Here is a 55,625-nt window from a genome sequence, read left to right as displayed (position 1 = left end):
GGTGAGCTCATCCAGTCGGCGGGTGCGGCCGTCGACGGACAGGCGCTGATTGCCGATGTCGAGGTCGTCGAGTTGGAGGCGCGGATCGCCGCAGGTCGTGCTGCGTGGACGGCGGCGAGGGCGAGGATCAGCCGGTCGGCGGGGCGAGTGACGGAGGCAATGGAACCGTTGATGTGCTCAGGCTCCAGGGGCTGAATGACGCCTTCCTCGCGCTGGCCGACCCGGATGCGGCTGGTCGGGTTCTTAAAGATCGTGCCGTTCTTCTTGGCCCGGCCGAACAGCGACCGGAGGGCGATGATCGTGGTCTGCCGCTGTGAGCCCTGCACGGTTTCGAGGTGGGTGAGCACGTCGTCGCGGGTGACTTCGCGCAGGTGGTCGTAACGGGCTGACCATTGCAGGAGCACGGGCCGGATCCGGTTGAGGTAGTTCCAGACCGTCGCGGCATGGCGGGCCCGGGAGCGAGGGCCGCCATCGTGCAGCAGCCGGCCCCAGTCTCCGACGTCGCGGGCGATCCCGGTGGCGAGACCGTCGAGCTTGGACTCCAGCCACAGCTCGAACGACGACGGCCGGTCGTCGAGGAACACGCCGATATGGTCGAGCACCTCTGTGGTCCGCTATCGCTGGCCCGCCCCGTGAGGTCTCGGCGGGCCTCGAACAACGCGAGCTGGCACCAGACCGCGGACGGAGGGGGTGCGGCCGCCGGATCGGGTCGCCGGGGTCGGCCCCGGCGACCGTTCTTGACCGCCGATGGCTTGGGACGCCGGTCCCAAAGTGCCGTCAGTCCGTAGAAGAACAGCTGCTGGTGGCGGAGGTGAGGCAGGAAGGGCTCCGGTTCGGCGCCAGTCGCGGCGGCTTCCGTTCTCGCCCGGACCCAGCACAGACGGCAGTACTCCTCCCGCAGGGGCATTTGGCGCGTGCAGCCGGCGCACAGGCCTGCCCTCCAGCGGCGTGCGAACGAGGAACACGTCGAGCATCGCGGCTCGAAGAATCGCCCCCAGGACAGGCAGTCCGGGCAGGAACTTGGGTTCATGGTTTACATCGGAGGAAGGGACCGACCATCACGGCGGCGAGGAACCACCGCCGGGGCCGGTCCTGAGGAGCCGGTGGCCGCTTGTTGGACATCGGTGTCCTGGCCGGGGCGGGTGACTTTCTGCGGTTCGGGGATCAGCAGATCGCCGATCTCGCAGCCCAGGACGACGCAGATCACGTCCAGGTCCTCCAGTTTGAGGGAGACCGGCTGCCCGGACCACAGCCCGGACATCTTGCCCGCCGAGATGACCAACCCGTGCTCGGCCAGGCTTCGTTGGAGCTCGGACGCCTTCCAGATGCCCTTGTTCGCGGCGGTCAGCCGCAGGTTCCACCTCATCGGATCAGCCCTTCCAGCCGCTTCGCGGCCCGCTTTTGCCCTGCCGGCCAAGCATCTTCGACCCGGGTCTGCTGCATATGGACGTACCGCATCGTCGTGCCAATCCAGGAATGCCCCAAAACCTCCTGGATCGAGATCAGGTCGAGCCCGTTCAGATAGAGCTGAGACGCGCAGAAGTGCCGCAGGACGTGCGGCGTCAGCTTGTCGGTCCAGCTCGGCAGGTGGAGCTTGATGGCCTCCGCGAGGCCATCGCGCAGGGCATCGTCACCGACCCGCCGTGAGGAGCCGTCGGCGCTCTTGCGCTCGGAGGGCAGCAGCGGGGCACCGGGGCGGGTGTGGTCGTCGCCGAACTGGCCCCACACATCCTCGATGAACTACCGCAGGGTCCGGCCCGCACCGTTGATCAGTGGCACCATCCGCTCGCGCGGGCCCGATCCGCGCTTGCCCTTGCCGTAGCGGACTTGGAGCTTGCCGAACCGCCCGAGGTTCCACTTGATGTCATCCAGGTCCAGCCTGCGGGCCTCGTTCACCCTCAGCCCCACCTCGGACATCAGCTTCGAGGCGGTGTAGTTCCTAGCCATCGGGGCGAACTTCCGGCAGGTGGCCAGCTCGCCGGCCCAGCCGGTGAACAGCTGCCCGACTTCGGGCTCCTGCGGCGGGATCCGTAGTTGGGCGTCCTTCGCCCCGCGCGGCCGGTTCGTCTCGTCGATCGGGCACTCGACAACCCGGCCGGTCATCCGGTGCAGTTCGACCTTGTGCCATAACTCCAGGAACGTGAAGTACGTGGTCAGCGCCTGCGACCGGGCAAGCCGGGTGCCGCTGGGCGAGTTCCGCAGCACCTTTCCGAAGTACGCGTCCGCGTCGCCGGGCTCCATGTCCCACAGCGGCGGCCGAACCGCGTCCGCACCTGTTCCAGGTGACCGACGTCCCCGCGGATGGTGCCGTCCGTCAGACCGGCCGACGCCCGCGCGAGCACAAACCCGGCCAGCGCGTCGGTCTCGAACTGCTCCAGCTCCTCCGCCGAGACCGGAGCCCGCACATCGCGGAGATCCCGCACGACCGCCAGTGCCGCCAACCCGAGCCCCCTCACCTTCAGCCGAACCGCAGATCGGTCGGACGAGATGAGAACGCTTCAAGAATCTCGAAGTTACGTCATCTGGCGGGAGAGCACACGAAGGAGGAAAAACCCCCTGGCCGCAGGGCTGGGGACTTAGTAAAGCTCAGGTGAACTCACGGGATGTCGCACAGTACACCGCCCCGGTTCCCGAAGGCGGTGGATCCGGGTGGAGGGCATCAGAGTTGAGGCTGGTGCGACTGGTGTGACGCGCCGGGGCAGCGGTCGCCGGGGACTGCGCCGGCCGGGCCGGATGGTTCGGGGCGGGCTTGGTGGAGAAGGAGGGAGAGGGGGCGCGGCAAGCCCCCTGCCGTCTGCGGGCCTGGCACAGCCTTTTTTCGTTCAGGGCTGTTCGGAGGCTGACCGGCGGCGTTGCCGGGGAGTGGGCGACCGGCCCGCTCCGGGGGCCGGATCGCCCGCCTGGGCACCAGGCATGTCTACGGGTGGCGTACGGCGGCGAGCATCAGGGGCGCGATGCCGGTCGGAGCCCTGGCGGCCGGAGGTAGGCGGGGCGGCCGCCAGGGCGTGACCGCAGGTCCCGGCCGGGGCTGGCCGGGACCACAGCCTGGCCAAGGTACGTCTTGGAAGCCAGGTCGTAAGGGCACGACGAGGCCCGGACTCCATCCTGTGGAGTCCGGGCCTCTCCCTCGGAAGCAAGGTCAGCCCTGCGAGTCCCCGGCGCCCTCACATGTCAGGGCGTCCGGGTTGCCCACCTGGATCACTCCGCCGGGGTGGGCGACGTCGCTGCCGCACGGAGACGCGACCACGGACGCGTTTTCGCCTTCAACCGTGAGGGTGTCTTTGTCGGCGGCGGCGCTACTGGCGCCGGACCAGAGAAAGGCCAGGGCCAAACCGGCAGTGACTAGAGCAGCTCGGTTACGCATGACTCCCCCTGAGTAGTTACTACACGTAACTACGAGTGTCACTCGTTGCCCCATCCTGGTGTGGATGCCACGCCCGCGCCTTGCCCACCCCCGAACGCAGCCAGCGGGGGCCAGGCTGCACCGTCTCCATACTTCACGGCCAACCGCCGAACCATCCGACAGTGCGGGGGCGGAATCGGTCGACTGCGCTCCCAGGCCAGGGCCCTCTGAGCTACTGCACTGGTGTGGACGAGGATTTCGATGCGTATGACGCCACCCGGGCACTGGTGCAAGGGAGCTGGCAGATTACCAGCCCCTGACCAAGACCCCGCCGACCGCACGAGACCCCGGGCGGTATGCCCGGGGTCTCGTGCTGTGCAGTGCCGTTCCGCCGGTTCAACGAGCGGGGACGGCCGGGTGTCACGCCCACTCCATCCCGAGCTCCGCGAGGGCCGGGCGCTGCGCGGGGGTGAGCCGGTCGCGTCGGCTCTTGGTGTTGCTGATGAATGCACCGAGTCTCACCAGGTGTTTCTGACCCTCGATGCCGACGGGCTCTTCGTGCTTTCTGGGGAGCGGGCGTACGTTGCCTTCCCGCTCGATCCACTGTGCGAGGGCGGCAGGCCGCGATGGAACGCCTGCTGCGCCTTGCCTGGACCCGTCGCCGCCGGGGTCGGAGACGGGGCGTCAGAGGACTTGATGCCCAGCGAGGTCAGCCGGTCCTGCTGCCCGGTGGACAGTTGCGCCCATGTGTCGGGTTCCTGCTGGCCGGCAGAGTCACTCGCCCGACTCATCGCACGCCGAAATTAGACCGGCAAGCTTAGGCCGGTGGGACCGGGGGTCAGCGGTTGTCGTTGAGTTCCTGGTGCATCTGGGGCTGGTCGTCCTGGTCGTGGGTGAGTGCGTACCTTTCGATGTCGTTGAACGCCTTCGAGGCGACTCCCAGCAGGTCCTTATAGGGGTTGACGCCGAGGGTCCGCTGGGTGGCTCCGCCGAAGAGGCCGCCGGCCGTTCCGCTGACGAGGCCGTGGCCCGCGGCAAGCGGCTTGCCCACGAGATCGAGGGTGCTCTTGGGTACGCCGGCCATGTCCGCGTACTTGTCGGTGAGCGCAACGCGGGTCAGCGCGATGTACGCGTCACTGGCCCCGGGCTTCAGAAGGTCGCGGTAGAACTTGAGGGCCTGGGCGGTCATGAAGACTCCGTCGTCGGTCTTCTGCCATTCCTTGTCCCGCTCCTGGTTCCACAGCCGCTCGGTCTCGTCGGCGTCCTTGGGCAGCTGCCACTTCTCCGGCGTGCCGAGGTAGTGGTTGACGTAGTGCCAGGCGCACATGAAGCCGCGGGCGTCGTCGGCGGAGACATCGATGCCGAGATTCCTCATGCCCTGCAGGATCTGAGTGCTGAAGATGCAGGCGGCGCCGGTGGTGTATTTCTGGGAGACCGGCTCGCCCCACTTGTCGTAGTCCCACTCGCCGCTCTGCTTGTGCAGTTGCCTGACCGAGGCGTGCACGAGGCGCACCTTCGTCACGCTGGCGGCCAGGGTCCCGTCGCGCATGGCGTTCTTGTCGCCCATGTCGAGGAACAGCCGGGAGGACTGCGACAGCCGTCGGCCCGGTCCATCGACACCTCCCAGGCGGCCGGTGGAGCGCAGGGTGAACGCTCCGGTGGGGGAGAGGTAGGTGCCGATGAGCCCGACGGTGCCCTGCAGCATCGACGCGGTGCCGTGATGGTGGCCGAAGAAGCCCTCGGCAGCCTTGACATCTGCCTCGCACCAGTCCGGCGGCGGGGCAGATGCCTCCCGCAGGAACTGCGCCAGCCGATCGGGAAGCCGTGACATATCCGTGTCGGGCTTGAGCGTTCCGATCGTCCGGAACAGCGCGTTGACCCCGTCGACCTCCCCGTTCCCGAGCAGATCGGACACAAGCGCGTCAGCCGCAGGATCCCCGACCCTGCTCGCGGCCTCCAACTCAGCCGCAGCCGTTGCCGATGTCAACGCCATATCAATACTCCTCATGTATTCACGTAATCGACCACGCGATAGGTGTTACCTGCGCACAGACGCGCTCCCGCCACAGGGGACGCCCTCCGCGCTCGGCAAGAAGGCCCTGAGCGCCCGTTCCCGAGGACTGAGCCCATCGCCGCAATCCGGGCGACGACATGAGCGGGAGAAGCTCGTGGGGCAAGATCACTGATTTCGATCTTGCCGCAATCGGCGCCCCGAAAGGGTCACCCGATAGGAGTAAGGGGGCGTGCGCCCCTGGCGTGAATCGGGGGGTGCGCACGGGTCACACTTCTACAGCTGCCCCGCCGCTTCTGCGACTCAGTCACGTTACGAAGGGAGACCGTCGAGCACCGTGGCAGATCATCCTCGCCGAAGCACAGCGCCGCCTGGACACGTCCTGCAAGGGCACCCTGTGCTGTGTGCAGAACCGGGCCCGCCTCGTCCGCGCGCTCTACGAACGCCTCGACTGCCTCCAACCGGCCCCGGTGACCGGACCACCTGAATCCACCCGCCTGCCGTCACTCTCGGCGCGTGGTCCTCATGGTTCTGCGAACCGGCGGCCGGGCCGCGCCCGGCCCGCCGGACCGGGTTCGTGGGCGTGCCCACTCTCGGGCTGCCCTTCAGGCTCCGCGGCCGGGGACGCGCATGGTGATGGCGATGAAGGTGCCCGGGCTGCGGTTGGACCATCACCGCAGTGACGCCTGGGCACCCGACACCTCCCTGACCGGCTGACCGGCCGGGGCGGCTGGTGTTTCCTGCTGCCGCGTGGGCTCCCGGCGCGTGGCTGATTCCCGGTGCGGTGAGGGCGGGGCGTTCGCCGTTGCGGGTTACCGGGGGAGGAAGGCGGTGACGGTCTTGCCGCCGGCTGCCTGGCGGGTGCGGGCGAGGTGGTTGATCATGGGCCAGCCGAATCCGCCGGTGCTGCCGGTCAGGTCGGGGGTGCGCATGCACGGGGTGTGTGGGCTGGGGTCGTGCACGGCGACTTCGATGCTGTCGGGGTGCGTGGTGAGGTTCAGGGTGCAGGTGCCGCCGCCGTGGCGCAGGGCGTTGGTGACGAGTTCGGAGACGACCAGGACCACGGTGTCGGCAGCCTCGGCTCCGATCGCCGGTGCGAGATCCTCGACGAAGTCCCGGGCTTTCCCGCGTGCGTCGGCGACGGATGTCGCGGAGTGGATGGTTACGGCGTCGATGCTCATGGTGTTCATCAGGTCACCCCGGTCTCTGGATCATCATGTCCGGTTCTGCCCGTCCGGGGCTTGTGCCCGGCCTGCGGCTCGTTAACCCGGCTCGCTCACGCGTTCCCTCACCGTTCGAGGCTGATTACCTCCCCGCTGTGCGCGCCAAAATCTGTGGTGGCCGGAGTAGACATCGGGTGGTGGTGTGGTTATGGTTTCTCTCGTAGCCGAGATCGAGCAGGGCCCGGCAGAAACGAACTGCCAGGCAGTTGTACCCGTAGTTGTAGTTCGCAGTGCGGTGCGGTGGTGGAGTTCCGGAGCCAGGGTTGTTGCGGGAAGGCGACGGGACTGACCCCGGACCGGGTGGCCCGCAGCTGTCAGGGGCCGCCGTGAGCAGTACCGCAGTATCCGCAGGTAGCAGTATCCGTAAGTGCAGTTCGCGGTACCCAGCAGTGGAGTAAACGAGTAGTTCCTCGGTGAAGGCGTCAGACTGCGGCGCGCGTGCCGGGAGGTTCGGCAGTGGGGTTCCAAGCCAGAGCGGATGCAGGACGGGCGACGGGGCTGGCTGCCGGAGAGTGTGGCGCTGTTTGAGGCCACCAGCAGTGCGGTGCGGTGGTGGAGTTCCGAAGCCAGGGTTGTTGCGGGAAGGCGACGGGACTGGCGACCGGACCGGGTGGCCCGCAGGAGTCAGGGGCCGCCGTGAGCAGTACCGCAGTACCCGTAAATGCAGTCCGCATTAACAGTGGTCCCTCGGTAAAAGGCGTCAGGCTGCGGGCGCGCGTGCCGGGAGGTTCGGCAGTGGGGTTCCAAGCCAGAGCAGACGCAGGACGGGCGACGGGGCTGGCTGCCGGAGAGTGTGGCGCTGTTTGAGGCCACCAGCAGTGCGGTGCGGTGGTGGAGTTCCGAAGCCAGGGTTGTTGCGGGAAGGCGACGGGACTGGCGACCGGACCGGGTGGCCCGCAGGAGTCAGGGGCCGCCGTGAGCAGTACCGCAGTACCCGTAAATGCAGTCCGCATTAACAGTGGTCCCTCGGTAAAAGGCGTCAGGCTGCGGGCGCGCGTGCCGGGAGGTTCGGCAGTGGGGTTCCAAGCCAGAGCAGACGCAGGACGGGCAACGGGGCTGGCTGCCGAAGAAAGAGTGGCGCTACCGCAGGCCACCGAGCAGTACCAGCAGTAGGTAAGTGAGTGGTCCCAGAGGGAAGAACGGAGGAGCCAGGCGCCATCAGGATCGCCCGGGCGGAAGTCTTGAGCCCGGGTACCGCAGGACATCGATAGTGAGGTGGTCTCCGGTCAAGCAACCGCGATCCCCGCAACCCCGCTTTCTCTTCCTGGTGGGCATGCGGAAACACAGAGCCGGCGTAGCCGATCAGGGCCGGCTGATGGTGTAGCAGTTCCTTCGGGGCCCGGGTGCCACATGGCACCCGGGCCCCTCCAACGCGTTCCACACAGAGAGGTGACATGACAGCAGACGACTCGTTCGGCCGTCTCGACGACGACGACTACCCCGCCTACACCATGGGCCGGGCCGCCGAAATGCTCGGCACCACCCAGGGCTTCCTCCGCGCCATCGGTGAAGCCCGCCTGATCACCCCACTCCGCTCCGCGGGCGGCCACCGCCGCTACTCCCGTTACCAGCTGCGCATCGCGGCCCGCGCGCGTGAGCTCGTCGATCAGGGCACCCCGATCGAGTCGGCCTGCCGCATCGTCATCCTGGAAGACCAGTTGGAGGAAGCCCAGCGGATCAACGCCGAATACCGCCGCGGTACCTCGAAGCCGTAGCGGCCTGCGGTGGTCGGAGAGCCGCGGGGCCCGCCCCCCACTGCCAGATTGATTCGCGGGTTGCGTGCCTTGCCCCTGATGGTGTTCTGACGCGGGCCCGGGGCGGCCACCGCGTGCCGTGTGCCCGCGCGCGAGGTGTTGGGGACGAGGACCAGGAGTACGACGTTGTCCGGGCGGGATCAGTGACGCGCGTCCGTTCCGGCGCGTATGAGCTGGCGGGTCCTGCGGACGCCGACGACCGCCGCGGTCAGCGCGACGGCCGTGACCACGGCGATCAGGAACGGGCTCTCGCACCTGGCCGCAGTGACGGCCGTGTAGACGAGCACGGCCCAGTCCGCCCAGGTCCGCTTCAGCCACGTCATGGGGTTCACGATCCCTCCCGGCGGGTGGGGCCGGTGCGCAGGGTGCGCCGCCCGGCCGGCCGTTCGACGGGCGGTACGGCGACGGCGTCGCCCAGGCGCTTGGCGGCGAGCACCGCCCGGGGCGCGGCGACGGCGCGCGCCGTCCGAAGCGGCGCCCGGACGGCGCGTCACATCTGCGACTGAGCAGCAGGATTTGCCACCTGCTCTGGTCAGCCTGGCGCCTCGACGTCGTGGGTGAAGGCGCGCAGCAGATGCTGTGCCAGCAGCGCCAGGCCGCCGGGCACGCTAAGAACTCCTAACGGAATGACATTTTGGGGTCGGCTCCTCGTCGTGGGATGCCGTCGGGCAGCATGGGGCGATGGACTTCGAACAGCCGTTGCCTCGCGAGCTGAAGGCTGTCGATTCGGCCTCGCTGTTCAGGCTGGAGGAGCGGGCGTGTGACCTCGGTCTGAGTCAACGGTTGGACCCGGCGTGGGTGCGCGCGAATGCGGCGCCTGACGGCACCCACTATCTGTGGCCGGCCCTGTGGCACACCTTGTCCCACCGCCCGGACGTACCACGTCACGTGCGGTGGGAACTGCTGATCACTCTGCGTACGGGAGACCGTGTGCTGAGCCTGCTGGATGTGATCCCCGACGACTTCGCCCCGCTGCCGAAAGTGACCTCACGCGAAGAGGGCATGCAGGTCAGGCGGCTCCTTGACCGTGCTCCTTCGGTGCGGGAATGGCTACTGCGGGAGGGGGAGGGCCCGGGCCGCCTGTGACAGGCGTCGCCAGCAGATGAGTGCGCACCCGAGAGTGAGGAAGGCTTCGTGGATGTCGTCGCGGATCTCCCAGCGGATCCGCAGGCGGCGGAACCAGTGCAGGTGGGCGAAGGCGCGCTCTACGACCCAGCGTTGGGTTCCGAGTCCGCAGCCGTGCTCGATGCCGCGTCTTGCGATCAGTGGCTTCACACCGAGCGCGCGGACGAGGCGACGGTATTTGTCGTGGTCGTATCCGCGGTCACCGAGCACGACGTCGGGGCGGTGTCGAGGTCTGCCGCGCTTGCCCCGTACGTGCGGCACTGCCTGGAGCAGTGGGATGAGCTGGGTGACGTCGTTGCGGTTGCCGCCGGTCAGGGTGACGGCGAGCGGGATGCCAGTGGCGTCCGTGATCAGGTGGTGCATGCTGCCCGTCTTGCCCCGGTCAATAGGGCTTCGTCCCGTCTTGGAGCCCCCTTTAACGCCCGGATGTGGGAGCCGTCGACGGCCGCCCGCGAGAAGTCCAGCGCGTCCGCGCTCCGGAGTTTGGCCAAGAGTGCTTCATGGAGCCGGGGCCACACGCCGACCTCGGTCCACTCGGCCAGGCGGCGCCAGCACGTCATGCCCGAACCGAAGCCGAGCTCCTGCGGCAGGTGTTCCCAGGCGATCCCGGTGTGCAGCACGAACAAGATGCCCTGAAACACCTGCCGGTCCGGATGCCGCTTCCGCCCCGGATGCCGGTACCGACGCTCAACCATCGGCAGCAGCGGCTCGATCACCGCCCACAGCTCGTCATCGACATCCCACGGCTTCCGCCGAGCCACTGCGCACCCCTAAATCAACGGCCTTGGAGTGATCCAACCACCTTGAAGATCATTTCGTTAGGAGTTCTAAGGCGCCGCAGGCCCAGCCCGTTCATCGGGCGCACCTCAACTCACGGCCTGCTTCACGAGCGCACCGATCCGCGCCTCCACCTCGGCCCTCACCTCGGTGAGGGCGAAACCGGCCGCCCACATCGTGCCCTCGTCCAGCTTCGCCTGGTCGCTGAACCCGAGCGTCGCATAGCGCGCCTTGAACTTCTCCGCGCTCTGGAAGAAGCACACGACCTTGCCGTCCAGTGCGTAGGCGGGCATCCCGTACCAGAGCTTCGGCGCGAGGGCCGGGGCGCTGGCCGTGATGACGGCATGGACCCGCTCAGCCATGATCCGGTCCGAGTCCTGCATCTCGGTGATCTTCGCGAGCACGTCCCGCTTCGCCTCCGCCGCCTTGTCCGCGCGCGGGCTGCGGCGGGCTGCCGTCTTCAGCTCTTGGGCGTGGTCCTTCATCGCGGCCCGCTCCTCGGCCGTGAATCCCTCGTGCGTGCCGCTTTCGGTGCTGCTCATGGCAGATCTCCCTCTGGGGTCTGATGTGTTGGATCTAGGGCGCGTGGGTGGCGACGTGCCGCCACATCCGACATCGGCACGCGACGTGCCGATCGAGTCCGAATGCTGCGCGCAGCCCTCCACATTGTCAACGGCACGCCATGTGCCGTTAGGGTGGCGGCATGACCGACACGCCCGCCACGCCGAGGCGCCGAGGCGCCGCGCGCACCGAAGCGCTGCTGCAGGTAACCCTCGATCTGGGCTGCGGAGGTCGGATACGCGGGTCTGAGCATCGAGGCGGTCGGCCGAAAGGCCGGGGTCGGAAAACACACGATCTACCGGCGCTGGCCGTCCATGTCGGCGCTGCTGCTGGATGCGCTCAGCCGCGTGTGGATCAGCGACCTGGACTACCGCGACACCGGGAACGTCCGCGCAGATTTGCGCGAACAGTTCCTACGCTCGGGCCTCGCCCTCTCCAGCCCGCCGATCGGCCCCGTCTACCGCGCAGTCATCGCCGAGGCGCAGGCCGATTCAATGCTGCGGGCGACCCTCCACGAGCGATTCCTGGTCACCGCCGAACAGAGCACCCTCGACCGAATCACCCGCGCCCAGCGCACCGGTGAACTGACCGCGGAAGCGAATCTGGAATTCGCCGCCGAGGTGCTGTGCGGCACGCTGTACTACCGCAGCCTCCTGTCAACCCGCCCCATCGACGAGCACGCGGTCGACGGACTGCTGGACATGTTCATGGCCGCCTACGGAACCAGCAGTTAGGACTCGACCGCCCAAGTCGGACCTACTCTCCCGATCCGAGGACCGTACAGGTCGCAACCGCACAACAGGGCGAAGGCTCTCTGATGCGGCACTAGAGCTGGCACCAGCCACGGCCCCACCTTGGTGATCAGCCATCAAGCAGGGTGGGCTTGTCCGGCCCCGGTTGCGCATGCCTCGCTCCGCAGGCTCCCTGACGGCTGCTCAGCGCCCTTTCGGAGCCGTCAGGGGCGCCCGGAGGGGGTGCAGAAGGATGGCTCCACAGTTGTCTGCACAGGGGACCGTGGGTTGCACCGGAGGTACTGCCGGAGGTGTGAACCCCTGTTTCGGCTGTCCGCCCGTTCACGCAGGTCAGACCGTGCGGGCAAGCCGGTTCCGCAGACCGACACATCTTTCTCCGCGATAGCCGGAGGAGATGTCGGGTCAGGATTTGGGTCAGCGGCGGGCTGGGGCCGTGGCCGGTGCGGTGCGGTTCAGGAGATCCGTCATGTGCTCGGCAGCCGTCATCAGCCGCTCCGTGTGGCCGGGGTTGTCGGCCGCCTCGCGTCAGGCGGAGTGGGAGAGCAGGCGGGTTGCGTGCGCGAGTGCGCCCCGTAGCTCCTCGATGTGCTGGAGCAGGGAAGCGGTGGGCTCGCCGCGGTTGGTGCGGTCGGTCTCGGTCATGGGTCGGATCCTCTCGCGTGAGGGCGGGCATGGTGTCGGACAGCAGGAGACCCTGGACGGATGAGCGCCCAGGGACTCCGTGCGACATGACGTGACGTCTATCCCGACCGGGTTCAACGACCGGCCATGCCTGGTGTCACGCCCATTGCGCCCCGGGTCCCGGGGCGCAATGGGCCGGGCGGTGGCACCCGGGTGCCCTGCGGTAGCCGCAGGGCAGCAGAGCGCTCGTCAGGCCGCGTCCTCGTCCTGGGGCCAGACCTCGTCTAGGAGGGGTTCGGCGCAGTTGCATGATTCCGGGTTGGCGAAGGTCGGGTACATGCAGTCGTCGTGGTGGTCCTGGCCGTCGTGCACGGTCTCGGTCACGCGGGTCCTCCCGGTGGGTGAAGTGGTGCGGTACTCCCGCACACCGCCCCGATGCCCGAAGGGGGGCGGATCCGGGCGGAAGACAGCAAAGTTGAAGCTGGTGTGACGGGTGTGACGTGCCGGAGGGTTTACCGCATCGGAGTGCGGTGACGGGTCCGGCTGCGACGGATTTCCGGGATCAGGGCGTCGAGGTGCGACGCACCGGTCCCGGTGTCGGTGGTGGGGGAGGGCGGTGCCGGCCCGCGGCTCCGGGACGGACGGGCGGTGACGCCTGCCCGGCGGGTCCGCACCTTGGAGGTGGTGTACCGGGCGATGCGTATCCACGAGGGAGTTGTGTGCGGCCGGCGAAGAAGTCGGTGAAGCAGCTGTCGTGGCCGGTGCCCCCAGCCAACGTCGCCCGATCGGCAAGGGGACGCAGTTGTCCGGGAGTGCGGCCGGCCAGCGCGCGGAAGTCCCGGTTCATGTGCGCCTGATCGTGGTAGCCGCTGATGGCCGCGAGCTCTGCCAGGGATTGGTAGCCGTGAGACGGAATCTTGAGCGCGTACTGGAAGCGGATGATCCTGGACAGAGTCTGCGGCGGGATGCCTATGTACTCACGGAACAGGGTCTGGAGGCGGCGACTTCCCCGGCCGGATCTCTGAGTCAACTCTCTCGTGGTGAGGGCCCCGTGGTTGGACCACAGAGCATGCCACGCCTCGATTACAACAGGCGGCACGGGAGGGCTGTCGACCAGCTGCTTTGTCAGGGTGCTGTTGATGATGGCCCACCGAGTGTGCCAGTCCGGAGCGACGGCGATCCGCTCAGTGATCCTGGCAGTCCAGCCCGCACCCATGACGTCGTCGGGGTGCAGTACCGCGTCGGCAAGGTGGTGCAGAGGCAGGCCCAGACACATGTGCGCACCGAGAGGGGTGAATTCAACTTCGATCGCGTATCCGGCCCCCTGGTAGCCAGCCAGGAAGGGAGCAGACTGCGGGCCTGCAAGCATCGAAGACCAATGTTCCACCGCCCCAGACCGGTTGGAGCCGCCGTGGATATGTAGCGGCTCCCCCCATCCGAGAAGAAGAGTCACCCTGGCAGCGGGAAGCGTGACCCTCGGCGGCTGCGCTCCGGGCGTCCGGTATCCCGGTATCTGATCAGCTGGCTGCGTAACCCTGCTGGTGGCCGTTGCTCCGCGTTCTCTCCGCGGTCCTCCAGCGCCATCGGCCCGTCCTCTCGTCACTCGGGCACGCTGGCCGCCACCGGGAAGCAGGGCGGACAAGTGCGCTTTCGTACAAGAAGCCGGTCGGCCTCATACGTCATTCTTAGCAAGCACAAGGGCTGCGGCTGAGGCCTCAACCGGACAACCAATCAGAGGGTGTGTTCTCGTTCTGGCCGGCCGCCGCAGTCACCAAGACACGCAACGCCAGTCAGCGTTGAGGAACTAGCTGAGATCGTTCCCGCTGGCGGCAAGCTATGTGGTATCACGCGACGACCCGGAAACTCTGGGCCGCGCTGGAAAGGAGACATCATGCGAATCTGTCGCGCCCTTAGAGCTCGTAACACGATCATGAGTGGGTCTTCTTGAGGCGTCTGAAGCAGATCAGGCTGCAGGCGAGGGAGACGAAGGCGTCGTGGAGTTCGGTGCGGCGTTCCCAGCGGACTGCGAGGCGCTTGAAGTGGTGGAGCAGGGCGAAGGTCTGCTCCACGACGTAGCGGAGCTTGCCGATGCCTTTGATGTTCGGTGATCCCTTGCGGGAGATGACGGGCAGGATTCGCCGGCGACGGAGCTCGTCACGGTTGGGGTTTGAGTCGTATCCCTTGTCGCCGAGCAGAGCCTCGGGCCGTCTGCGGGGCCGGCCGGGGCGTCCTGCGACGGGTGGGATGCCGTCGACCAGGGCGAGGGTCTGGGTGACGTCGTTGACGTTGGCCGCGGTCGTGATCACCTTCAGCGGAGTGCCACGTCCGTCGCAGATCAGGTGGTGTTTGCTGCCCGTCTTCCGCCGGTCGACCGGCGACGGACCGGTGTCGGCGCCCCCCTTTTCGCGCGGATGTGAGAACCATCCACGCATGCCCGCGACCAGTCGAGCTCGCCGGCCGCGTTCAGCTCAGCGAGCAGGACCCGGTGCAGCCGGTCGAAGACCCCTGCTTTCTGCCATCGCTCCAGGCGGCGCCAGCACGTCTGCCCCGAGCCGAACCCCAGCTCCATCGGCAGGAGTTGCCAGGCTATGTCGTTGTAGAGGACGAACAGGACGCCCTGCAGGCAGAGCCGGTCCGACACCGGCCTCGGTCCCGGCGACCGTTCCGGCCACGGAGGCAGCAACGGCTCGATCAACGCCCACAACCCATCGTCCACGATCCACGGTCGAGTACCCACACCTCACGAACGGCCGAATCATCACACCGGTCACGGCCTACCAGGGCATCTCAACAAGATCGTGTTACGAGCTCTTACGGGGACAGCCATCGGAGTCGTTCTCGCCATGGGCGCCATTACCGTTCCCGCTCATGCAGCACAGCCCCAGACCGCCACACAATCGGCCAACGTCCTGACATCAGCCACGAGCCCGGCTAAAGAGTCAGCCTATGCTTTTGCGGGTGCTTATTTGACCTTTGCCGCATGCGAGGTGGCGAGAGCAGGGCGTCCGGGATCGGCGAACCATCCATCGTACTGCAGCCCGTACGGAGCTATGTACTATCTGTTCATTTGGGTCTGAGAAGCTATTCTCGAACCCTTCAGCTGAATCTCGCGGAAAATCTGCTAGGGAGCTACCCGCCTGAAACGGCGGGTAGCTCCTTTTGTCGATCATTTAGCTGAACAAACACCAGAAGGCGTGGCAGCGATTCGGTTCTATGAAGCCGAGGCCCCGGTGCGGCACGCGCTGTGGAGGGTTTCCGGAAGCGGCGGCGGCTCCAGCGGTGACGACTTGCTCCGGACCCGCCTTACCGGCCGCAGGGCAGCAGAGCCCCCGTCAGGCGATCTCCTCCTCCCGTTCCGAGAGGAGGACACCCTCGCAGCGGCACGGCTCCGTGATGGACTGCGCGTACACGCAGTCCTCGTGGTGGTCCTGGCCGTCGTGCACGGTAGCGATCACGCGGGTCCTCCTGGTGGGTGACGTGGTGCGGTACTTCCGTACACCGACCCGGTTCCCGAAGGCGGCGGATCCGGGCGGAGGACATCAGAGTTGAGGCTGGTGACTGGTGTGACGTGCCGGGGGAGGGTGGCCGCCGAGGGCGGTGCGGGCCGGGCCGGAGGCTCCGGGACAGTCGTGGTTCATCGTCCTCCCGCTTCCTGGCTGGATTGCTCACCTGTGGGGGTGTCTGCCTCGTACGGTGAGGTGGTGGACGACACGACGGCCGAGGTGGAGCTGTACGGCGGGCCGCTCGATGGGTGGGTGGTGCCGGTGGGCACCAGTGATCCGGATCCCTGGACCGCGATCACCAGCGACTACGGAGAGCACCCCGGCGGCCGGTCCCTGTACGCACCCGAGACGACTGGCCGGTGGCGCTGGGTCCGGGACCTGCGGCCGGAGGAGATCTGATGGGAGAGCAGCCCGCCCCGGAGCCGGGCGATACCGCACGCCTCGGTCAGCTGGCGGCCCACTGGAGGGAGGCACCGCCGGAGATCCGGCAGGACATCCTCACCGCGGCCGCAGCGGTCCAGGATGCCCCGGAGCCCGGAGCCCGGAGCCCGGAGCCCGGAGCCCGGCGGCCGCGTCGCCCACCTGCTGGAAACACTCGGCCGCCTGAACCTCCCGGACACCCCGGACAGTGCCCCGTAGTGGCGGCGGCGCCGACAGCACGAGGAATCCCGGCCGCGCCCAGCAGGTCCAGAACGCCTGACCGGCCGGTGACCGGGCTCGGCGGCGAACACCGCCCGGTGCGGGCCGGGGAAGTGGGCCATCCCGCAGGTTCAACGGCTGCAACCGTCGGCTTCATTGCTTTGTCTTCATCGTCATGACGTCCAGGCGAAGGTCACGATCACTGAATGAACGGGAGCTGCGGCTGTGGAGGGTCGGCCGGACGCTGGCCCTCACCTTCGCCGCCGCGGTCCTGGTCGCGGGCGGCGTCTTCTACGGGCTGGTAGTGCTGCTGGACTTCCAGGAGATCGATACCACCGCGAAGCTCGACGCGAAGACACTCTTCGACCTGGTCAAGCTCTCCTTCGGCGTGGTCGCCGGGGCCGGTGCACTCGTCGCCCTGGTCGTCGCCTACCGCCGCCAACGCGTCGACGAGGCCGGCGCCCACCGCGAAGCCACCCGCCTCCACACCGAACGCTTCTCCCAGGCCGTCGACAAACTCGGATCCGACTCACCCGCCGTCCGGCTCGGCGGCGTCCACGCCCTGGCCGGCCTCGCCGACGACGCCCCCGACAACAACCTGCGCCAGACCTGCATCGACGTCCTGTGTGCCTACCTCCAGCTCCCCTACACCCCCGACCCCGGCAACGACCCCACCCACCAAGACGAACACCACCACTACCTGGCCCTCCGCAAGGTCCGCCACACCATCCTGCGCCTCATCAGCGACCACTACCAACGCCCCCGGGAAACCCACCGTTCCTGGCAAGGCTGCGACTTCGACCTCGACGGCGTCACCATCGACTGTGACATGGACTTCAGCGGGGCGACGTTCTCCGACGGACTGGTGTCCTTCGGCGGGGCGACGTTCTCCGACGGACTGGTGTCCTTCGGCGGAGCGACGTTCTCTGGCGGCATGGTGTTCTTCGGCGGAGCGACGTTCTCTGGCGCGTCGGTGTACTTCGAAGACGCGACATTCTCCGGCACGATGGTGCGATTCGACCGCGCAACGTTCTCGGGCGGTTATACGAACTTCGGCGGCGCAACGTTCTCTGGTGGGACGGTGTTCTTCGGGGGCGCGGTGTTCTCTGGCGGCACGGTGGACTTCAACGGCGCGGCGTTCTCCAGCGAGACGGTGTACTTCGATGACCTGACAGACAGAGCTACGTTCTCCGGGGCCAGGGTCTCCTTCAGGAACGCGTCAGGTTCGGCTCCCAACGGGCTTCTCGCTACTGTCGGCACACCTGTCCCCGCGGAAATCCACTTCCCTTCCATATGGCTGCCCCCGGTTCCATAACGCAGCAGGGACAAATGGTCGGCCGCACCCCCTGGCGGGCAGTTCGTCGTTGCGGGAGGGGCTGTCGCCCGTTCCGTTGGGTGTGGTGGTGTCGGACGGGCGCGGAGTGTTCAGGTCCGGCACCACCGTGATCATGCGTCTTGCGCGTCAGCTGATGCTGTTCGTGCTGCTGCCAGGGGGCGCTACACCCTGCAAGATGTGACTGTCATGGGAACGGTGTTTCTGATCCGCACGCAGCCGCTTTGTCGGGTCTACCCGGCGGGTGATGTCTCGTCGATGATCCTCAGGACGATGACATGGTCGCCCGGGACGGTGTGGGCCGTGTTGGTGTTCTGGGATGTCCACCAGTCGTCGCTGACAGGATGTCCGGCCCTGCCCCACTGGGTGAGGGTCAGTTCCTCGCCCTGGGTGAAGTGCCGGTGGACGGGCGGGTCCGCGGTGACGGCGGTGTGGTCGCGGATGATCCTGACGCGGGCCCGTACGTACCGGTCGCTGCGGGCGACGGCGGGCTCGGCCCTGTTCTGCATGGGGGTGGTTCCTCCGGTCGGTGCGGGTGTTCTTGTGCGGGGGCTTTCCCGCCCAACGTCCGGAGCGGCCGGGGAAGTGCCTGATTCGAACGGAGGATCCCGGGCACCGATGTCCGGGATCCCTCTGGCTCTCCCTTCGTGTTCCCATTGCCCCATGGACGAACGGCAGGCGATGGGGTGCCTGGACCTCTACCCGGGCGAGGCCAAGACCGACGCGAAGGACGCCGCGGTCATCGCGGACACCGCCCGCACCATGCCTCACACCCTGCGTTCGCTGGAGCTGACCGACGAGATCACCGCCGAGCTCACGGTCCTGACCGGCTTCGACCAGGACCTCGCCGCCGAGGCCACCCGGACCTCCAACCGGATACGCGGCCTGCTCACCCAGTTCCACCCGTCGCTGGAGCGCGTTCTCGGTCCCCGGCTGGACCACCCGGCCGTCACCTGGCTCCTCGAACGCTACGGCTCCCCGGCATCGCTGCGGAAGGCGGGCCGTCGCCGGCTCGTCGAGGCGATCCGGCCCAAGGCGCCACGCATGGCCGCCCGGCTGATCGACGATGTCTTTACTGCACTGGACGAGCAATCCGTCATCGTCCCGGGGACCGGCACCTCGACACCGTGATCCCATCCCTGGCCCGCTCGCTGGGAGCCGTCCACGAACAACGCCGGGCCCTGGAAGCCCAGATCAGCACCCTGCTGGAGGCCCGCCCTCTTTCCCAGGTCCTGACCTTGATGCCCGGCGTCGGAGTCAGGACCGCCGCAGTCCTGCTGACCACCATCGGCGACGGCAGCTCGTTCCCGAGCGCCGCGCACCTCGCCTCCTACGCCGGACTCGCCCCGACCACCAGACAGTCCGGCACCTCGATCCACGGCGAACACGCACCCCGAGGCGGAAACCGGCAGCTCAAACGTGCCATGTTCCTCTCTGCCTTCGCCTGCATGAACGCTGATCCGGCCTCCCGCACCTGCTACGACAAACAACGCGCCCGAGGAAAGACCCACACTCAAGCCCTCCTCCGCCTCGCACGCCAACGGATCAGCGTCCTGTTCGCCATGCTCCGCGACGGCACCTTCTACGAATCACGAGCCTCCGAAGCAGCCGTCGCATGACCAGCCCATCAACAGCCCGACTCGCCAGCACAACGATGCAGCAGCCGTCGGAGCCGTCGTCAGTGTGTTACGCCGCCCGCCCACGCCAAGATCTCCGCGGCGCCCTGACGGACAGCCGCCTCCCCGTCCCGAGCGAGCTGCACGCAGACTGCCGCGACGTCAGGCACACTGTCCGGTCCCGCCAGGACGTCATGCACCCCGGTCTGCATCCAGTCGGCATGGCTGTCGTCGGCTTCGGCGAGCGCCAGAGCGATGAGTCGCACCGCAGCCACCGTTCCCACCCGGGCCAGGGCCTCTGCCGTCTGACGGGTCACTGCCGTGTCCTCGACGTCCAGCAGCAGCCCCACCAGCGCTTCCGCAGCCTCAGGAACATCAGAAAAGGAAGCGAGGTCATGCCCAGCACGAACACGTTGCGACCAGGAAGGAGACGAGGCCCCATCCAAGGCCACCTCCACCCCACTCATCATCTCCGACACGACCAGACAGTCTCATGCCCCACGGCGAAGATCGAGCCGGGACCGAACGTGCCCACGCTTGACCAAACACGTAGGGGCACCCCCCTCACCGCAGCCGCCCCCCGGGCGATGAGATCTGCGGCCGGCGCATTACCGACCTGGGCGCGGTCCTGGAGCGCGCCGCCCCGCTGTTGGCCTTCTGCGCTGGCCGGGGCACGGCCAGCTTTTGCTCCCGCTCGATGTTATGGGCGAGCGCGGCGCCGCTCTATCCGAACACACGTTCCCTGCCCTACTGCCGACTCGGCCAGTTCGGCGGAGAGGGTGAGTTCCTGCGCGATTTCTTCCGGTGCCTCGTACAGCTGTCAGATCAGCTGTGCCGCGCGGTGGATGGCTTCCTGAAGCGTATGGCCGAAGCCGGGTTCGTAGCGTCTGACCAGCTGATTCGAAGCTGGAACGGCATCCCCTTGAAGTGTTTCCAGTTCTGATCCGAGGCGAATTCGGCACTCTGACGGTTATCCCCGGCCGCGCGACGCTTCGGCGGGGCTGTCTTTATCCCGTGCTGTTCGCGGCGTACCTGGTGCCGGCGGTCACCCCCTGGCGGTACCGGTTCCCGCCCCGGGGGACCTGCCGCCCAGCCCTGGGACCAGCACCGCCGCCACCGCCAGGTGCATCAGAGCGAGGGAGACCCGGGTGCCGCCGTCCATGCCGTCGCCGATGAACGGCAGGAAAGACACGGCCAGTACGGCTCCGGCCGCCCCGGTCCAGATGGCGCGGGCGCGCCGCGCACCGAACCGCTCCAGGGCGGCCAGCAGTCCCCAGCCGGCAAACGACGCGAGCAGTGCGACGACCGCCACGGGCACGGCGCCGATGTCGAGTGTCTGCTCGCCGTCGGCGATCCGCAGCCGGTGCCCCAGCAGAGGGTCCGCGACCAGCCACACCAGGACGGGGGCCAGGACAGTCAGGGCCGTCACTCCCAGGCGCCTTCTCCGGGCGCTCACTTGGCGCCCCCCGAGAGCGCCCCGTGCAGGAAGACCTCCACCAGCTCTCGCGGGGCCAGGTCGGGCTCGTCCTCCGTACGCGGCTGGGTGAAGAGCAGCCCGAAGAAAAGGGCCGCGATCTGCTCCGGCGGCCGGCGCAGGGCGGCCCTGTCGGGCTCCAGCAGCTCCGCGAGGGCCGCGCGGATACGGGCCGTCGACTCGTCGCGGCCCGCGCCGCGCACCGTGCCGGGGTGCTTGCCGCCGCGATGCCCCAGCGAGCCGAGGATCGCGCCCATCCTGGACATATGCGCCTGCAGCGCCTCGGCCGCCTCCGCGAGCCGGTCGGGCAGCGGCTGGGACACGTCGATCGCGTCGAGCTCGCGGACCGCGTGCTCGGGGGAGAGCGCCTCGGCGATGCAAGCCTGCAGCAACTCGTCCTTGTCGGCGAAGACCCGGAAGATCGTGCCCTCACCGATGCCCGCGGCACGGGCGATCTTCGCGGTCGTCACCGCCGCCCCGTACTCGGCGATCAGCGGGATCGCGGTCTGGATGACCATCGCGCGGCGCTCCTCCGGCGTCATCGCGGGGGCGCGGCGGCGGGTGGTCTGGTTGTCCTTGGGTGTTGTCATGGCCACCAGCCTGCGGAGTGAGTACTCACTCCGTCAATGAGTGAGTGCTCACTCCGTTTGTCTTTCCTTACTCGGCTGCTTGTCGGTGACGGCCCACCAAGATGCACAACTACGGCTGGAGGTCGCTGAGACCGCTGGCTGCTGTGAGTGGATCGGGAAGGTGCGTCCTGGTCTGAAGCGCGTGCGTGGGGGGCATAGGGTGGCAATCCGGGGAGACCCATCTGGTGGGGGTGGTGGCGGCGAATGATCATCGGGTGGCGGCCGGCCGCCGGCGACCGGGAGAAACCCCCGGGGTGAGGGCTGATGAAACCGAACACGCACACCGTTCTCCACGACCCGCACGGGTTCTTCGGAGCGGACTTACCCCTGGACCGCGCCCCCTACGAGCGGTTGGTCGCCGCGGTCCTGTCCTGGACCGACCCGACCACTCTCACCTCGCACGACTTCGAGCAGATCGCCCTGCAGCTGACCGGCCACGCCCGCGCCGTAGCCACCGACGTCCGGCGTCACGGGGATCCCCGGAGGGCGTGAGTACATCGCCGATGAGCTCCAACAGGACCGGCTCGTCGTTCAGGACCCGTCGCGACAGGAGGCGCTTGCCCCGGTCGTCGATCACCACACAATGGTGATGTTCCTTGCCGATGTCCACTCCGGCCCATATCTGGGGCACGGCCACCTCCGCCAGCTCGTCGTCTCACATTGGTCCCGGCAGACGACCTCGCCGACGTTGTCCTACGAAGCGATCAAGTCGCGTATCCCAACTAGCGGTCGAGTCGTCGTGGGGCTCCGGGCGGCCGAGTTCTTTGAGCCATCAAGCGGCGACAAGCTCACAGTCATACCCGGAACCCCTGGGCCGGCCTCCCCGATCCTACGAATGATCAGATCCGACCCGCTTGAAAGGTAGGACAAGCTCACCACTCTGGGACTGTGACCCCTGCCGCCGCGAACGGGTCCAGCAGCACCCTGTACTGCTCCTCCGTCAGTTTCGTACGCTTGCAGACAGCGCACGCGGCGATCGAGCAGGCAGGTTCGATGTCGAAGCAGAGTTCCGCGCGGAAGGCGTCCAGTTCGTGGGTGCGGCGGAGGAGAGCGGTGCGGACGGCACGTTCGATCGCGGAGTTCTCCGACGCGGAGACCCTGATCGCACGGCTGGCATCGCGGCCGCCCCGGCTCCAGCGGTCGAGGGACTCCTCGTACAGCGCGGCGAGCGCCGACGGCGGCAGAGCCGTGGACTCCTCAATAAACCGTGCAGTGGCTGCCTCCATGCCCCGCCCCTCCCCGATCTCGGCCAGGGCACCCACACTACGGCCCGGATCGGACAGCCCACACCAACCCCAGTACTACTGGGTACTCGTAGCCAAGCCGTCCAGCCGCTCGCTGCTTCGGTGCCTGGGTGGTAGGAAGGGCAGCGAGCTGAGCGCCATCCCGTACTGCCTGGCACACGACAAGCTGAGGAACAAACAGAGCGTCAGGCCGGGCACCCGGCCTCAGCCGTTCGCCACAAGCCCGACAGTTCCTCTCCCCGGCCCGCCCGGTGCCTTTGGACACCACGCCAGCGTAGAACCCAAGGGCTACTGAGGAGGTCCTACGGCGTCAGTAGCGGGCGTGAACGGGCAGCGGAGAGGCGAGATAGCGAGTGGATCGCGTCGCCGGCGTGGAGCGGCTCGGGCCCGCGGTGCTCCCACAGCCGGTAGAAGCTCCCTCGGCATCGTTGAATCCCAGGTGCCGGTCGCCGTGGGGGTTGATCAGGTGGGTGGTGAAGGGCAGATCGTTCGGGCCCGGCTGCCAGGGCTGCTCCGGCTGGCTCAACGTGTCCTTCGTCGGTGCTCGGCGATCACAACGATGCCGAGTCTCTCGGCGGCGGGCGGGGGCGGTCCGGGCTTTTGGCCGCTTCGTCCCGGGCCGGTAGAGCGCGACCACGACCAGGAGCACGGCGCCGACAGCACGAGACCCCGGGGTGATGATGCCCGGGGCCTCTCTGCGCAGTGCCGTTCTACCAGTTCAACGACCCTGCTACGGCCGGTGTCACGCACGCGGGCGGGCCGGGGCCCGCTCCGGCAGTTCGCTGCTTGTGCGGGGCGAGTGGGGCCCCGGCCCGAACGCCCACCGGCAGTCCCGGCATGGAGCGGTGCGTGGGGGTTGCATAGGGTTGCAATCGGGGGAGATCCATCCGGTGGGGGTGGTGGCGGCGAATGATCATCGGGTGGCGGCCGGGTAGCTGGCGACGTCGCGGACACCGGCGAACCAGCCGTCCTCGAACCGCGGCTCGGACCCGTGCGGGGGGCTGCTCTCGGAGATCCAGGTGTGGGCGCCGGCCACCGCCCCGGCCTCCAGCTTCGAGACGATGTCGTCGGCCTGCTCGTTCGAGAGCCCGGCGGCGGCCAGGGCCTGGAAGACGGTTGTGGGCTGAGTGAAGCCGACGCGGGGTGTGCAGGGTTCGGGACCCGGGCGGTGCTATGTGCGGGGCCTGAGGCGCATGTGCAGCCGTTGCGGGCTGAGTGTGAGGGCCAGGGCGGGGCGGACGGGGCGGCCGGGCAGGGGTTCCAGGCGCCATCGTGCGGCGATCGTGGCCAGGATGATGACGGCTTCGGTGATGCCGAACTGGTCGCCGACGCACTTGCGGGCGCCTCCGCCGAACGGGATGAAGGAGCCGTCCGGTGGGTTGAGGTGGCGGGAGCTGCCCCACCGGTCGGGGTCGAATTGCTCGGGGTTGTCGTACTGGTCGGTTCGGTGGTGGATGAGATAGGGGCTGAAGAAGACGGCCGTGCCGGCGCGGACGGGGTGCGTGCCGAGGTGTGTGTCGGTGGTGGTGGTGCGGCTGACGAGCCAGGCTGGCGGATAGCATCGCAGGGATTCCATGAGGACGCGGCGTGTGTATTCCAGCCTGGGCACGTCGTCGAGTGTGGCTGCGGCGCCGGCGAGAACGCTGTCGGCCTCGGCGTGGAGCTGTTCTTCGATGTGGGGATGCTGGGCCAGTGCGTGCAGTGCCCATGCCAGGGTGGCGGCCGCGGTCTCGATGCCGGCGAAGAAGAAGGCCATCAGCTGGTCGATGACCTCGGCGTCGGAAAGGTTCTGGTCATGGCCGTCTTCGGGGGAATCGGGGCTGCCGAGGAGTACGGACAGCAGGTCGTCGTGGCCGGTGGCGGCGGAGCGGCGGTCTGCGGTGGCGCGGGCCATGGTCTGGCGCAGGCGGGATCGGGCCTGGTAGTAGCGGCGGTTGCCGGGGGTGGGGAGCGTGTTCAGGCGCGGTGGTGTGATCATGCGCCGGAAGATGCCGTCCGTGATGGCGCCGAGGTCCTCCAGTACCCCGGTGATGGCGGTGGGGTTGAGGGTGTCGGCGAACATGGTTGCCACCAGGCCCTGGGCGACGATGTTCTGCATCTCGGTATAGGCGTCGATGGTCTGGCCGTCGGTCCACGAGCCGGTGGCGGTGTCGGTCTGTTCGGTCATCAGGCGGGCGTACGCGGGCAGGCGGGCAGGGTGGAAGGCGGGCTGGACCAGCCGTCGCTGGCGGCGGTGGTCGGTATGGGGGCAGAGGGGCAGGCCGTTGCCCAGGACTTCCCTGCCCTGGTCGAATGCCGGGCCGCCTTTGTCGAAGGTGCGGTCGTTGACCAGGACGTGGCGGGTCAGTCCCGGGTCGCACACCAGAAGGGCCTTCATGGGGCCGATTCGGATGTGGACCAGGTCTCCGCGGGCGGGCAGTGAGGTGAGGAATTTCAGGGGGTCGCGTACCAGTGGCAGGAGGTGGCCGAGGAGAGGCAGCGCTCCCGGTGCCTGGCTGATCGGAATGTTCGTTGTCATAGCTGTCCACTCTCCGGTCGGCGGTGCGGTGGATGAAGCGGGGACGCGGGGTGCGCGGGGCCGGTTGCTGCGGGTGGAGCCCGGTGCCGGATCCGAGGAGGCGGATCCCGCGACCCCGCCGGTTCAACCCGGTGCGCCCTGGGTGCTTGGGGCTTGGCGCGTGCGGGCGTGGAACGGCACTGCCCGGTGACCTGCTGTCCGTCATGGGGCATCCTCGGCGGCGCCGGGCATGGCCGGCGGGGATTCTGTGCGGGGCCTGTGCCGCGGTTGCTGTCGGGGTCGTCAGATGAGTGTGGCGAGGTGCTGCACGGGGCCGGTCGCCGGGTCGCGCGGTCGGTGTAGCGGGCGGTTTCCTCTGCCCAGAGGGCGTTGCCGGTCATCCAGGTCTTGAGTCCTTCGACCATTTTGGTGAGGGCTTGGCGGTCGTCGGGCTGCAGGTGGGGGTAGAGGACGGCCTCGGCGCGGCTCTCGGCGGCGAGGAACCGTCCGACCTGGACGTCGGCCCGCTGGGCAGCCGAGATCGGCGGCTTCCTGCAAGGAGACGTCGAGTTTGCTGGTCAGGACCACGACATAGTTGCAGAGGTCGTTGAGGCGGATCTCCTTGGGCGCGGAGTACAGGTCGTTGACCCAGGCCACGACGTGGGAGGCGGCTTCGCGCATGGTCGCGACGTCCGGGTTGCGGATCAGGTGTTCGGGCACCGGCCTGGCGGTGGCGACCTCGATGAGGTCGGCGGAGACGTACATGGCACTGGTCAGGAGCCGGTGGGCGCAGTACGCGTCCTCGTCGAAGGGGGGTTCGGAGGAGTTGATCTCCGACTGGCGGACGTGCGAGTAGAGGTAGTCGGTCATGTCGTGGACGAGGCGGTTGGTCCACGCGGCGGTCATGCCCGGCCGGGTGCGGGCCCACAGGTCGGCCAGTCCTTCCCGGATCCTCGGCACCGCGAGGACGTCGCCCACCCGGTGGGGCCCGGTTTGCGGGGCGGTGCCGAGGAAGGGGGCGATGAACTGGTCGGCGATCTCGGTGGCCACCTCCGGGTCGCGGGCCTCCACCGTGTCGTCCAGGACGTCCTCCAGGATGAAGTAGGCGCTCATCCAGTCCGCCAGGACGTATAAACGGCCGACGGAGGCGTGGGGATAGACCCGGGCGGCCAGCCTTCCGAGCAGGAACGAGTCGCAGACCTCCCGCGCTTTCGGGCTGTTGGCGATCATGCCCATTTCCTGTACCCACGCCTGCGTGTGCTGCTGGGCGCGGTCTTCGTGGGGGTGGAGCCTGGACGGCAGATCAAGGCGGAGCTGAGGGACTGCGAGATCCATGATCACTCCCTGGTCCTTGTCCTGACAGTGGCGGGGCAGCGGGCCGCCGGTTCCTTTCCTTTCAAGAGAGCCAGTCCCACCCCAGGAAGGGAAGGACTCGGTAACCAAAAGGGCGTGAACGTGTTGAACGGTCCTGTGCAGGCGAACCAGGGGGCGGGCCAGACCAAGGCCCGCTAGGAAAAGCACCCTGAGGGCGGGGGCGCCCCTATGTGTTTGGTCAAGGTCCAAGGCCAGTAGGTTCGTGCGGTCAGGGGCGGGCCGAGCGGTAGGGGTGTGCATGAGTGATAGCCAGGTCACGATCAAGCTCACGAGTGACGAGGCACTGGTGCTGTCGCGCTGGCTGGAGAAGCTCCAGATGACGGACCTCAGCCGAGTTGTCGACGATCCAGCGGTCTGGGCGCCGATCCATCGGATCGCCGCAACACTCGACAAGACCCTTCCGGAACTGTTCGCGTCTAACTATGACCAGCGGCTTGCGGCCGCTCGGCAGCGGCTTCGGCCGGAGGACTGACCAAGCAGTCCGGACTTCTCATCTGGCCGTAGCCGGTTGGGGCTCGTAGAAGGTTCCGTCGCGGAGCATCGCGAAGAGGACGTCGGCCCGGCGTCGGGCGAGGCAGAGCAGGGCCTGTGTGTGGTGCTTGCCCTGGGCGATCTTCTTGTCGTAGTAGGACCGGGATGCCGGGTCGCCGAGTGCGGCGAATGCGGAGAGAAAGAAGGCCCGTTTGAGCTGCTTGTTTCCCCTCCTGGAGGGCTGTTCGCCTCGGATCGAGGAGCCCGAGCTCCGGGTCGCGGGGGCGAGACCCGCGTAGGCGGCAAGGTGGCCGGCGGTCGGGAAGGTGCTGCCGTCACCGACCTCGATCAGGATCCGGGCTCCGGTCCTGACGCCGACCCCCGTCATCGACCTCAGGACTTTCGAAAGAGGGTGGGCCTCCAGCAGTTCCTCGATCCGACCGGCCAGCAGCTTGCGCTGGTCGAGGACGGCGGCCAGGGATCCGGCCAGGCTCGGGACGATCAACGCGGCCGCCTCGGTGCCCGGGACCGTCACGGTCTGCTCGTCCAGGGCGGTGAAGATCTCCTCGACCAGTCGCTCGGCCATCCTCGGCGCCTTCGGCCGCATCAGTGTGGCCAACCGCCGCCGGCCCGCCTTGTGTATCTGTGCCGGTGAACCGAACCGTTCCAGCAGCGTGAGGACGGCCGGGTGCTGCAACCGCGGCCCCAAGACCCGTTCCAGCGACGGGTGGATCTGGGTGAGCAGGCCATGCAGCCGGTTCGCGACGCGGGTGGCCTCGCCGGCCAGGTCGTCGTAGCCGACGATCATCTCCAGCTCGGCGATCGTCTCGTCCTTGCCGTCGATCACCCGCAGCGTGTGGGGCATCGCGCGGGCCGCGTCCGCGATGATGAACGCGTCCCGCGCATCCGTCTTCGCCTCACCCGGATAGAGGTCGGCGATCCGCCGCATCGTCAGCCCCGGCAGATAGGCGACCGGGCAGCCCATGTCCCGCGCGACCGCCAGCGGCAGGGCTCCGATCGAGACCGGCTGATCGACCACGACCAGCACCGTTCCGTGCTTGGCCTGGAGTTTCGCGAACAGCTCGCGGAGCTTGGGCTCGGTGTTGGGCAGGCGCTTGTCGAACGCCTTCTTTCCGGCCGGGGTGACGGCGGTGGCGTGGTGTTCGCCCTTGCCGACGTCCAAGCCGAGGAAGACGTCGATGTCGCCGGTGCCGATCACGTGCAGGCCCCTCCGGTCACGCTTTCGTCCGGCCTTGCCTCGGCATCGAGCTGCCACATCCACGTTACGGAGAGCTCTTCCGGCCTGGGTGAAGCCGGTGCTCAAGCCCCTCATCAGCGGTCCGTCGATGCCTTCGGGCCCGGTGACACCACCCCCGTTATGTTCTACGCGGTCCTGCAATGGGGCCGCTGGCCTCCGGGCCCGGTATGACTGTGTCCCCTCTGTTGAACCGATGACCTGGGGGGTGGTGTCGCCGGGCCTGGGGGGTGCTGTCGGAGACGCTGATGAGAGACCCGGCCACCGCCCGGTCCGGCGCAATGCCGGGCAGAGACGTGGGCGGCAGGTCTGCATAACGTGGATGCGCGAGCACGGTGCCAACGCCGAGGCCGGCACGGTCAACACCTCAGGGAGGGTGCGATGTTCAACATTGAAGACGTGGGCGTCTTCCTCGGGATGGACGTCGGCAAGACCGCCCACCACGGCCACGGGCTCACCCCGGCCGGGAAGAAGGTCTTCGACAAGCCGATGCCCAACAGCGAACCCAGGCTGCGGGCCGTCTTCGACAAGCTGATCGCGAAGTTCGGCACGGTGCTGGTGATCGTGGACCAGCCCGCCTCGATCGGCGCTCTGCCGCTGACCGTGGCCCGCGACGCGGGCTGCGAGGTCGCCTACCTGCCCGGACTCGCGATGCGGCGGATCGCCGATCTTTATCCGGGCGAGGCGAAAACGGACGCGAAGGACGCGGCGGTGATCGCGGACGCCGCCCGGACGATGCCCCACGTCCTGCGTTCGCTGGAGCTGACCGACGAGATCACCGCCGAGCTCACGGTCCTGACCGGCTTCGACCAGGACCTCGCGGCCGAGGCGACCCGCACCTCCAACCGGATACGCGGCCTGCTCACCCAGTTCCACCCGTCGCTGGAGCGCGTTCTCGGTCCCCGGCTGGACCACCCGGCCGTCACCTGGCCTCGAACGCTACGGATCCCCGGCCGCCCTGCGGAAGCCGGCCGCCGCAGACTCGTCGAACTCATCCGCCCGAAAGCCCCGCGGATGGCCGTCCGGCTGATCGACGACGTCTTCGACGCTCTCGACGAACAGACCGTCATGGTCCCGGCACGGGCACCCTCGACATCGTGATCCCGTCCCTGGCCGCCTCCCCCGCAGCGGTCCACGACCAGCGCCGGGCCTTGGAAACGCACTTCAGCACCCTGCTGGGGGCCCACCCTCTTCACCCGGTCCTGACCTCGATGCCCGGAGTCGGTGTCAGGACCGCCGCTGTCCTGCTGGTCACCGTCGGCGACGGCACCAGCTTTCCCAGCGCCGCCCACCTCGCCTCCTACGCCGGCCTCGCCCCCACCACCAGATCCTCGGGGACCTCGATCCACGGCGAACACGCACCACGCGGCGGAAACGGGCAGCTCAAACGCGCCATGTTCCTCTCCGCATTCGCCTGCATGAATGCCGACCCGGCCTCCCGCACCTACTACGACCGGCAAAGAGCACGCGGCAAAACCCACACCCAGGCACTCCTCCGCCTCGCCCGCCTACGCATCAGCGTCCTGTTCGCCATGCTCCGCGACGGCACCTTCTACGAGTCCAGAGTCCCCACCACCACCCTCACCGCATGACCATCCCAAACAACCTCATACCCGGCACCACGTCCTTGACGATGGACATAGAGACACCCCCCCCACGAACGCGTCTGGAACCCGCCGATGCCACTGCTGTTCCAGCACCGTATCGGCACCGAGAACCGGGCCATGCACCCGACCTGCATCCGGACCTACATTGTCCAGGCCCTTGCAAGCGCCGGTCTGACCGACGCCAGCGGCGAGCCCCTGACCATGCAGCCGCACGACTTCCGACGAATCTTCATCACCGACGCGGTGATGAACGGAATGCCTCCCCACATCGCACAACTCGTCGCCGGCCACCGTGTGATCGACACGACCATGGGATATCTCGCGGTCTACCCCCGAGAGGTCGTTGAAGCCCACCGCGCCTTCATCGCCCGCCGCCGGGCCTCCCGACCCAGCGAGGAGTACCGCACACCCACCGATGAGGAGGGGGACTCCTTTCTCGGCCACTTCGAGAAGCGGAAACTCTCCATCGGGACCTGCGGCCGGGCATTCTCCACTCCTTGCATTCATGAGCACGTCTGCTTGCGATGCGCCACGCTCCGGCCAGACCCTGCCGAACGACCCCGGCTCATCGAGATCCGCGACAACCTCATCGACCGCATAGCCGAGGCCAAGCGGGAAGGCTGGCTCGGCGAAGGCGAAGGCCTCGAAACCAGCCTCGCCGGCGCCAACGACAAGCTCGTCCAGATGGGCGCCGCCACAGCCCGCGCGGCTTCGGCGGTCGATCTCGGGATGCCCACCTTCAACCAGATCGCGGGACGCGCCACCGACACCTGACGGCCGACACAGTTCTCCGCGTCATGAGCAAGCGTCCCAAGGCCCGCACCATGCGTCGATCGCTGCTCTGGAGCTGTCCGCCCACGCGGTCGCGGTCCCGCGCGTATGCGGAAGCGCATCGACCCACCGTTCCCAGAGGCCGTCCGGAGCAACGAATCGCGCGGAGTGACTTGTGCCCAGCTGGGAATCCAGCCTCATGAGAGCTCCAAGGGCGGGTCCCTGGTCATACCGGCACTCCAACTGCGGAAGATACCGGTCCAAATAGGATACAAGGATGTCCGCATCATCTTGGCTGCCGAACCGGGCGAGCGCAAAGCAGTAACCCTGACCCGCATAGGTGAGTTCACTGGCCAGCAGAAGGCCACCGATGCGTTCACGCCACTCAACCCGCCGAGCCACGCCGACCAACCACGCAGCGGTCAGTCGGGAACGCCATTCATACGCAAGGAGCGCTCTGATCTCCTGGTCGCTCACCTGGAGAGAGTCGGCTTGCAGCGCGCCTACGAAGGCAGCCCGTGCCTCCTCCCCGAGGCGAAGGAAATTACCTCCCAGCAATTCGAGGTATCGCCGTTCACCAGCGACATACCGGGCCACGGCATACTCGTGGCCAACTTCCCGGGGATGCTGCATGCTCATCGCCGCATCATGACCTGCCAAGGAGGCAACCCCACAAGCGGGGTCCCGCGAGATCCGATCCATAGTTCAGAGAATCCGAAGCACACCTCAACTGGGCACTCATCACCATGATGACCCGACGCCTCACCCGCAAAAGCCCCCGCACCAGCCACTGGACGAAAAAGACGCCCTGATCATGAGACGTCAGCAATCACGGACAGGTTCGAGGAACTCAAGCCGATTGCCCAGTTCGTCGAACGCATAGAAGCGATCGTGGCCAGGAAAGTTGTCATCCCAGGTGACGCTCACTCCTTTGTCTTCCAACCGCTTGGCGAGCGCTTGGAGCGAGGTCACAAGGATGCCCGGATGCGCCTTCCTGTTCGGGCGGAAGTCCTCTTCAACCCCCAAGTGAACCTCCAGGCCACCGCCTCGGAACCAGCACCCACCGCGAGCCGCCAGCACCGGCGGCTTCTCGAGCTCTGTCATACCGAGAACGTCTCCCCAGAACTTACGGCAGCTTTCCTCAGCGCCTGGAGGGATCGCAAGCTGCACGTGATGCAGGCCGTCCAAGGCATATCCGAGCGTTCCCCGAGCCACATCTGCTCCCCTGCTAAAGAATCTTGACTTCAAGATAATGAGAGCTGAGTGGTCCTGGCAAGGCGCGGACTCGGCAGATGCCCTCTACCATCCAACCGAGGCGTTTGACAGCGAACCCAGCCGTTACGGCCGTCTGCGGTGAAGGCGGGTCCGTTGGCGATGGTGAGGCCGTCGAGGACCTGGTGGACGGAACCGTCCGGGTCGGTGCGGTAGAGGGATCCGGCGCCGGGGGTGCCGTCGTAGGGCATGCTGCCGGCCCAGAATCTGCCCTGGGGGTCGCACGCGCCGTCGTTTATCCGGGTGTGGGCGGGGGTGTGGTCCTCGGGTCGGGCCAGCCACTCCGTGTGGCCGCCGGGGGCGATCAGGGCGATGCCGGTTCCTGCGGCGGCGATCCAATGGCCCGGACGTCCCTGAACGGGGGCGACCGCGCCGAGCGGGACATCGAGACGCAGCAGTTCGCGTACGGCGGCGGGGGAGGGGCCCCGGGCTTCGAGGAGGCGTCCGGTGAGGATGTCCACAGAGATCAGCCGGCCGTCCACGCGGGCGCCCTCACCCAGTTCGTGGTCGCCCTGGGCCCAGATACCACCGGGGGGTGGTTGTGGTGCATGGGGTCCTCCTTGGTGGGTCAGCGCAGGGTCGTGCCGGGAGGGCTGTCGAGAAGTGCGAGGTCGGCTCGGGTGGGCAGGCCTTCCCAGTCGCCCCGCGTGGTGACGGCGAATGCGCCGGTGGCGGTGGCGCGGTGCGGTCTCCTGTTCGCCGAGTGACGGGTCGTCACCGACGAGGTGCAGCTCATCGGCTCGGCGACGAACGCGTCTCCGGCGCCGATCACGTCCTTGACGGGCCCAGACTCGTACGAGCCGCCTCTGGCGCCCGGCGTAGTGGAGGAAGTCCATCCCTGGATGCTCGAATCCCAGTCGGTTGGAGGTCCGGAGGAGGCTGGTGTCGGCGTGGGCAGGGTTGAGATACGTGTCCACGGCCCGCTTGGCGATACCGCGGTGGTCCGTCGCCAGCGCAAGCCCGACGAGCACCATCCCGAGGCCCAGCAGCAAGGGGTGAGGCCCAGTTCACTGCCGGTCAGATGCCGGCCGTCGCTCACAGCGCGCGTCACGAAATGTGCGCCAGAACCGAGACTCGTGATCAAAGCCACGCGTGAGCACCCCGGAAGAACAGCCCAACGCCGAGAAGGCCCGCGCCCGTGCCGCCCGTCCGGAGACGATGTTCAGCATCCAGTGCGATGCACGGCATCGAGTGGGCTCCACTCAGTGGGCTCCACCCGATGGGCCGCACCGAGTGGACTCCACCGAGTGGACGACACCGTGGTGCGCACCGGATGACGCTGGACGCCACTCTGATGCGCACCACGATGTCCGCCACCGCACCTGGTGCACCGCACTCGATGTCCCGCACCGCACCACCGCCGTCCCCGATGCGCGGCTACGCGGTGGTGCGGTGCGCCGGGTCCGTCTCCATCGCCTGCTTCATCCCCGCGGCCTCCAGTTGGCGCAGGACGTCGGCGACGTCGCCGTGGTCGTCGGTGAGGATGTTCTCGGTGAAGCGGATGATGGTCTGGGCGATGCCCGGCGGGAAGGCCAGACAGGCGCCGTCGGCGTGGCACAGGACCTCCAGGAGTAGGCGCCCGAGCGCCGCCGCGAGGAAGGAGTGCGCGCACGGCTCCTCTTCGCAGTCGTCCACGGCGGTGACCGGGATGATGACGCGCGCGGCGACGTCCAGGAGCAGCCGGCGCATCTCGGGGCCCGTGTCGTTGGCGACCGCGCCAGCGGTGTCGATGTCGCCGGCCTGCAACGCCCGGATGTAGGCGAAGGCGTCGGCGACGTCGTCCAGCTCCATAGGGGCGAGCGGGGTGGTGACGGTGTTCTCGGGCATGACAGCTCCTCACGTTCGGGCCGCCCTGCTGTGTGCGGCGGCCTCGAAGACACCTTCGAACCGCAGCCCTGTGGACAGGGTCCGAACACCGACGGTGAGCAGCCACGGCCCAGCCGCACTGTGGAGTTGGCGGCTGTTCGCGGTGGGTGGCGGAGGCTCTGGGTTGATCGCCTGAGCTGAGTCGTCGCTGTCCTGTCGCATTGAAGCTGTCGGATTCTCACGGCTTCTCGTTCGTATTGGGATACTGGCCCCATGACCGATTGGGAGCACACACCCACACCAGGGCCGGGTGGACCAGTTCTTGGCGGTGCACTCTGCCTTGTCGGCGGAGTCGGGTCGCTCGCGGTCCTGGTGCCCAGTGTCGGATGGGACGAACTTGCCTGGTTCTGTGCTGGGGTCGTACTGCTCGGTGCGGTGCTTCTGACAGTCGGAAGCACCAAGTTCCTCCGAGCGCGTTGCGGTTCAACAAACGACCGCTGAGAAGGCGTGGGCCGACAGCGGCTACCGCACCAAGGCCATCGACCACGGCGCCCGCCTGGGCATCGACGTCGAAGTCACCCGCCGCGCCCCCGCCCGCAAGGGCTTCAAGGTGATCCCGCGACGCTGGGTCGTCGAGCGGACCTTCGGCTGGCTCATGCACCACCGCAGCCTCGCCCGCGACTACGAAACCCACCCCCACCGCTCCGAAGCCATGATCCAACTGCGATGATCGACCTCGTGAGCCGCAGACTCACCCGAGAATCAACCCACAACTGGCGCGACAGCTGACCGGCCGCAGAGTCGGGTTCCTGCGAATCACAGCAGGTAGGGCCAAAGGCTGACGCTGGTCCGCTCCACACTGATCTCGACAAACGTTCCATCGACAGCAGTCGAAGGCGGCGGGTCGGCGAGGTCGAACAGGATGAGGGTTCCAGCTACTTCCAACACGGCTCCGCCATCACCCGTCAGGCTCAGCCGCCCCCGAAAGACGATCCGACCGTCCTCCTCCTCATCCACCCCGGGTGAATATGAAGTGGCCGGTCGAGTATTGACGCCCCAGGCCACATCCCCTTCAACAGTCCACTCCACATGATGTTCGCGGCCCACCCCCGTCGGATCGCCGCACCAGAACGCCACAGCGGCACCCGCCTCCGAGCGCACCCGAACCGTCACGCGTCCTTCGGCGACTTGCCCCACCGCTTCCACCTGGACCAACACCCCGCAATCATCCACGGCAGCACTGCATTCCCAAACACCTTCGCCAGGGCAAAACGTTCTTTCAGTGCTGGGATCGGTCCTGTATGACGACCGGGCGCGAGATGGAGTCTGGGCCGATGACGTTCACGACACGAGTTCCACATGCAACAGGCGGGCGGCAACGTCGCTGCGGGCAGCGGGAGTTCATCGAGCCGCGGGAACCGAGCCCCGCCCTGGGGCAAGTCCGACGGACGCGCCTGGAACTGGGTGAATGCCGTCGGCACGCGAGGAATCAGTATGAAATCACCTTCGGATTGCTCCTCGTCTCGGCTGCCTGGATCCGTAACTCCTCGCGAACTGCTGCCGTCAGCCCGCCCCTTGCGGATGCCGCATGTCTCCGGGCGGTGATAGCGCAGCCAACGGCCAGCCACCACCACGAGTTCAACTGCAATGGCCGTTGTTACACCTACATAGAGTAAAGATTGAGTAAATTCATGCCCTTCTGTCGCCTGCGCCCCAGCCACCACAATCCCTCCCCGGGCGGTAATCCCCGAAGGAAACCTCGACCGCGGCCCGGCAGTGCCTATACAAAAGGTGCATAAGTGCACACCGAAGCGATACAAATGGAATTTGATACTCCGCTTGACTCGGCCCTCTCTGGCCGTACCCAGTGACACGAGTCAATCTGTGCTTAGACTTGCCGGAATCGAACTCGCCCAGAGCTAAAAAGAATGAGGGATTATGTCCGCTTCTCGAATAAGAAGATTTCGAGGGACTGCCATCCAATCAGCGTTTGCCGTCATCGTGATGGCTGGTTGCTTGACAGTGGTTCCGGAAGTTATTGCCCCCACGGACGCTTCAGCTGATGAATGCAAGTCGAACGTTGCGACCTATGTGGTGGGGCCCATTGGTTCCGGTGGTTTGCTGAAACGATCCATCCAGAAATATGTGGACTGGGATCCGCAAGGTGGCGGCACCGCAGCCCCGCTTGCCGAATCTCCGGATGCGGTCGGAGAAATACCCATTTTCAGTAAAGTATTCACAGCCGGTAACGGCTTGATATATGAGACAACCAATGACGGCAAGTTGAACGTCTACAAGGATCAGACAGATTCTGGCGGACCTCTACTCAAGCTCGTGAAAACTCACACAGCTCCATGGAAGCGATTCAAGCAGATCTGGTCCAACGGCCCATTGATTCATGTGGCGAACAATGAAGGAGGGATCGACCGGTATTCACAGAGCGATCCCGTGAACGGTACTGGCGCAATCACAAAAATCAACATGGCAATTCCCCCCGGGGCAGAAACAATATCGGAAATCGCATCGGCTGACGATGTCTGGTCCGTCGGTAATTCCATCTACACACTCAAAAATGGCACCGTACGTCAATGGCGCAGCTACAGCGGCGGGCTGATGGCGGTGAAAGTCGTCGCAACAGGCCTGACGGGCGCCCTTCAAGGCTGGAGTCCTGGTCCCGGAACTTTCTACACAATGAGTAACGACGAAGAGAGTGAGGGTGTGGTCAAGAGCTATACCGAGTCTCCTTTCGCGCAGGTCAACGGTGAAGTCAGAACCGGAATTTCTGGGCGTGCAATGGCAGATGTGGCCTCCTGTCTCGCACCTGCCGACCCCAGCGCCAAACCGTTCTCCAGCATTCCCGAAGACCCCGACGTGCCGGCTGTACCTGCGGAAGGCGCTGAACCCCTTCCACTGACCAGTCCATCCGTCTTCTCCGGCAAGTTCACCCTGGGCAACGGCGCTCCCGCAAGCGGCCTTCCCGTTCTGTTGGAAGCCATTGATGTAGTGCCGGAGAACGGATCGGCGATCACACTTCCCACCCTCGGCAAAACAGTGACTGCTGCGGATGGAACCTGGTCGATACCGCTCCCGTCCGCGCTGCCCGCCGATGTCGAGCAGGCAGCCGCAGAGAACGGCGGGGTGGTCAACGCTGTCGCTACAGTGGCCGGGCAGACCAGCAGTGGTATCCAGATGGCCGGAGTCTCGCATCTCTCCGCTGCCCCCGTTGCCGCCGCACCTGAGGTGCAGGCCCGTGTCGCTGACGCCGAGGTGGTACCCGCGGCATTGCAGCCGGCATCGAGCATCAGCGGGTCCGACGAGCCGACGTCCCTGGCCGACAGCACGGCCAACCCGCGCGACGCCCAGTACGCCCAGAGCTGGGGATCGAAGCTGGACGCCACTCTGGCTGACCGGAACGGTGACTCGCCTCTGCCGAAGTGGCAGAGCGCCACGGGGGACGTACCCACTGAAGATCCCTACATCATCAATGGTGTGAATACCGCTTCGATGCCCATCGAAGCGAAGGACGGCGGCTGCGACAGGACAAAGTCAGAGGTTATCGATAAAAAGATCTACTACACCACCGTCGGAGAAGCCCACGCATTTTGGGATGCAAAAGCGTCTTTCGACTACGACAACAAGGTCTCGTCCACGGTGGAAACAGCTGCCAAGGTCGGGTCGAAATGGACTGTCACAGGATCAGTGACCCTCGGATCCTCCATCGGAAGCTCCACCGGCTACACGAACAAGGGTTCCTACTACGCTAAGCAGTGGAAGATCCCTCTCCTGTACACGAAGATCAAGGAAACATGGCGATGCGGGGGTGGCGGCCCCATGACACGCTACGTGATAAAGCCAGGAAAGTACACGGTTCCTGCAGGAGGAGCAACCGGAAAGTACGGCAAGGACGTCAGGCATCTCGACGGGACTAAGTTCTTGAAATCCCCGAAAAAGAACCGAGCCTACGTTACTGCTGGATCCTATTTCCAGATCAGCAAGAACAAGAGCGTCAAGTGGTCAGGGGCCGTCAGCGCCTTCGGCGTCTCCCTCGGGGGCTCCACCAGCTATGACAAGGACCATCGTCAGCGGATCACCGCAGGCAACCTCAAGCACATGAAGCACTACATTTGGGGGGCGAAGGACGGTGTCTCAGGCAAGCCTGGCGTCTTCTACTCGTATTAGGAATACACTCCTCCTGGCCGCAGCCCTCTCGCTTTCGGCATGCACGCCGCAGAGTGCCCCCCGGGAAACAACACAAGTCAGCTCAGGGAGCGCTCTCGAGGAATCTGGCAATCAATCAAGCGGTACAGTCGGAAATGAAAATGCAAAAGTTGGACAGATCTGGTGGTTCGCCCTCCCGATTCCTCTGAACACCAGCAATGGAGACATCGAAATAACTGACGTCTCCATAGTCAGACCTGCAAAAGGTATGAAAATTCTCGAATACGGGGCTTATGATCTGGAGGATACCGAAGGCCTCCCCCTCATGGCTCTTGAAGGAGCCGGGGACGCTCCTGACTTCAAAAAACTGAAAAACTATGCGACCGAGCCGGTCGTGGTAAAGGCCCACAAAGAGAGCGAAATATTCTTCGTGGCCCGGATGAAGATAAATTCTTCTCCGAAGGGAACCAGTCGGTACTGCCGGTTCGACTACACGCAAGAAAAGCGCTCGTACAGTCAGACCCTGGACTGCGAACTCGACCTCCAGACAAACTGACAGCGGAACCATTTGCGCAGCCGCATGCTCTAAAGGACATGCGGCTGCGCGGGTGCTCGTGCTCCGGACCCACCCACGTACTCACCCGATGCACTTGACCGTGACCTGGGCAATGTGGACATCCACGAACTGGAGTGGCCGCCACACCGGGCGGAACACTCAGCTCCCGCACCGCACACGGCCGGCGCCCCATACCGCAGACCGTTGTGAAGGCGGTCCGGCGTGCGAGAACGGCTCCGGGCCAGCGGCCCAGCACCACTGCGGCCCGGAGCCGAACGCATGAGCCTCTATCCGGCCGCTCCAGCAAGCCAGCCACGGCGATGGCACCTGGCCGGGCCAGGTCGCCGCTGACGCACCACGCGTCTACGGCGCCAGCATCGAGCACGCCGCGCACCGGGCCTTGATCCACCACCGCATCGCCGCACTCGCCGACGTGCCGTCAAATTCGGCGTTTCCATCAGACGCCCCAGGGAGCCCAGAAGGAGGCCCGCCTGGGTGCGGCGTCAAGGTCCAGGGCGCCGGCCGGTCCGGATGTATGTAGGCCCTCACCAGGTCGGTGACGAGATCCGGCAACGGAGACGGCGGGACTCCCCGCTGGACGCGACGGTGGTCTCGGTGTCGGTGAGACGATGACGGAGCGCGGCATGGCCGCCCCGGCCACCGGCGAAAGCGTCCTCGCGCACTTCGACACCATCCTCGCGGCGGTCGTGCCCGAGCTCACCGGCGGGTCCGGGCGGTGGCGTTCGACGCGGGCACCGGCCCCCTGACGTCGTCCCCGACGCCCTGGCCTGCGGCACGAAGCTGCGCTGGAGCACGCCGAAGCTGATCGCGGCGGCCAACGAGCGGGGGCAGGGCGCGAACGTCCGCGCCCTGCACGTCCTGGCGCCCGCAGCCGTGAAGGCCGGCCCCGCCACGGCGCCCACCGCCCCGGCCCCTCAGCCGACCGCACCCGTGGCACCGATACAGCGTGCGGATCCGCCACAGGGCTACCACCAGGCTGCGGGAGCCTGGGCTCCTTGGGCTCCCACAACATCGGTTGTGCCGGATTCCATGGAAGTGGTCAAAGGGGGAGCGAAATCCCTCAGGTCACAAACAGCCGGGGTCGCTCTGCCTCCGCCGACTCGACCACAAGCACCCAGTCGGCCTCACCGTGAGGTTGGCCGAGTACAACAGGTCTCCGTACTTCGGAGGATGGACACGGCTCGGATGCCTGAACGGCTCAGTGTCAGTCTGTCGTACCGATGAGTGCTGCAGCGCTCCGACTTCTGTGTCTACTTGACGTCGACGAAATCCGAGGAAGACGTGGCCTTGGATGTCGTTGCGTTTCCGGCGAAAATGTAGCGCCAGGATCCGTCCTTGGCTGCCTTGACTGTCGTCTTCAGACGGCCGAACTTGTCGGTGGTCACTGTTTTGACGGTCTTGTAGCTGGAGCTGCCGCTGGCACGGAACTGAAGCTGAGCCTTCTGCTTGGCGTAGCCGCTGTAGTTTCCGACGTTCCAGTTCGCGCGTTTGAGGGTGCCGGAGACGGTGAGGTTCTTGCCCTTCTTCACGCGCTCCGGGCTGGCGTCGGTGGTGAGTGTTGCGTGTCGCAGGACAGTCGGCGCGGTGGCGCCGACGTGGTCGGCATAGGCAGTTTTGCCGATCTTGAAGTTCTTACTGCTCGGGTCCTGCCCGTTGAGGACCCAGGCCCATACGGCTGCATGCCAGGTCCGGCCCGCGGCGGCATTGTCGAGATCCGTCGCGGGACTGACCTTGATCGTGCCGGTGCAGACATAGGCGGTGGTGGTGGCGTCTTCGCATTCGGGGTCGGTCCAGCTTGCTACCGGGTTCTTCGGCTTGTCCGCGGAGCCGGTGTAGATCTCGATCCCGGTCAGGAAGTCGTCGGCGTGCACGTTGACCGTGCTGTCGTGCGTGACGGTGAACGTGTAGGGGACGGCCGCACTGGCTTTGGGTTTCACGGAGACCGGCTTGCCCTTGTTGATCTTGATCTTGGAGAAGCCGGCCTTGAGCACGGCCGGAACGCCTGGCATGCCCGACAGGGCCGAGTATCCGGACGAGTCAACTGCCGTCTGAGCAAGAGGAACGCTCCGGCTGTACGAATCTGCTGCGTGGGCCCCGGCGGAGGAGGCCAGGCTCAAGGCAAGGGCGCTGGCGACAACGCCTGCGGCGATACGCGGAGACATGTGTGTCCTTCATGGTCGACGCGCTGGGTCTGCGTGTACGGGCACAGTGGGAACCGGGTAGCCCCCGGTTCAAGACGTAGGAAACCGGGGGGCGGTTGTGTCGCGCTCGTCTCTTTTTCACGTGCCTGATTCGGCATGGCGCCCCGGATGTCTGGGGCCAGGTACGCGGAGTCCGGTGCTCCGGCCGGGCGGAATCGGACAGTCCGTCGGTGTCTGAGCGCGAGTAAAAGCGGCTGTGAGGCCAAACCACGGCATATGCCCGGAGTCGTTTTTGGCCAGCGCTGTAGATGTCTGTTGTACGCAGGGCGACTGGACCGTACCTTTTTGGGCGACGCACCGGGAACACCCGGGCAGCGGACGGCACTTCAGCGCATTGGTTTCCAGGCCATTCACATGCGCCGGAGCGCCGCCCGCACTCAACCCGAGAGAAAGCACGGAGAACAGACGCCAGGTTGGCATCGGCGTAGCAACTGTTTTCGCCGCAAGGACTGTTGGGCTCGCCGCCCTGGCTGCGAGGCAGGCGCGACAGGCCCAGAGCTCCCCGGTCAGCGCGAACGAGATCGACGTCGACTCCCACGCTACCTTCGTCAACTACCTCGACTCGATCGAGGGCCAGGCCATGCTCACGGAGGCCGAACTCACTCCCGAAGAGCGCTCCGCTCTCCACTCCGACGACGTGACCACCGAAGCAGTCGTCCAGGGCCGCTTCTCCGCCCTGGACAAGGCAGTGAAGAAGGGCAAGGGCTGCGTCGCCGCAGTCAAGAAGGGCTGGACCGCCTACAAGGTCTGGTACAACGACAAGGTTCCGCGTGCCATCCGCTGGGCCATCGCGTGGGCTTCCGACGTGTACACGATCTATGCGTACATCCGCAGTCAGATCTGATCCAACTCGTGCCGCGGCCGCAGGGCGCCTCTGCACGGGGCGCCCTGCGGCCGCCGTACCGTTCGCCCACGCACCGGGACTGAACCGGTGCCCGCAGCCCCGGCCCGCCAGGACCGACGAGTTACCCCGACCGGAGAATCACGTGTTCACCATGCGCCATGAAGGCAAAGACCCCGACACGTTCGTCGGAACCCTCGACTGGATCGTCACCTCGGTCATGTTCGGCATCGTCCTCGCCCTGGACTACGGATTCGGAGCACGCTCCTATGCCGCCTACGGGGCCTGGCCGTTGTGGGCCTGGACCGTCGGCCTGCTCGTCACCCACTGGCGCACAGTCGTCAAGGCAAGGAACGCGGAACTCTGGGGGTTCTGGGCAGCCGCACTGGCCCACGTCCTCGCCTCATGGCACGTCATAGCAGTCATCAAAGACGTGAGATGAGCACAGTCACTCCCTGTGCCGCAGCTACCGCGGCCGCCGTCGTCGTGGCAGCTTTCGTCGCCACGACGGTACCTGCCTCCGCCTCAACCACCGAGCTCAACTGCCTCACGTTCCCTGTGGGTGGCGCCGGCGTCGACTTCGGCGGAACGCTGGCCATCTGCGAGAGCAGCGACACCCAGCAGACACGCATCACTGGCACGATTTCCGGTATGTCTGAACGCGGCGGCCGCATCACCATCAGGATCGGCATCTACAAGAAGACGGTGTCCGTCTGCGGCGTCGAAGACAAGACCATCAATACCGGGTGGCAAGCCGGGGTCGACAATCAAAGCATTTCCCAGGGTCCCAATGGTTGCCCCAGCACTGGATGACAATCTCCTGTCCTGCTGCTCAGTCCCCCCTGGATGAACAGCAGGGACAGGAACTGAGCGAGACTGGTTCCCTCGCGCAGCGCCCGGTGGGAGGGCCCACTCCGCGTCCCGCGGGGCCGGCCCAACCACCGGGCGTCAAATTCGGCGTTTCCATCAAATGCCCCAGGGGACCCAGAAGGAGGCCCGCCTGGGTCCGGCCTCAAGGTCAGGACGCCGGCCAGTCCGGATGTATGTAGGCCCCCACCAGGTCGGCGACGAGATCCGGTAACGGAGACGGCGGGACTCCCCGCTGGACGCGACAGTGGTCTCGGTGTCGGTGATGCCGTCCATGATGAGGCCGGCGATGCGGCTGACGTTGCACATGGATGAGAACGAGCGCGGCGGCGACCTGGGACTGCGGGGGCAAGGAGTGGAGGGCGCCCGTGAGGGCGCTCCCGCAGGCGTCGTGCCCCTAGGAGTGATCTCGTCCGCCCCGTCCGCTGCGGGCTTGCGGCCTTCCGCCGCTTCAGTGCCGAGGAATAGGTTCTTGCTGAACATCCGCGTCAGACCATGCGCCAAGCCCGCGTGGAGGGCTGTTGGCGCTGCCGAGTGACGCGCCACGGCTTCTGGCCCGGCCGGAGCCAGCCGTGGCGGTGGCGTCACCCGCAAGATGCGCACTCGACGCCGGGCTCCTGCTCCGCGCCGACGACGGGACCACCGTCCTGGCCGACGACGTCAGCACGGCAGTCGCGCCAATGGGGGTGCAAACACGGGTTCGGGACGAGGAGATCGCGCCATCCTTCGTCAAGATCCTGCGGGACGGTGCGGCTGTCGCGACACTCGTTCCGCCCGCCTCCGGACAGCAGGGGAGGGCTCGGAGCGAGGGGGGGCCTGTGGGCGAAGCCCAGACGGAACACGACGTGCACCAGGAGCACGAGAAGCTGGTACCGGTACGTGCTCTGGCCGATCAGCACGCTCTCACCGTCGCACGGGACCGCGGGGGCAAGGAGCGGAGGGCGCCCGTAGGGGCGCTCCCGCAGGCGTCGTGCCCCTGGAAGTGATCTCGTCCGCTGCGGGCTTGCGGCCTTCCGCCGCTTCAGCACCGGGGAATCGGTTTTCGCTGAACATCCGCGTCAGATCATCCGCCGCGCCCGCGCTGGTGGGCGCTGACGGGGCAGCAGGCACGAGTGGGCATCCAGCATCGAGTACCACCTAGATGAGGAGAATTCCATGCGGGCCAAAAGGACCACGGCCGTGTTGGCCGGACTTCTGCTGACGGCCGGACTTTCCGTGGCACTGGAGTCCTCCGCACAAGCGGCAGCTTCGTGCGAAGGGCACCTACACGATCGTCGTCGGCGGCACCGGCAGTTCGTGGAACAACGACCGCTTCACCGGCAACATCCAGCAGCACGTCGGCTACCCGACCCAGATCCCCAACGGCGCGAGCGCCCGGGCGGGCGTCAACGAACTGAACCGGCTGGTGCGCGACCAGCGCAACGCGTGTCCGGGCCAGCACGTCAAGATGGGCGGGTACTCCCTGGGCGCCGCAGTGGTGCACATCTGGGTCACCGAGAACTGGCAGACCTTCGGCAACGTCAACGCCGTCCTCGTCTCGGACCCCAAGCGCCAGGGCCCTCCCGGCGCCAACGGCGGCGCGGTGCCGTTCGGCGGTGTCATCGGTGCTCCGCTCGCGGGCGCCGACAAGTTCTTCGGCAACGTGCCGGTCAAGACGATCTGTCACTGGGACTACGTCTGCGACGAGTCCGCCGGCATCTGGACCTACCCGCAGAACCACATCAACAACTACCCCAACGACTTCAACATGGATCACCACAACGACAGCGCCAACGAGGTCTGGTACAACGGCGCCTGGTACCCCGCGTAGCCACCCGTCACCTGCCTGCAACCGATCCATTCCGGCCGCAGACAGGGAGGTCCTGTGTGACGCGCTGCTGTGCACCGACGGCCCGGTCCGGACCCTGGTGGATCTGGCGCTGGCTCCCGAGCATCGGCGCGGGCACGGGGCCTTGTATTCAGGGATCAATCAGGGTCGTATCGACGTCGCTCGGCTACGTCGTGCACTGGCCGGCGTGCCGTTGCCCCGGGCGAGCGACTGCCGCCTGGTGCTGGCTGTGGACGTCTCCCCGTGGCTGCGGCCGGACGTTGATACCTGCTCGGAACCGTTCCTTCTGTCACACCTTCGGTCGGGGCCTGGGCAAGCATCAGATGGTGCCCGGCTGGCCCTACTCGCTCGTCGCCGCCCTGGAGACCGGTCGTACGCGAACGTTCCGGAAGACCTACAGCCACTCGTCGAAGGCGAAGCCGACGGCTTCGTCGATGACCGCGCCTTCGAGCGCTTCCTGTCTGCGGCCGGTGGGTGCGACTGTCTGCGGGGTCGGTACGGGATGAGCCCACCAGAGGGGACTTCCACCGGGGGCGGACATCAGCCCTCCGAACCGCAGGTCGCCTGCGAACCAGAACACCCCGCGACCGTCCGGCGTACCGACCCAGATACTTTCCGGTACGGGAGAGCTGAAGGTGCACGCGACCGCCTTGTCCGGGGCGAGCAGCATCATCCCCTTGCCCTGTCCCCCGGGTAATTCTTCCAAGCGGCAGGGCCACGCCTGCCAGGGGCTCGAGAGCGCCACAGCGGCCCTGCGCTCCGCAGCCTGCTTGTTTGCTTTGATCTTGTTTTCATCACGTACCGACGAGGTCCACATGGCGATGCCGATAGCCGGAAGGAGGAGGCGCCCGATCAGTGGGGCATCGTTCGTGAGGAGGGCTGCAAAGATGGCCACCAGTGCACACGGTATCGCCAAGACAGGGGGAATCTGGTTCTGTTCGCTTTTTGCCCTGTCCAGCTCTGCGTTCACCACCGCGCCGACGGTCGGAGTCATTTCGGATGCCGGTCTCGGCGACACCTGATACCCGAACTCTTCCGCCATCATGGCGCCCCCCGATGCTCGACGTGCTCATTCAAACGGGTGTCCATGGCTACAGGAAGAGGACGCCGGACCTTGAGGTCCGGGGTTCTCTGTGCGTGGGCGCGGTCAGAGGTTGTCCCAGTAGGGGTCCTCACGCTCGGAGGGCGGTCCCAGCCGCTCGATGAGGTCGCAGGTGCAGTCCGCCCTCGTACAGCATCTTGTTGCACTCCTCGTGGTGTTCCCGCACCGGCTGCTTCGGCGGGGCCGCCGGCGGCGCGGCCTGTACGAAGGGAGCCGGAGCGGCCTCGATGTCCGGTACCGGTCCCGCCCAGGCGACGCCGAGCGCGGCGAGCTGGTCGGCGTCCAGACGGTCCCTCCTGGAATTGGTGTTCGAGAGCCACACCCCCAGCTTGACGGGCACCGGCTCTGCTTCGCCGTCGACCGTGGTCTCCCCGACCGTGTTGCGCGGGACGGGCTGCTGTCCTTCTTTCTCCACCCACTGGGCGAGGGCGGTCAGGCCCCGCTCGAACGCTGCCTCGGCCCCAGCCTTCCTGGGCCCCTTGGCCGCGCCGACCGGCGCCGGGGGGAGCTCCTTCGGGGCGGCGGCCGTCACGGCGAGGGCGGCGCCACGGATGCCGAGTGCGGTCAGTCGCTCGCGCTGCTCGGGCAGGAGCTGCGCCCAGGTACCCGGTTCCTGCTGCCGCCACCTCCAGGTGCCGATGTCGTCACCGTCGTAGACGACGCCGCCCGGACGGCAGCAGCGCCCGGTTAGTGCCTTCTGGGATATTTCGACGTGCCTGTTCGCGTCTTGAATTCGAACAGAAGTACCATTAGTGCGTGCCGAAGGCCAGTGTCGTGTTCCCGTTCCCGCAGGACCTGCGGGATGCCCGGCTCGCTCTCCATCGGACCCGTGCGGAGTGTGAGGAGTACGCCCGGACCCTGCCGTGGTCGGCGGAGCCGATGTCTGGGTGGGAGACGGACAAGCAGCTGCACAGCACCTACGTCTCCGCCAAGCCCGAGAGCCCTGGCTACTTGGACGGGCAGGCGCAGCGGATTGCCGGCTACCGGGCGAGGCTGCTTGAGCTGTCCACCACGGTGTCGAGGCACCCGTTCTGGGGGACCGTGGGCACTGGTGACGTGGTGGCCGCGCGCATGGCGCTCAAGCACGCCCACGAGCCGCCGGCAGAGGTGTGGCTGTGTCCGGCGGTGGCATATCCGACCTGGACAAGAACCGGGCCTTGGAGCAGTGGCTGGAGTGGCAGCTGCGGCAGGTCCGCGCCCGGATCCGTGAGCTGGAGGTCAAGGAGCAGCAGGAGGAGCGGGCGCGGCAGCGGGCGCGGGCGGAGCAGTCGTGGAAGATCCAGCCGCAGCGCGGTGGGATGCCTGCGATGCTGCACCGCGGCGGGTGCGGCCTCTTCAAGTCCGAGCTGGGGTTCCTCGACCGACAGTCGGCGATGATCGCGTTGGCGGAGCCGGACATCGAGGCGTGCGGGATCTGCCGGCCGGAGACGGGTCTGGTGGAGGGGTAGGGCGGTCGGGCCCGCACCGGGTGCGGCCGCCATGGCACTCTGACCGTCACCCGGACACGGTGACAGGCACGGTGTCCGGGTGGGTGCTGAGGTCTCGTGGTCGCCCACCGGGTGTCGCCGCGCTGGGTGCCTGTTTCTGAACCCGGTAGCTGCACGTCAACGGCCGCTAAGGAGTGATTCGACGGTTTCGGGGTTCGCCTGGGCCTTCGCGTGTTCGGCGAATACTGTCTCTTCCGGCGGCCTGCGGGCGGTGTTTTGCGGCCAATGTGCTTGAGGGCGCGGCTTGTTCATCGATTTCGGATACAGATGGGTACGCGCTGTGCCAGCTTGGCTGCGGAGGGTCGCCCGTGTGGTGCAAGTCCCGGGCATTCCAGCCGAGTTCGGTACGACCGTGCCTCTGCCGGTCCATCGAGGGCTGACGGCTCCCGCCGGCGGGGTGCGGACTGGAAGGAGAGACAGTGAAGTTCTCCCGTATGCGAAGAACCTGGCCTATACGCCTGATATCCCGACCGCTGATCGCCGTGGCCTGTTCCGCCGCACTGGCTGTGACCGGGCTGGCGGTGGTGGACGCTCCGGCGGCCTGGGCCGCGGGTCCCAATGTGGCCTACACCGCCAATGCGGGGTCCAACAACGTCTCCGTGATCGACGTGGCCACCAACTCGGTGACCGCGACGATCCCGGTGGGCAGCACTCCGCAGGGGGTGACGGAGAACGCGGCCGGGACCCGGGTCTACGTCACCAACAACGGCGCCGGCACCGTCTCGGTGATCGACACCTCCACCAACACGGTGACCGCCACGATCAGCGGGTTCTCCCGACCGGCGGGCATCGCGGTCAGTCCGGACGGCACGCGGGTGTACGTGGTCAACGTCACCAGTCAGACCGTCTCGGTGATCGACACCTCCACCAACACGATCACCGGCACGGCGATCCCCGTGGGCACCGCACCGTTCCGGATCACGGCCAGCCCCGACGGCTCCCGCGTCTACGTCGCCAACCAGGGCGTCAGCCCAGCCAACGGCACCATCTCGGTGATCAGCACCGCGACCGCCACCGTGGTCGACACCATCACGGTCGGCCGCGGCCCCCTGGTCCTGAAGAGCAACCCGGCCGGGACTCTGCTGTACGTGGCGAACCAGGTCGGCAACACGGTCTCGGTGATCAACACCCCGGCCAACACCATCGCCGCGACGATCACGGTCGGCTCCCTTCCCCAGGGCGTCGCGGTCTCCCCGGACGGCAGCGAGGTCTACGTCACCAACCAGACCAGCAACAACGTCTCGGTGATCAATGCCGCGACCAACACCGTCGCCGCGACCATCGCGGTCGGCACCGGCCCGGTCGCCGCCGCGTTCAACGCCAACGGGTCCTACGCCTATGTGACCAACTACAACGCCGGAACCGTGTCGGTCATCGACACCAATACCCGGACGAGCGTCGCCACCGTCACCGTCGGCACCCGCCCCTACGACATCGCCCCGGACCCGGTGCCGCTGCCCGCTCCCGTCGTGACCGCGATCAGTCCCACCTCCGGCCCGACCACCGGCTCCACCGTCGTGACGGTGACCGGCACCAACTTCACCGGCGCGACCGCCGTCACCTTCGGCGGCACCCCCGGCACCGGCCTGACCTGCACCGCGACCTCCTGCACCGTCACCTCCCCCGCCCACGCCGCAGGGACCGTCGACGTCCAGGTCACCACCCCCGGCGGCACCAGCGCGACCTCCGCCGCCGACCAGTTCACCTACGTGGCCGCCGCCGCTGACATCGACGTGGACGTCACCGCACAGCCGCACCTGGGCATCCTGGTGCCCTACCTCACCTACACCCTGACCGCCCGCGACCTGGGACCCGGCGCAGCCACCTCGGCCACCGTGACCGCCAGCCTGCCGCCCGGCGCGAGCGCCACGAACCTCTCCACCGGGTGCACCACCGCCACCGGCACCGTTACCTGCACCTACGGGCCGATCGCCAACGGCACCGCGGTGAACAAGACGTTCCGTATCCCCCTGAACCTGCTGTCCCTGGGCCATGTGACGGTCACCGGCGTACGCACGGCCTCCGCACCCGCCGACCCCAACGCCGCCAACGACAGCGCGTCCGCGACCTGCACCGTCATCTCCATCGTCCTGGCCACCTGCCCCTGACCCCAGATCACCTGGAGGGGGGTCTGCGGACGGCTATCCGCAGGCCCCCCTCCAGGTATGACACCTCAAAGGTTCAGGTCAGACACGCTCCGGCTACCAGCCCAGGCCCTGGGCCGGTTCGCGGACCCTGGCCGAGCAGGGCCGGGCAGACGGCTGAATCCGGGACGGCTTGATGTGCCTGGGAACCGCCACCGCGCCACGTAAGCCGCAGAGATCCCGTTCGAGGAACGGTCACAGTGACCGCTCCCCGAACGCTTATGTAACGCCCCTATCCCGCACTGATAGCCCCTGACCTGCTAATTCAGGGTTCAGAAACAGGCACTGACCTTGCCGTTTAACGTCCGGGCATCGAACGGTCTCGAACTTGTCCGGCGTCTTCCCAGTTCACCGGACGTGTCGGGGGTCAGGGCCTGATCCTGTGGGCAGGGTCGCTGCGGCACGGAGGCCAGGATCGTGGAACTGGTCGAGCCCAAGGTTCAACGGGGCGCGTTCACAACGATGATGGAGTTTCGATCGGAGCTGTACGCATGCATGGTCTCCAGAAGCGACGCACTGTTTGAGCTGTGCGATGCCCTGCTGTGCTCCGATGGGCCGGTCCGTACTCTCGTGGACCTGGCCCTCGCGCCTGAGCACCGGAGGGGCCACGGTGCCCTGTACTCCGGTCTGAACCGGGGCCGGATCGACGTTGCCCGGCTGCGGCGGGCCCTGGCTTGGGTGCCTTTGCCCAGGGCCGGGGACGGCCGCCTGGTGTTGGCGGTGGACGTGTCCCCGTGGCTGCGGCCGGACGCCGATACGTGCTCGGACCGCTCCTTCTGCCATACCTTCGGCCGCGGCCTGGGCAAGCATCAGATGGTTCCCGGCTGGCCGTACTCGATCGTCGCCGCCCTGGAGACCGGCCGTACCTCGTGGACCGCATTGCTGGACGCGATCCGACTGGAGCCCGGTGCGGACCTGGCCGCGGTCACCGCCGACCAGGTCCGAGAGGTCATCGAACGTCTCGTGGAAGCCGGCCAGCGGCGGCAGAGTGACCCGGATGTCCTGGTCGTCCTCGACGCCGGCTACGACGCACCCCGCATCGCCCACCTCTTGGTCGATCTTCCGGTCGAGGTGCTGGGTCGGCTCCGCTCGGACCGGGTGATGCGCAAGTCCGTCCCGGTGCCGTGGATCTGCCCGCCGCAAGGCGGCCGCCCGCCCAAGCACGGCGGCGAGTTCGTCTTCGGCCGACCCGAAACCTGGGGAGAGGTCACCGCGGTGACCGTCACCAACACCGACCGGTACGGGACCGCGACCGCGCAGGCATGGGATCGACTGCACCCCCGGCTGACCCGGAGGGCGGCGTGGCTCGAGCACGAGGGACCGTTGCCCATCATCGAGGGCACCGTGATCCGGTTGACGGTCGCGAAACTGCCCAGCGGCGGGGTGAACAAGCCCGTCTGGCTGTGGTGGTCGGGCACCGGCGCAGGCCCCGCCGACGTCGACCGGTGCTGGCAGGCGTTCCTCCGCCGCTTCGACGTGGAGCACACTTTCCGACTGCTCAAGCAGACTCTCGGCTGGACCCGACCGAAGCTGCGGGACTCAGCGGCGGCAGACCGTTGGACCTGGCTCGTCCTGGCCGCACATGCCCAGCCCCGTCTCGCCCGCCCACTCGCTCAGGATCTGCGTCGGCCATGGGAGCGGCCGGCGGAACCGAACAGGCTCACCCCGGCTCGGGTCCGGCGGGGGTTCAGGAACCTACGGGCGAAGACGGGCACGCCAGCCGGTGCACCGAAACCCACCAGGCCCGGCCCCGGCCGCCCGCTCGGCTCGAAGAACCGACACCCCGCCACCCGCTACGACGTCGGACGAGTCCTCGCCACCGGCGAGTCCTACACCCGACCCGCACACCACCAGGTCGGCACCAAACCTCGACGCAGCTCAGAACCGAGTACGGCAGCGTGAATCTCCGAGCCGACAGCATGGAGGTCGTGCGACGATTCGCTGGCCAACAGAGCCACGAGCGGGAACGAAGGACGATAGAATACATCAATCTGGATGCACAGGTCGGCAACCTGGCAGGCGTCCTGTCCCCTGCTCGATACCTGGAACACCTGCCGTTGCTCGCTGGCGATCTGCCGGCCGGGGCCCGGGCATTCGCCACTGCGCCAGAGCACTACGACTTCTCCAGCAAGCGGTGTGTAAAGGACCTGGAGCTCCAGCACGTCAAAAGTGTCGGATCTGATGACGAGCAGATGGAGATCCAGTTCCGGCACAACTGCTGGAAGCACGACGAAGACCTGGTCATCCGCTACACAGGCGTCTCCAGCTTCGATGGCGGAAGCATCGAGGACAACGACTGGGCGACCGTCGGGACGGTAATCCTCGACGAGGTCCTGCCCCACCAGAGCGGTTGCAGTCACGAGATCGCGTTCTGGAACGGCTCACTCACCGTCGTCTGCCATGATCTCGTCGCGACCTGGACCGCGGCTGACTGCCCCGACAATTCATAGACCAGCAAGCCTCTTCAGCACAACCAGCTCACTCGCCGGGGTTAAACGACAAGCTGACCTGATGACCGAAGAGGGGAGACGTAGGGATGGATGAGCAGCGAGGCGCGACGAGGGCTGCGGGCCTTGATATGGCCCTGGATGAGGCAGACCCGCAGTAGTCCCGGCCGTCCGGTTGACCCAGGCGCCACGCGGCGGCTTGCTGCGCGTGACGAACTGTCAGTGTCGGATGAAACGGTGACAGGATGCAACGAACCCCGAAACCTCAAATCTACGACGACATCCTCTTGGCGAAGTGGGTCGATGAGACCGGCCCTGAGGCAGCCCGCGCGAAAGCAGTAGCCGACCTCGCGGCCGGGGCTTTACCGCCGTGGAACAGGGACGAGGACAAGGAGATCCGCCTCACTTCATGCCTGGTGCGCGAACGGCTGCGTAGGAAGTTGCCCGAGCCGGGGAAAGCAGGCGGGCGCCTGTACGTACTCGGGTTTCAAGGCCTGCGGCCCGTAGTCAAAATGGGATCCAGTGGGAACCCGGAGCGACAGTTCGAGAAGTACGAGACCCAGGCACGGAACCTCGGTTACGCGCTGGTCGACGGGTGGGTCTCCGCCCCCGTTGGAACGAGGAAGGAGGCGTTCAAGCAGGAGACATTCATCCTCACGAACCTGCACATGGTGTTGAACGGCTACATCTTCGGCGGCCGGATCTTTGAGTGGTTTCACGGCCACGACTTCGAGCAGATCAGGGACCTCGTTCAACACCCGGACGTTCTGCTCCAGCAGTACCTGTCGATGACGAGTACGACTGAGCCTTCTTAAACAGCCGCTTGCGTAAATCCCCTCACCCGCCGGTGCCGCGCCACGCCTCGGATTCCTCGTCCTCGCTCAGCTCGTAGCCCTCCGGGTACGCGGCGTCCGCGCGCTCCCGGGCGGCCTGAGCGGTGGCGCGGACCTCGTGCCTGAGCCGGGTGAGCAGGGCGAGCGCCGGTTCGTGGGTGACCGGGTCGACGATGTCGCGGGTGCGGGCCGTGTCCCAGTCGGCGACCCGCAGCGCGGTGTCCACCAGGAGCTGCGCCTCGTCGACGGCGACGCCCATGGTGTCGCCGCCTGCGGTGGCCGACGCGATCAGGCGGTTGCGGATCACCCGGCGTTCTCCCAGCCGCGCCAGACGCCCTCCTGCTGGTCTGCCGTGCTGCCGCGGCTGGCTCCCTGGGACAGCGGCGGGAAGGCGAGCACCAGCTCGGCAGGCGCGCGCCAGTCCATGGCCCGCGCCTGCACCTGGGCCTCCGCGACGATCCGCGACCGCAGGCTCGCCACCCGCCATGTACGCGAGCGAGCGTCACGCTCCAGGGACAGGCAGTCCGGGCACAGCGGCGGCCCGTACCGGGCCGGGGGCTTCCACGAGCGGCTGGTGCGCAGCAGCTCCGTGCCGCAGTCGGCGCACTGGATCCCCGACGGCGCCGGGCCGATCGCCGCGAGCATCTCGTGGAGGTGGAGGCCGGCGGCCTCTGCCAGGGGGCGGCCGTGGATTCCGGGCTGCTGCCAGTACAGGTGCCTGAGCACCCCGATCAGCTCCGGGGCGTGGACGGCATCCACCTCGTCACGCAGGCGCTCCACCTGCTCCAGCACGCTCTGCCGCGTGTGGTCGCGCCGCTGCTCGGCTTCCGCGGGGACGGCTTCGGCACCGGTTAAATCGCGGACCGACCTCTCGATGTCGCCCAGAATCTCGTGCAGGCTCTCCTTGCTCATGCCTGAGACCGCGTTTGAGATCTGCTCGTAGGACAATCGACCGGTGACACTCCCCTTGAATCGTGACCGCTCGCTTGAAGAGCTTGAACGCACCCGCTGGCCAGCCCCATCTGCCGACGGCACCCGTCTTGTCACTACTGCCCACGCCTTGCGGCGTCGGCCGATCGATGAACTGGCCGTCGAGGACTTGCGCTTGTTGATAGGGCAGGGCATGGGCCTGCCCTACCTCCTGCCGCTGGCACTGGAGGTACTTCGGGAGAACCCAATGGCCGAGGGGCACATGTACGAGGGTGATCTACTGTCCGCAGTCCTCGCCAGGAATCCATCAGTCTGGGACGAGTTTCCCGACCTCGGCAGAGAGCTTCGCGTGATCACCTCGAAGTTGACTGACCTGCCCCCTGACCTGCAACAGAAGATTGAGCTCTTCCTGGCTCCATAGGCACCGCCGCAGGGCGCTCCCTCTCGAAGCGACGGTCGGCGTGTAACTACGAAACGTCTCGCAGGAACACGCGCGGACCCGGACGTGTCGCCGGTCGGCCACGGGCGAGCCGACGGACCATGATGCCGATCATCGCCCACCGGATCATGGTCTCAGAGCGGGCCGGGCTGGTCTCGTAGTCACGCGCGAGGCGGCGATGGGCGGTGAGCCACGAGAAGGTGCGCTCGACCGCCCACCTCTTGGGCTGAACCTGGAATCCGCGAATTGCACTCTTGAACCCACACGGTCAGCTTGACTGGATCGCGGCCCGTCGCTCTGATCTGCTGCTCCGACACCACCGAGCTCCAGGCATACGAGGTCGCGGTCATCTGCGCCAAGCTCACCGAGATCCGCCGGTTCATCACCGGCGTCGTCATCCCCCACGCGACCCTCCAGCCGAAAGGACGGCGGATCAAGCACCTCAACACCCAGCTCAGCAGCGTCGAATCGACGCTCGACGTCATCGCCGACTACATCGACGCCTGACCGGTGGTCCCGGCCGCGAAGCTGCCGGGACCACCCCGTTTCGAACCGGAGGGACCACGTTGCCGCGCGGACGCTGCTACCCCTCCGACACCTGGGACGACGAATGGTCGCTGATCGAACCGCTGCTGCCCGTCCCGGCCTGCGACACCCCCACCGGCGGCCGCCCGGAAAAGCACCCGCGGCGCGAGATCGTCGACGCCATCCGCTATGTCGTAGACACCGGCTGCAAATGGAGAGCCCTCCCGAAGGACTTCCCGCCATGGCGGACGTGCTGCGGATTCATGGCCCGCTGGGCGGCCGCCGGCGTCGTCGGACAGATCCGTGACCAGCTCCGCAAACGCATCCGCCGCGAGCTCGGCCGATCCCCCGGAGCGGTCGCGACCGTGATCGACTCCCAGTCGGTCAAGGCCGCCGAGACCGTCGGCCGCGACTCCCGCGGCTATGACGGCGCGAAGAAGATCAACGGCCGCAAGCGCCACCTCGTGGTCGACACCAAGGGCCTGCCCCTGTTCGTCATGGTCACCCCGGCCGACATGACCGACCGCGACGCCGCGAAAGAAGTCCTGTTCCGGCTGCGGCTAATGCACCCCGAGATCACGATCGCCTGGGCCGACTCCGGCTATGCCGGACAGCTCGTGACCTGGGCCAAGAAGCGTCTCGGGCTCACACTGAAGACGGTGAGTCGGCCGAAGAACACCCCGGGATTCGTGATCCTGCCCCGCCGCTGGGTCGTCGAGCGGTCCCTGGCTTGGATCATGCACGCACGCCGACACGCCAGAGACTACGAGCGGTTGATCCAGCACTCGGAATCGTTGATCACCTGGGCCGCAATCACCTTGATGACCAGGCGAATCACTCGCAGGTCATCCCGCCGCAGCGGTCAACCCGAGTCCCGCGAAGCACACCGGGACTGATCGGAATGGCGGGGCTGGCCAGCCCCGCCACCTTCGTTCCCCTGGGGCCGAGCTTCTGGCCCACTCTCCCATGTCCGCCGGGCTTCCACCCGGGAACCCGGACTACTCAGGTCACTTGTCGATGGGGAAGCGATAGACCGTCGACTCCCGAACCGCAAAGCCGAGTCGTTCATAAAGCCGGTTCGCCGCGGCGCGATCCGGCCGAGAAGTAAGATCCACCGTGCGAGCACCGGCCTCCCGAGCGATACGCAAAGCTTCCTCGGTAAGAAGGGCCGCGACCCCCTTGCCTCGTGCTCCAACGTCGACAACCACGTCTTCGATACGGGCCCGCAATCCAGACGGCACAGGCAGTAGCACCAGGGTCAGGGAGCCGATGATCGCCTCCGGCGTCCGGGCGACAAGCACGCTGCTGGCGTCGCACGTCACCATACGGCTGATTGCGTCATAGTCGAGGGGCTTGGCCGTCGACGACAGCTGCGGCAGCAGCCGGCTGAAGGCTTCGACGAGCTCCTCACGAGCTTCCCGAATGATCTCTACGCGGACATCCATACCGGGAGCCTATCCATCGCTTACGGATACACAGGCAAGCGGGCCTGCGTCCCAGTCTCCTTGCCACCGTTCGAATTCTGAGCTGGGCAAATGCTCAGTAGAACTTTGCAAACAGGCACTAACGGTGACCGGGGCACGGCCCG

The 55,625-nt window shown here is 67.0% G+C and carries 56 protein-coding genes and 9 pseudogenes (1 of these 65 running past the window's edge); 29 read left to right on the top strand and 36 right to left on the bottom strand.

The genetic code is table 11. The features are described from left to right. The 6 genes from OG251_RS00320 to OG251_RS00290 all read right to left on the bottom strand — a co-directional run. Window positions 1-602, bottom strand: the 5' portion of a protein-coding gene (locus OG251_RS00320) for a hypothetical protein (protein WP_326674894.1). Its footprint begins 73 nt before the window's first position; only the first 602 of its 675 coding nucleotides appear in the window; the start codon lies at window positions 600-602; its stop codon lies beyond the left edge, outside the window. Between the two features lie 431 nt (window positions 603-1,033). Beyond that, window positions 1,034-1,366 carry a helix-turn-helix domain-containing protein gene (locus OG251_RS00315; RefSeq protein ID WP_326674893.1) on the bottom strand — a complete coding sequence of 111 codons (333 nt, stop codon included), beginning with the start codon at window positions 1,364-1,366 and terminating at the stop codon, window positions 1,034-1,036. Then, window positions 1,363-1,728: a site-specific integrase gene (locus tag OG251_RS00310; RefSeq protein ID WP_326674891.1), complete on the bottom strand. Its 366-nt coding sequence runs from the start codon at window positions 1,726-1,728 to the stop codon at window positions 1,363-1,365. The genes OG251_RS00315 and OG251_RS00310 overlap by 4 nt, the downstream gene beginning before the upstream one ends. Before the next feature lie 12 nt (window positions 1,729-1,740). Continuing rightward, window positions 1,741-2,241, bottom strand: a complete 501-nt coding sequence (locus tag OG251_RS00305; protein ID WP_326674890.1) for a hypothetical protein — start codon at window positions 2,239-2,241, stop codon at window positions 1,741-1,743. Between the two features lie 1,940 nt (window positions 2,242-4,181). Then, window positions 4,182-5,336 carry an oxygenase MpaB family protein gene (locus OG251_RS00295; protein ID WP_326674886.1) on the bottom strand — a complete coding sequence of 385 codons (1,155 nt, stop codon included), beginning with the start codon at window positions 5,334-5,336 and terminating at the stop codon, window positions 4,182-4,184. An 830-nt stretch (window positions 5,337-6,166) separates the two neighbouring features. Then, window positions 6,167-6,544: an ATP-binding protein gene (locus OG251_RS00290; protein ID WP_326674884.1), complete on the bottom strand. Its 378-nt coding sequence runs from the start codon at window positions 6,542-6,544 to the stop codon at window positions 6,167-6,169. Window positions 6,545-7,971: 1,427 nt separating this feature from the next. On the opposite strand from OG251_RS00290, the gene OG251_RS00285 reads away from it, so the two are divergent. Beyond that, window positions 7,972-8,292 carry a MerR family transcriptional regulator gene (locus OG251_RS00285; protein WP_326674883.1) on the top strand — a complete coding sequence of 107 codons (321 nt, stop codon included), beginning with the start codon at window positions 7,972-7,974 and terminating at the stop codon, window positions 8,290-8,292. A gap of 179 nt (window positions 8,293-8,471) precedes the next feature. Here OG251_RS00285 and OG251_RS00280 read toward each other — a convergent pair whose 3' ends face one another. After that, window positions 8,472-8,654 (bottom strand): hypothetical protein, encoded by a 183-nt coding sequence (locus OG251_RS00280; RefSeq protein ID WP_326674881.1) that lies wholly within the window; start codon window positions 8,652-8,654, stop codon window positions 8,472-8,474. 358 nt (window positions 8,655-9,012) lie between these two features. Between OG251_RS00280 and OG251_RS00275 the strand changes: the two genes are divergently transcribed. Continuing rightward, entirely contained in the window at window positions 9,013-9,417 is a 405-nt protein-coding gene (locus OG251_RS00275; protein WP_266933299.1) for a hypothetical protein, read from the top strand. Here OG251_RS00275 and OG251_RS00270 read toward each other — a convergent pair. Together OG251_RS00270 and OG251_RS00265 are read right to left on the bottom strand one after the other, a co-directional pair. Beyond that, a protein-coding gene (locus OG251_RS00270; protein WP_442818403.1) for an IS5 family transposase occupies window positions 9,382-10,151 on the bottom strand; the annotation gives its coding sequence in 2 pieces (ribosomal slippage) (window positions 9,382-9,884 and window positions 9,884-10,151; 771 coding nt in all). The two genes, OG251_RS00275 and OG251_RS00270, sit on opposite strands and share 36 nt — an antisense overlap. A gap of 171 nt (window positions 10,152-10,322) precedes the next feature. Then, window positions 10,323-10,775, bottom strand: coding sequence for an iron chaperone (locus tag OG251_RS00265; RefSeq protein ID WP_326674878.1), 453 nt, complete (start codon window positions 10,773-10,775; stop codon window positions 10,323-10,325). Window positions 10,776-11,009: 234 nt separating this feature from the next. On the opposite strand from OG251_RS00265, the pseudogene OG251_RS44865 reads away from it, so the two are divergent. Both OG251_RS44865 and OG251_RS00260 read left to right on the top strand, forming a co-directional pair. Then, window positions 11,010-11,078: pseudogene (locus OG251_RS44865) on the top strand (TetR/AcrR family transcriptional regulator); the annotation flags it as partial. 30 nt (window positions 11,079-11,108) lie between these two features. Then, a complete protein-coding gene (locus OG251_RS00260; protein WP_326674876.1) occupies window positions 11,109-11,528 on the top strand; it encodes a TetR-like C-terminal domain-containing protein in 420 nt (139 codons plus the stop codon). An 888-nt stretch (window positions 11,529-12,416) separates the two neighbouring features. On the opposite strand, the gene OG251_RS00255 is transcribed toward OG251_RS00260, so the two are convergent. The 4 genes from OG251_RS00255 to OG251_RS00245 all read right to left on the bottom strand — a co-directional run bounded on the left by OG251_RS00255 (window position 12,417) and on the right by OG251_RS00245 (window position 15,622). After that, the gene (locus tag OG251_RS00255) at window positions 12,417-12,551 is read right to left on the bottom strand and encodes a hypothetical protein (protein ID WP_326674875.1); all 135 of its coding nucleotides are present in this window, start codon (window positions 12,549-12,551) and stop codon (window positions 12,417-12,419) included. Window positions 12,552-12,729: 178 nt separating this feature from the next. Next, a complete protein-coding gene (locus OG251_RS44860) occupies window positions 12,730-13,383 on the bottom strand; it encodes a helix-turn-helix domain-containing protein (protein ID WP_442818402.1) in 654 nt (217 codons plus the stop codon). 712 nt (window positions 13,384-14,095) lie between these two features. Continuing rightward, window positions 14,096-14,904, bottom strand: a protein-coding gene (locus tag OG251_RS00250) for an IS5 family transposase (protein WP_442818288.1) whose coding sequence is annotated in 2 segments (ribosomal slippage) — window positions 14,096-14,569 and window positions 14,572-14,904 — 807 coding nt in all. Because the reading frame shifts where the segments join, the coding sequence is not laid out codon by codon here. 595 nt (window positions 14,905-15,499) lie between these two features. Continuing rightward, window positions 15,500-15,622, bottom strand: coding sequence for a hypothetical protein (locus OG251_RS00245; protein ID WP_326674873.1), 123 nt, complete (start codon window positions 15,620-15,622; stop codon window positions 15,500-15,502). A 246-nt stretch (window positions 15,623-15,868) separates the two neighbouring features. Between OG251_RS00245 and OG251_RS00240 the strand changes: the two genes are divergently transcribed. Further along, entirely contained in the window at window positions 15,869-16,069 is a 201-nt protein-coding gene (locus OG251_RS00240) for a hypothetical protein (protein WP_326674872.1), read from the top strand. A gap of 415 nt (window positions 16,070-16,484) precedes the next feature. Further along, on the top strand, window positions 16,485-17,624 hold the full coding sequence (locus tag OG251_RS00235) for a pentapeptide repeat-containing protein (RefSeq protein ID WP_326674871.1): 1,140 nt from the start codon (window positions 16,485-16,487) through the stop codon (window positions 17,622-17,624). A 251-nt stretch (window positions 17,625-17,875) separates the two neighbouring features. Here the strand turns inward: OG251_RS00235 and OG251_RS00230 are convergent, their stop codons facing one another. Beyond that, window positions 17,876-18,151 carry a hypothetical protein gene (locus tag OG251_RS00230; protein ID WP_326674869.1) on the bottom strand — a complete coding sequence of 92 codons (276 nt, stop codon included), beginning with the start codon at window positions 18,149-18,151 and terminating at the stop codon, window positions 17,876-17,878. 184 nt (window positions 18,152-18,335) lie between these two features. On the opposite strand from OG251_RS00230, the pseudogene OG251_RS00225 reads away from it, so the two are divergent. Then, window positions 18,336-19,261, top strand: a pseudogene (locus tag OG251_RS00225) (IS110 family transposase); the annotation flags it as partial. Window positions 19,262-19,320: 59 nt separating this feature from the next. On the opposite strand, the gene OG251_RS00220 reads toward OG251_RS00225, so the two are convergent. The 3 genes from OG251_RS00220 to OG251_RS00210 all read right to left on the bottom strand — a co-directional run bounded on the left by OG251_RS00220 (window position 19,321) and on the right by OG251_RS00210 (window position 21,322). After that, window positions 19,321-19,728, bottom strand: coding sequence for a hypothetical protein (locus OG251_RS00220; RefSeq protein WP_326681102.1), 408 nt, complete (start codon window positions 19,726-19,728; stop codon window positions 19,321-19,323). 575 nt (window positions 19,729-20,303) lie between these two features. Continuing rightward, the gene (locus tag OG251_RS00215) at window positions 20,304-20,714 is read right to left on the bottom strand and encodes a DUF6069 family protein (protein ID WP_326674868.1); all 411 of its coding nucleotides are present in this window, start codon (window positions 20,712-20,714) and stop codon (window positions 20,304-20,306) included. Continuing rightward, a complete protein-coding gene (locus OG251_RS00210) occupies window positions 20,711-21,322 on the bottom strand; it encodes a TetR/AcrR family transcriptional regulator (RefSeq protein ID WP_326674867.1) in 612 nt (203 codons plus the stop codon). The genes OG251_RS00215 and OG251_RS00210 overlap by 4 nt, the downstream gene beginning before the upstream one ends. 303 nt (window positions 21,323-21,625) lie before the next feature. On the opposite strand from OG251_RS00210, the gene OG251_RS00205 reads away from it, so the two are divergent. Continuing rightward, window positions 21,626-21,853 (top strand): hypothetical protein, encoded by a 228-nt coding sequence (locus tag OG251_RS00205; RefSeq protein ID WP_326681535.1) that lies wholly within the window; start codon window positions 21,626-21,628, stop codon window positions 21,851-21,853. Here OG251_RS00205 and OG251_RS00200 read toward each other — a convergent pair. The 5 genes and pseudogenes from OG251_RS00200 to OG251_RS00180 all read right to left on the bottom strand — a co-directional run. Next, a pseudogene (locus tag OG251_RS00200) lies at window positions 21,852-21,992 on the bottom strand (IS110 family transposase); the annotation flags it as partial. The gene OG251_RS00205 and the pseudogene OG251_RS00200 overlap by 2 nt on opposite strands. 241 nt (window positions 21,993-22,233) lie before the next feature. Then, the gene (locus OG251_RS00195; RefSeq protein WP_326674866.1) at window positions 22,234-22,587 is read right to left on the bottom strand and encodes a hypothetical protein; all 354 of its coding nucleotides are present in this window, start codon (window positions 22,585-22,587) and stop codon (window positions 22,234-22,236) included. A gap of 931 nt (window positions 22,588-23,518) precedes the next feature. Continuing rightward, window positions 23,519-23,641 (bottom strand): hypothetical protein, encoded by a 123-nt coding sequence (locus tag OG251_RS00190; protein WP_326674865.1) that lies wholly within the window; start codon window positions 23,639-23,641, stop codon window positions 23,519-23,521. 135 nt (window positions 23,642-23,776) lie between these two features. Then, window positions 23,777-25,123, bottom strand: coding sequence for a cytochrome P450 (locus OG251_RS00185; protein WP_326674863.1), 1,347 nt, complete (start codon window positions 25,121-25,123; stop codon window positions 23,777-23,779). Window positions 25,124-25,405: 282 nt separating this feature from the next. Further along, window positions 25,406-26,437, bottom strand: coding sequence for a terpene synthase family protein (locus OG251_RS00180; RefSeq protein ID WP_326674861.1), 1,032 nt, complete (start codon window positions 26,435-26,437; stop codon window positions 25,406-25,408). Between the two features lie 277 nt (window positions 26,438-26,714). Here OG251_RS00180 and OG251_RS00175 point away from each other — a divergent pair, with 277 nt between their 5' ends. Further along, window positions 26,715-26,948 (top strand): hypothetical protein, encoded by a 234-nt coding sequence (locus OG251_RS00175; RefSeq protein WP_326674860.1) that lies wholly within the window; start codon window positions 26,715-26,717, stop codon window positions 26,946-26,948. 18 nt (window positions 26,949-26,966) lie between these two features. Here the strand turns inward: OG251_RS00175 and OG251_RS00170 are convergent, their stop codons facing one another. After that, window positions 26,967-28,166 (bottom strand): IS110 family transposase, encoded by a 1,200-nt coding sequence (locus OG251_RS00170; protein ID WP_326674859.1) that lies wholly within the window; start codon window positions 28,164-28,166, stop codon window positions 26,967-26,969. A 417-nt stretch (window positions 28,167-28,583) separates the two neighbouring features. Between OG251_RS00170 and OG251_RS00165 the strand changes: the two are divergent. Further along, window positions 28,584-29,794 (top strand): annotated as a pseudogene (locus tag OG251_RS00165) (IS110 family transposase). Between the two features lie 87 nt (window positions 29,795-29,881). Then, window positions 29,882-30,583, top strand: coding sequence for a site-specific integrase (locus tag OG251_RS00160; protein WP_326674858.1), 702 nt, complete (start codon window positions 29,882-29,884; stop codon window positions 30,581-30,583). Between the two features lie 21 nt (window positions 30,584-30,604). On the opposite strand, the gene OG251_RS00155 is transcribed toward OG251_RS00160, so the two are convergent. The 5 genes from OG251_RS00155 to OG251_RS00135 all read right to left on the bottom strand — a co-directional run bounded on the left by OG251_RS00155 (window position 30,605) and on the right by OG251_RS00135 (window position 33,679). Further along, complete coding sequence (locus OG251_RS00155; RefSeq protein WP_326681101.1) at window positions 30,605-31,213, bottom strand: DUF6000 family protein; 609 nt, start codon at window positions 31,211-31,213, stop codon at window positions 30,605-30,607. 189 nt (window positions 31,214-31,402) lie between these two features. Further along, window positions 31,403-31,768 (bottom strand): glyoxalase, encoded by a 366-nt coding sequence (locus OG251_RS00150; RefSeq protein ID WP_326674856.1) that lies wholly within the window; start codon window positions 31,766-31,768, stop codon window positions 31,403-31,405. A gap of 56 nt (window positions 31,769-31,824) precedes the next feature. Next, window positions 31,825-32,334, bottom strand: coding sequence for an SMP-30/gluconolactonase/LRE family protein (locus tag OG251_RS00145; protein ID WP_442818287.1), 510 nt, complete (start codon window positions 32,332-32,334; stop codon window positions 31,825-31,827). Between the two features lie 86 nt (window positions 32,335-32,420). Further along, window positions 32,421-32,624, bottom strand: a complete 204-nt coding sequence (locus OG251_RS00140; RefSeq protein ID WP_326681534.1) for a hypothetical protein — start codon at window positions 32,622-32,624, stop codon at window positions 32,421-32,423. Between the two features lie 605 nt (window positions 32,625-33,229). After that, a complete protein-coding gene (locus tag OG251_RS00135; RefSeq protein ID WP_326674855.1) occupies window positions 33,230-33,679 on the bottom strand; it encodes a hypothetical protein in 450 nt (149 codons plus the stop codon). Window positions 33,680-34,157: 478 nt separating this feature from the next. Here OG251_RS00135 and OG251_RS00130 point away from each other — a divergent pair. After that, window positions 34,158-34,447: pseudogene (locus OG251_RS00130) on the top strand (transposase); the annotation flags it as partial. Window positions 34,448-34,474: 27 nt separating this feature from the next. Here OG251_RS00130 and OG251_RS00125 read toward each other — a convergent pair. Continuing rightward, window positions 34,475-34,876, bottom strand: a complete 402-nt coding sequence (locus OG251_RS00125) for a hypothetical protein (RefSeq protein WP_326674853.1) — start codon at window positions 34,874-34,876, stop codon at window positions 34,475-34,477. Between the two features lie 798 nt (window positions 34,877-35,674). Between OG251_RS00125 and OG251_RS00120 the strand changes: the two genes are divergently transcribed. From OG251_RS00120 to OG251_RS00110, 3 genes are all read left to right on the top strand, one after another. Beyond that, entirely contained in the window at window positions 35,675-37,837 is a 2,163-nt protein-coding gene (locus OG251_RS00120) for a hypothetical protein (protein WP_326674851.1), read from the top strand. Further along, on the top strand, window positions 37,800-38,372 hold the full coding sequence (locus OG251_RS00115) for a hypothetical protein (protein WP_326674850.1): 573 nt from the start codon (window positions 37,800-37,802) through the stop codon (window positions 38,370-38,372). The genes OG251_RS00120 and OG251_RS00115 overlap by 38 nt, the downstream gene beginning before the upstream one ends. A 644-nt stretch (window positions 38,373-39,016) precedes the next feature. Further along, the gene (locus OG251_RS00110; protein WP_326674849.1) at window positions 39,017-39,139 is read left to right on the top strand and encodes a hypothetical protein; all 123 of its coding nucleotides are present in this window, start codon (window positions 39,017-39,019) and stop codon (window positions 39,137-39,139) included. A 504-nt stretch (window positions 39,140-39,643) separates the two neighbouring features. Here OG251_RS00110 and OG251_RS00105 read toward each other — a convergent pair. Beyond that, a complete protein-coding gene (locus OG251_RS00105) occupies window positions 39,644-40,555 on the bottom strand; it encodes a hypothetical protein (RefSeq protein WP_326674848.1) in 912 nt (303 codons plus the stop codon). A gap of 619 nt (window positions 40,556-41,174) precedes the next feature. On the opposite strand from OG251_RS00105, the gene OG251_RS00100 reads away from it, so the two are divergent. From OG251_RS00100 to OG251_RS00075, 6 genes and pseudogenes are all read left to right on the top strand, one after another. After that, entirely contained in the window at window positions 41,175-41,438 is a 264-nt protein-coding gene (locus OG251_RS00100; RefSeq protein ID WP_326674847.1) for a hypothetical protein, read from the top strand. A gap of 142 nt (window positions 41,439-41,580) precedes the next feature. Next, a complete protein-coding gene (locus OG251_RS00095; protein WP_326674846.1) occupies window positions 41,581-41,877 on the top strand; it encodes a hypothetical protein in 297 nt (98 codons plus the stop codon). Beyond that, window positions 41,874-42,248, top strand: coding sequence for a hypothetical protein (locus OG251_RS00090; RefSeq protein WP_326674845.1), 375 nt, complete (start codon window positions 41,874-41,876; stop codon window positions 42,246-42,248). The genes OG251_RS00095 and OG251_RS00090 overlap by 4 nt, the downstream gene beginning before the upstream one ends. An 872-nt stretch (window positions 42,249-43,120) precedes the next feature. Then, window positions 43,121-43,288 (top strand): hypothetical protein, encoded by a 168-nt coding sequence (locus tag OG251_RS00085; RefSeq protein WP_326674844.1) that lies wholly within the window; start codon window positions 43,121-43,123, stop codon window positions 43,286-43,288. Window positions 43,289-43,457: 169 nt separating this feature from the next. Further along, window positions 43,458-44,112, top strand: a pseudogene (locus OG251_RS00080) (cutinase family protein). 52 nt (window positions 44,113-44,164) lie between these two features. Further along, window positions 44,165-44,507: pseudogene (locus OG251_RS00075) on the top strand (transposase); the annotation flags it as partial. 17 nt (window positions 44,508-44,524) lie between these two features. Here OG251_RS00075 and OG251_RS00070 read toward each other — a convergent pair. Next, window positions 44,525-45,175 carry a hypothetical protein gene (locus OG251_RS00070; protein WP_326674843.1) on the bottom strand — a complete coding sequence of 217 codons (651 nt, stop codon included), beginning with the start codon at window positions 45,173-45,175 and terminating at the stop codon, window positions 44,525-44,527. A gap of 127 nt (window positions 45,176-45,302) precedes the next feature. Beyond that, on the bottom strand, window positions 45,303-45,764 hold the full coding sequence (locus OG251_RS00065; RefSeq protein WP_326674842.1) for a hypothetical protein: 462 nt from the start codon (window positions 45,762-45,764) through the stop codon (window positions 45,303-45,305). Between the two features lie 583 nt (window positions 45,765-46,347). Here OG251_RS00065 and OG251_RS00060 point away from each other — a divergent pair. The 5 genes from OG251_RS00060 (at window position 46,348) to OG251_RS00040 (ending at window position 52,125) form a co-directional block, all read left to right on the top strand. Beyond that, entirely contained in the window at window positions 46,348-46,680 is a 333-nt protein-coding gene (locus OG251_RS00060; protein ID WP_326674841.1) for a DUF6233 domain-containing protein, read from the top strand. A gap of 458 nt (window positions 46,681-47,138) precedes the next feature. Beyond that, on the top strand, window positions 47,139-48,827 hold the full coding sequence (locus tag OG251_RS00055) for a beta-propeller fold lactonase family protein (RefSeq protein ID WP_326674839.1): 1,689 nt from the start codon (window positions 47,139-47,141) through the stop codon (window positions 48,825-48,827). 498 nt (window positions 48,828-49,325) lie between these two features. Next, window positions 49,326-50,765: an NF041680 family putative transposase gene (locus OG251_RS00050; protein WP_326681098.1), complete on the top strand. Its 1,440-nt coding sequence runs from the start codon at window positions 49,326-49,328 to the stop codon at window positions 50,763-50,765. Window positions 50,766-50,791: 26 nt separating this feature from the next. Beyond that, the gene (locus tag OG251_RS00045; RefSeq protein ID WP_326674838.1) at window positions 50,792-51,313 is read left to right on the top strand and encodes a hypothetical protein; all 522 of its coding nucleotides are present in this window, start codon (window positions 50,792-50,794) and stop codon (window positions 51,311-51,313) included. 242 nt (window positions 51,314-51,555) lie between these two features. Next, window positions 51,556-52,125 carry a hypothetical protein gene (locus OG251_RS00040; RefSeq protein WP_326674837.1) on the top strand — a complete coding sequence of 190 codons (570 nt, stop codon included), beginning with the start codon at window positions 51,556-51,558 and terminating at the stop codon, window positions 52,123-52,125. A gap of 22 nt (window positions 52,126-52,147) precedes the next feature. On the opposite strand, the gene OG251_RS00035 is transcribed toward OG251_RS00040, so the two are convergent. Further along, the gene (locus tag OG251_RS00035; RefSeq protein ID WP_326674836.1) at window positions 52,148-52,450 is read right to left on the bottom strand and encodes a hypothetical protein; all 303 of its coding nucleotides are present in this window, start codon (window positions 52,448-52,450) and stop codon (window positions 52,148-52,150) included. Then, complete coding sequence (locus OG251_RS00030; RefSeq protein WP_326674835.1) at window positions 52,447-53,055, bottom strand: hypothetical protein; 609 nt, start codon at window positions 53,053-53,055, stop codon at window positions 52,447-52,449. The genes OG251_RS00035 and OG251_RS00030 overlap by 4 nt, the downstream gene beginning before the upstream one ends. A 43-nt stretch (window positions 53,056-53,098) precedes the next feature. Between OG251_RS00030 and OG251_RS00025 the strand changes: the two genes are divergently transcribed. Continuing rightward, a complete protein-coding gene (locus OG251_RS00025; protein WP_326674833.1) occupies window positions 53,099-53,494 on the top strand; it encodes a contact-dependent growth inhibition system immunity protein in 396 nt (131 codons plus the stop codon). A 46-nt stretch (window positions 53,495-53,540) separates the two neighbouring features. Here the strand turns inward: OG251_RS00025 and OG251_RS00020 are convergent. Then, window positions 53,541-53,756, bottom strand: a pseudogene (locus tag OG251_RS00020) (transposase); the annotation flags it as partial. Window positions 53,757-53,785: 29 nt separating this feature from the next. Here OG251_RS00020 and OG251_RS00015 point away from each other — a divergent pair. Together OG251_RS00015 and OG251_RS00010 are read left to right on the top strand one after the other, a co-directional pair. Then, window positions 53,786-54,019, top strand: coding sequence for a hypothetical protein (locus OG251_RS00015; RefSeq protein WP_326674832.1), 234 nt, complete (start codon window positions 53,786-53,788; stop codon window positions 54,017-54,019). A 59-nt stretch (window positions 54,020-54,078) separates the two neighbouring features. Next, window positions 54,079-54,883 (top strand): annotated as a pseudogene (locus OG251_RS00010) (IS5 family transposase); the annotation flags it as partial. A 161-nt stretch (window positions 54,884-55,044) separates the two neighbouring features. On the opposite strand, the gene OG251_RS00005 reads toward OG251_RS00010, so the two are convergent. Further along, complete coding sequence (locus OG251_RS00005; protein ID WP_326674829.1) at window positions 55,045-55,482, bottom strand: GNAT family N-acetyltransferase; 438 nt, start codon at window positions 55,480-55,482, stop codon at window positions 55,045-55,047. Between the last annotated feature and the right edge of the window lie 143 nt (window positions 55,483-55,625).

The sequence above is a fragment of the Streptomyces sp. NBC_01237 genome, from assembly GCF_035917275.1.
Classification (GTDB): domain Bacteria; phylum Actinomycetota; class Actinomycetes; order Streptomycetales; family Streptomycetaceae; genus Streptomyces.
The sequence above is the reverse complement of the archived record's forward strand: the minus strand, read 5'-3'. Positions and strand labels throughout refer to the sequence as shown.

Coding starts and splice junctions, on each gene's coding strand:
- OG251_RS00315 (WP_326674893.1), bottom strand. CDS start 1,366: ATGAGGTGGAACCTGCGGCTGACCGCCGCGAACAAGGGCATCTGGAAG.
- OG251_RS00305 (WP_326674890.1), bottom strand. CDS start 2,241: ATGGAGCCCGGCGACGCGGACGCGTACTTCGGAAAGGTGCTGCGGAAC.
- OG251_RS00295 (WP_326674886.1), bottom strand. CDS start 5,336: ATGGCGTTGACATCGGCAACGGCTGCGGCTGAGTTGGAGGCCGCGAGC.
- OG251_RS00290 (WP_326674884.1), bottom strand. CDS start 6,544: ATGAACACCATGAGCATCGACGCCGTAACCATCCACTCCGCGACATCC.
- OG251_RS00285 (WP_326674883.1), top strand. CDS start 7,972: ATGACAGCAGACGACTCGTTCGGCCGTCTCGACGACGACGACTACCCC.
- OG251_RS00280 (WP_326674881.1), bottom strand. CDS start 8,654: ATGACGTGGCTGAAGCGGACCTGGGCGGACTGGGCCGTGCTCGTCTAC.
- OG251_RS00275 (WP_266933299.1), top strand. CDS start 9,013: ATGGACTTCGAACAGCCGTTGCCTCGCGAGCTGAAGGCTGTCGATTCG.
- OG251_RS00265 (WP_326674878.1), bottom strand. CDS start 10,775: ATGAGCAGCACCGAAAGCGGCACGCACGAGGGATTCACGGCCGAGGAG.
- OG251_RS00260 (WP_326674876.1), top strand. CDS start 11,109: ATGTCGGCGCTGCTGCTGGATGCGCTCAGCCGCGTGTGGATCAGCGAC.
- OG251_RS44860 (WP_442818402.1), bottom strand. CDS start 13,383: ATGGGTGCGGGCTGGACTGCCAGGATCACTGAGCGGATCGCCGTCGCT.
- OG251_RS00235 (WP_326674871.1), top strand. CDS start 16,485: ATGACGTCCAGGCGAAGGTCACGATCACTGAATGAACGGGAGCTGCGG.
- OG251_RS00230 (WP_326674869.1), bottom strand. CDS start 18,151: ATGCAGAACAGGGCCGAGCCCGCCGTCGCCCGCAGCGACCGGTACGTA.
- OG251_RS00220 (WP_326681102.1), bottom strand. CDS start 19,728: ATGATGAGTGGGGTGGAGGTGGCCTTGGATGGGGCCTCGTCTCCTTCC.
- OG251_RS00210 (WP_326674867.1), bottom strand. CDS start 21,322: ATGACAACACCCAAGGACAACCAGACCACCCGCCGCCGCGCCCCCGCG.
- OG251_RS00205 (WP_326681535.1), top strand. CDS start 21,626: ATGAAACCGAACACGCACACCGTTCTCCACGACCCGCACGGGTTCTTC.
- OG251_RS00195 (WP_326674866.1), bottom strand. CDS start 22,587: ATGGAGGCAGCCACTGCACGGTTTATTGAGGAGTCCACGGCTCTGCCG.
- OG251_RS00185 (WP_326674863.1), bottom strand. CDS start 25,123: ATGACAACGAACATTCCGATCAGCCAGGCACCGGGAGCGCTGCCTCTC.
- OG251_RS00180 (WP_326674861.1), bottom strand. CDS start 26,437: ATGGATCTCGCAGTCCCTCAGCTCCGCCTTGATCTGCCGTCCAGGCTC.
- OG251_RS00175 (WP_326674860.1), top strand. CDS start 26,715: ATGAGTGATAGCCAGGTCACGATCAAGCTCACGAGTGACGAGGCACTG.
- OG251_RS00160 (WP_326674858.1), top strand. CDS start 29,882: ATGCCACTGCTGTTCCAGCACCGTATCGGCACCGAGAACCGGGCCATG.
- OG251_RS00155 (WP_326681101.1), bottom strand. CDS start 31,213: ATGCAGCATCCCCGGGAAGTTGGCCACGAGTATGCCGTGGCCCGGTAT.
- OG251_RS00135 (WP_326674855.1), bottom strand. CDS start 33,679: ATGCCCGAGAACACCGTCACCACCCCGCTCGCCCCTATGGAGCTGGAC.
- OG251_RS00110 (WP_326674849.1), top strand. CDS start 39,017: ATGGCCGCCCCGGCCACCGGCGAAAGCGTCCTCGCGCACTTCGACACC.
- OG251_RS00105 (WP_326674848.1), bottom strand. CDS start 40,555: ATGTCTCCGCGTATCGCCGCAGGCGTTGTCGCCAGCGCCCTTGCCTTG.
- OG251_RS00100 (WP_326674847.1), top strand. CDS start 41,175: ATGCTCACGGAGGCCGAACTCACTCCCGAAGAGCGCTCCGCTCTCCAC.
- OG251_RS00090 (WP_326674845.1), top strand. CDS start 41,874: ATGAGCACAGTCACTCCCTGTGCCGCAGCTACCGCGGCCGCCGTCGTC.
- OG251_RS00070 (WP_326674843.1), bottom strand. CDS start 45,175: ATGATGGCGGAAGAGTTCGGGTATCAGGTGTCGCCGAGACCGGCATCC.
- OG251_RS00050 (WP_326681098.1), top strand. CDS start 49,326: ATGATGGAGTTTCGATCGGAGCTGTACGCATGCATGGTCTCCAGAAGC.
- OG251_RS00040 (WP_326674837.1), top strand. CDS start 51,556: ATGCAACGAACCCCGAAACCTCAAATCTACGACGACATCCTCTTGGCG.
- OG251_RS00030 (WP_326674835.1), bottom strand. CDS start 53,055: ATGAGCAAGGAGAGCCTGCACGAGATTCTGGGCGACATCGAGAGGTCG.
- OG251_RS00005 (WP_326674829.1), bottom strand. CDS start 55,482: ATGGATGTCCGCGTAGAGATCATTCGGGAAGCTCGTGAGGAGCTCGTC.